This window comes from Nocardia araoensis NBRC 100135 (genome assembly GCF_000308435.1).
Classification (GTDB): domain Bacteria; phylum Actinomycetota; class Actinomycetes; order Mycobacteriales; family Mycobacteriaceae; genus Nocardia; species Nocardia araoensis.
Window position 1 is genome coordinate 1 of the sequence record NZ_BAFR01000103.1, and the last position, 41,660, is coordinate 41,660.

33 protein-coding genes and 2 pseudogenes are annotated in these 41,660 nt (G+C 68.4%); 17 read left to right on the forward strand and 18 right to left on the reverse strand.

Annotated features, from left to right (window positions below; all coding sequences use genetic code 11):
• From ON21_RS12845 to ON21_RS12860, 4 genes are all read left to right on the forward strand, one after another.
• Positions 1-1,236 (forward strand): SCO2524 family protein (locus ON21_RS12845; protein ID WP_051020740.1); only part of this gene is annotated, 1,236 nt, incomplete at its 5' end.
• 10 nt (positions 1,237-1,246) lie between these two features.
• Positions 1,247-2,161 carry an SCO2523 family variant P-loop protein gene (locus tag ON21_RS12850; RefSeq protein ID WP_039798077.1) on the forward strand — a complete coding sequence of 305 codons (915 nt, stop codon included), beginning with the start codon at positions 1,247-1,249 and terminating at the stop codon, positions 2,159-2,161.
• The gene (locus ON21_RS12855) at positions 2,162-3,172 is read left to right on the forward strand and encodes an SCO2522 family protein (protein WP_039798078.1); all 1,011 of its coding nucleotides are present in this window, start codon (positions 2,162-2,164) and stop codon (positions 3,170-3,172) included. It abuts the gene before it with no gap.
• A 1-nt stretch (position 3,173) separates the two neighbouring features.
• Entirely contained in the window at positions 3,174-4,145 is a 972-nt protein-coding gene (locus ON21_RS12860) for an SCO2521 family protein (RefSeq protein ID WP_039798079.1), read from the forward strand.
• Between the two features lie 3 nt (positions 4,146-4,148).
• Here the strand turns inward: ON21_RS12860 and ON21_RS12865 are convergent, their stop codons facing one another.
• From ON21_RS12865 to ON21_RS12880, 4 genes and pseudogenes are all read right to left on the reverse strand, one after another.
• Entirely contained in the window at positions 4,149-4,970 is an 822-nt protein-coding gene (locus ON21_RS12865) for a hypothetical protein (RefSeq protein WP_039798080.1), read from the reverse strand.
• Position 4,971: 1 nt separating this feature from the next.
• Entirely contained in the window at positions 4,972-5,448 is a 477-nt protein-coding gene (locus ON21_RS12870) for a GNAT family N-acetyltransferase (RefSeq protein WP_039798081.1), read from the reverse strand.
• A 195-nt stretch (positions 5,449-5,643) separates the two neighbouring features.
• A pseudogene (locus tag ON21_RS12875) lies at positions 5,644-5,855 on the reverse strand (3-hydroxyacyl-CoA dehydrogenase); the annotation flags it as partial.
• 33 nt (positions 5,856-5,888) lie between these two features.
• Positions 5,889-6,542 (reverse strand): TetR/AcrR family transcriptional regulator, encoded by a 654-nt coding sequence (locus ON21_RS12880; protein ID WP_039798083.1) that lies wholly within the window; start codon positions 6,540-6,542, stop codon positions 5,889-5,891.
• Positions 6,543-6,734: 192 nt separating this feature from the next.
• Between ON21_RS12880 and ON21_RS36970 the strand changes: the two are divergent.
• Positions 6,735-6,929, forward strand: a pseudogene (locus ON21_RS36970) (enoyl-CoA hydratase-related protein); the annotation flags it as partial.
• 102 nt (positions 6,930-7,031) lie between these two features.
• Here the strand turns inward: ON21_RS36970 and ON21_RS40980 are convergent.
• Positions 7,032-7,520: a WXG100 family type VII secretion target gene (locus tag ON21_RS40980; protein ID WP_083880579.1), complete on the reverse strand. Its 489-nt coding sequence runs from the start codon at positions 7,518-7,520 to the stop codon at positions 7,032-7,034.
• Entirely contained in the window at positions 7,517-7,852 is a 336-nt protein-coding gene (locus ON21_RS36980) for a WXG100 family type VII secretion target (protein ID WP_245562575.1), read from the reverse strand. The genes ON21_RS40980 and ON21_RS36980 overlap by 4 nt, the downstream gene beginning before the upstream one ends.
• 302 nt (positions 7,853-8,154) lie before the next feature.
• Between ON21_RS36980 and ON21_RS12890 the strand changes: the two genes are divergently transcribed.
• The 4 genes from ON21_RS12890 (at position 8,155) to ON21_RS12905 (ending at position 11,199) form a co-directional block, all read left to right on the forward strand.
• Positions 8,155-8,631, forward strand: a complete 477-nt coding sequence (locus ON21_RS12890) for a hypothetical protein (protein ID WP_039798085.1) — start codon at positions 8,155-8,157, stop codon at positions 8,629-8,631.
• 126 nt (positions 8,632-8,757) lie between these two features.
• Positions 8,758-9,180, forward strand: coding sequence for a hypothetical protein (locus ON21_RS12895; RefSeq protein WP_157170822.1), 423 nt, complete (start codon positions 8,758-8,760; stop codon positions 9,178-9,180).
• Positions 9,181-9,515: 335 nt separating this feature from the next.
• Positions 9,516-10,361: an LLM class F420-dependent oxidoreductase gene (locus ON21_RS12900; RefSeq protein ID WP_039798087.1), complete on the forward strand. Its 846-nt coding sequence runs from the start codon at positions 9,516-9,518 to the stop codon at positions 10,359-10,361.
• Between the two features lie 91 nt (positions 10,362-10,452).
• Positions 10,453-11,199 (forward strand): DUF6882 domain-containing protein, encoded by a 747-nt coding sequence (locus tag ON21_RS12905; RefSeq protein WP_063821060.1) that lies wholly within the window; start codon positions 10,453-10,455, stop codon positions 11,197-11,199.
• A gap of 30 nt (positions 11,200-11,229) precedes the next feature.
• Here ON21_RS12905 and ON21_RS12910 read toward each other — a convergent pair whose 3' ends face one another.
• Positions 11,230-12,426 (reverse strand): lipase family protein, encoded by a 1,197-nt coding sequence (locus ON21_RS12910; protein WP_051020742.1) that lies wholly within the window; start codon positions 12,424-12,426, stop codon positions 11,230-11,232.
• A gap of 403 nt (positions 12,427-12,829) precedes the next feature.
• Between ON21_RS12910 and ON21_RS12915 the strand changes: the two genes are divergently transcribed.
• Both ON21_RS12915 and ON21_RS12920 read left to right on the forward strand, forming a co-directional pair.
• Positions 12,830-13,414 (forward strand): hypothetical protein, encoded by a 585-nt coding sequence (locus ON21_RS12915; RefSeq protein WP_039798088.1) that lies wholly within the window; start codon positions 12,830-12,832, stop codon positions 13,412-13,414.
• Positions 13,415-13,551: 137 nt separating this feature from the next.
• The gene (locus tag ON21_RS12920) at positions 13,552-15,507 is read left to right on the forward strand and encodes a GMC family oxidoreductase N-terminal domain-containing protein (RefSeq protein WP_039798089.1); all 1,956 of its coding nucleotides are present in this window, start codon (positions 13,552-13,554) and stop codon (positions 15,505-15,507) included.
• Between the two features lie 17 nt (positions 15,508-15,524).
• Here the strand turns inward: ON21_RS12920 and ON21_RS12925 are convergent, their stop codons facing one another.
• From ON21_RS12925 to ON21_RS12950, 6 genes are all read right to left on the reverse strand, one after another.
• A complete protein-coding gene (locus ON21_RS12925; protein WP_039798090.1) occupies positions 15,525-15,899 on the reverse strand; it encodes a DUF742 domain-containing protein in 375 nt (124 codons plus the stop codon).
• The gene (locus ON21_RS12930) at positions 15,896-16,312 is read right to left on the reverse strand and encodes a roadblock/LC7 domain-containing protein (RefSeq protein WP_039798091.1); all 417 of its coding nucleotides are present in this window, start codon (positions 16,310-16,312) and stop codon (positions 15,896-15,898) included. The genes ON21_RS12925 and ON21_RS12930 overlap by 4 nt, the downstream gene beginning before the upstream one ends.
• A 30-nt stretch (positions 16,313-16,342) precedes the next feature.
• On the reverse strand, positions 16,343-18,757 hold the full coding sequence (locus tag ON21_RS12935) for a sensor histidine kinase (protein WP_245562576.1): 2,415 nt from the start codon (positions 18,755-18,757) through the stop codon (positions 16,343-16,345).
• Between the two features lie 608 nt (positions 18,758-19,365).
• Positions 19,366-21,138: a 3-deoxy-7-phosphoheptulonate synthase gene (locus tag ON21_RS35810; RefSeq protein ID WP_157170823.1), complete on the reverse strand. Its 1,773-nt coding sequence runs from the start codon at positions 21,136-21,138 to the stop codon at positions 19,366-19,368.
• Positions 21,139-21,188: 50 nt separating this feature from the next.
• Positions 21,189-22,658, reverse strand: a complete 1,470-nt coding sequence (locus ON21_RS12945; protein ID WP_039798093.1) for an NAD(P)/FAD-dependent oxidoreductase — start codon at positions 22,656-22,658, stop codon at positions 21,189-21,191.
• A 772-nt stretch (positions 22,659-23,430) separates the two neighbouring features.
• Positions 23,431-24,087, reverse strand: a complete 657-nt coding sequence (locus tag ON21_RS12950) for a TetR/AcrR family transcriptional regulator (protein WP_039798106.1) — start codon at positions 24,085-24,087, stop codon at positions 23,431-23,433.
• Positions 24,088-24,293: 206 nt separating this feature from the next.
• Here ON21_RS12950 and ON21_RS12955 point away from each other — a divergent pair, with 206 nt between their 5' ends.
• On the forward strand, positions 24,294-24,785 hold the full coding sequence (locus ON21_RS12955; protein WP_039798094.1) for a GyrI-like domain-containing protein: 492 nt from the start codon (positions 24,294-24,296) through the stop codon (positions 24,783-24,785).
• A 309-nt stretch (positions 24,786-25,094) separates the two neighbouring features.
• Here ON21_RS12955 and ON21_RS12960 read toward each other — a convergent pair whose 3' ends face one another.
• Positions 25,095-25,733, reverse strand: a complete 639-nt coding sequence (locus tag ON21_RS12960) for a TetR/AcrR family transcriptional regulator (RefSeq protein ID WP_039798095.1) — start codon at positions 25,731-25,733, stop codon at positions 25,095-25,097.
• An 80-nt stretch (positions 25,734-25,813) separates the two neighbouring features.
• On the opposite strand from ON21_RS12960, the gene ON21_RS12965 reads away from it, so the two are divergent.
• Positions 25,814-26,464, forward strand: coding sequence for a CatB-related O-acetyltransferase (locus ON21_RS12965; protein WP_039798096.1), 651 nt, complete (start codon positions 25,814-25,816; stop codon positions 26,462-26,464).
• Positions 26,465-26,611: 147 nt separating this feature from the next.
• Here the strand turns inward: ON21_RS12965 and ON21_RS12970 are convergent, their stop codons facing one another.
• Positions 26,612-27,220, reverse strand: coding sequence for a TetR/AcrR family transcriptional regulator (locus tag ON21_RS12970; RefSeq protein ID WP_039798107.1), 609 nt, complete (start codon positions 27,218-27,220; stop codon positions 26,612-26,614).
• A 55-nt stretch (positions 27,221-27,275) separates the two neighbouring features.
• On the opposite strand from ON21_RS12970, the gene ON21_RS12975 reads away from it, so the two are divergent.
• Positions 27,276-30,461, forward strand: coding sequence for an acetyl-CoA carboxylase family protein (locus ON21_RS12975; protein ID WP_039798097.1), 3,186 nt, complete (start codon positions 27,276-27,278; stop codon positions 30,459-30,461).
• A 15-nt stretch (positions 30,462-30,476) separates the two neighbouring features.
• Here ON21_RS12975 and ON21_RS12980 read toward each other — a convergent pair whose 3' ends face one another.
• Positions 30,477-31,640 carry a serine hydrolase domain-containing protein gene (locus ON21_RS12980; RefSeq protein WP_083880580.1) on the reverse strand — a complete coding sequence of 388 codons (1,164 nt, stop codon included), beginning with the start codon at positions 31,638-31,640 and terminating at the stop codon, positions 30,477-30,479.
• A 178-nt stretch (positions 31,641-31,818) separates the two neighbouring features.
• On the opposite strand from ON21_RS12980, the gene ON21_RS12985 reads away from it, so the two are divergent.
• Entirely contained in the window at positions 31,819-32,787 is a 969-nt protein-coding gene (locus ON21_RS12985) for an anti-sigma factor RsbA family regulatory protein (RefSeq protein WP_051020745.1), read from the forward strand.
• Between the two features lie 97 nt (positions 32,788-32,884).
• Here the strand turns inward: ON21_RS12985 and ON21_RS12990 are convergent, their stop codons facing one another.
• Together ON21_RS12990 and ON21_RS12995 are read right to left on the reverse strand one after the other, a co-directional pair.
• Positions 32,885-35,266 carry a SpoIIE family protein phosphatase gene (locus ON21_RS12990; protein ID WP_083880578.1) on the reverse strand — a complete coding sequence of 794 codons (2,382 nt, stop codon included), beginning with the start codon at positions 35,264-35,266 and terminating at the stop codon, positions 32,885-32,887.
• Positions 35,266-39,798, reverse strand: coding sequence for a HAMP domain-containing hybrid sensor histidine kinase/response regulator (locus ON21_RS12995; RefSeq protein ID WP_039798100.1), 4,533 nt, complete (start codon positions 39,796-39,798; stop codon positions 35,266-35,268). The genes ON21_RS12990 and ON21_RS12995 overlap by 1 nt, the downstream gene beginning before the upstream one ends.
• On the opposite strand from ON21_RS12995, the gene ON21_RS40025 reads away from it, so the two are divergent.
• Together ON21_RS40025 and ON21_RS13005 are read left to right on the forward strand one after the other, a co-directional pair.
• Complete coding sequence (locus tag ON21_RS40025; RefSeq protein WP_245562577.1) at positions 39,797-40,834, forward strand: pentapeptide repeat-containing protein; 1,038 nt, start codon at positions 39,797-39,799, stop codon at positions 40,832-40,834. The genes ON21_RS12995 and ON21_RS40025 overlap by 2 nt on opposite strands.
• Before the next feature lie 158 nt (positions 40,835-40,992).
• On the forward strand, positions 40,993-41,660 hold a 668-nt coding region (locus ON21_RS13005), incomplete at its 3' end, for an AraC family transcriptional regulator ligand-binding domain-containing protein (protein ID WP_039798101.1).

Here is a 41,660-nt window from a genome sequence, read left to right on the forward strand (position 1 = left end):
GTCTACATGCTCAACCAGTCCCGCACGCCGTCCGAGGAGATCATCGAACGGCTGTCGACCCAGCTGGAACGCCTGCGGGTGCAGGCGGCCAACGAGGTGAGGCTCAGCCAGACCACCGAGATCGACATCGCCGACGACGGGCGGCTGTTCGAATGCGGTTGGAGCTGGGGCATCGTGCGCAGCGCCGAACCCATCGACCTCGTGCCGGGCCGGGTCAGCACTACGCCAGGGCACGCGGAATCCCGTCCCTACCTGTACTTCACGGCCGTCGCCCTGGACGGCATCAGCGATCTGTCGTCGCAGCGCATCCGAGAACTCGATCTGCTGACCGACGAGCAGCGCACCCTCGCCGACGCGCTGCAGTTGCGCTTCGAGCTGACCCGCAACTATTGGTCGAGGGTCGCCCGTTTCGACAGTGGCCGCTGGCCACTGGAGGACATCCCGTGGCGCACCTCCGACGGCGAGGAATCGGAGTACTTCAGTCTCGTGGTCGCCGCCGTGCTCATCCAGGACCTGGTGTATCGGGAGAGCACCGAGGATCTGGCGCGCACGGTGTCGGTGCTCGACCAGCTGGCCCGCCGCGGGCGCATCACCAGCCGTTTCACCGTCGATGATCCGGCCGCGCCGCTGCACTATCCGGGTGTGCGCCTGAACCTCGCGGGCAGTGAGGATATCGCCGACGGATCCCAATTGATCTGGTATGTCCCGGATTTCGCGACCCTGCTGCTCAAACGCTGCCTGGACGCCGCGCGCCTGCGCACCGACGTGGACACCCGCGACCGCTTGATGGCGCTGGCCGAGGCGGCGATGGATCACCTCGACCAGCGGGTGCTGCGGGACGGCTCGGTGGTCGGCCTGTGGGACGACATCGGCAGGCTGGTCGGCGCGGGCGACGCACGGGCGGAAGGGCCGTCCTGGTTCCTCACGGAGCGGATGATGGAGTGCCTGGTCATCGCGTACAGCACTTTCGAGCAACCGCCGCTGGCTCCGCAGGCGATGGTCGCCCGCGCGGTGGACCTGCTCAGCGAGGCCGAGCACCTGCTCAATCAAGAGGAGTTGGAGGTCGAAGGCCAGGATCTCTCGCCGAAACAGGCGGCGATCAACCGGATCCGGCAGTCGCTCGACCGGGCCCGCCGCGTGCTGCGCGAACGTCCCGGCACCGCCTACAGCCTGGCCACCCAGGCCTTGGTCCAGCTCGACGAACTGGCGTACGCGCGCCGGGACGCGACGCGGTAGGGGCGGCATCGTGCTGGTGTTCTCCACCTCCGACAAAGGCGGCACCGGACGGTCGGTGACCAGCTGCAACATCGCCTACCGGCTGTGCCGTTCCGGCCTCAACGTGGTCTACGCCGACTTCGACCTCGGCTCGCCGACGGCCGGCGCGCTGTTCGAGATCAGCGCGGCCGAACGCGGTGTGCCCAGCGGCGGCGTGCATTCCTACCTGCTCGGCGAGAGCGGAACCGTCGCCCGCGTCGACGTGGGCGCGGCGACCGATCGGCCGGAGCTGCGCCGGATCGGTCCCAACGCGGGCCGGCTGGTGTTGCTGCCCGGAGATGAGGGCGGCGCGGAATTCCTCACCGACGACGACGCGGTGGTGGAGCGGTGCGCGGAACTGCTGGTTGCGCTGGATCACGAGTTCCGCGTCGTCGTGGTCGATCTGAGCGCCGGCCGTTCCGCGGCGCTGCAGATCGTGTTGCAGGCCACCGCCCTGCCGCAACTGCGCGGGCTCACCACCCGATGGCTGATCTTCCACCGCTGGACCCGCCAGCACATCCTGGCCGCCGCCGGTCTGGTGTACGGCTCGCACGGACTGCTGAAGACCGGAGCCGAGTGCGGCCACGACCCGGAAGAGTTGCTCGGGTCGGTGCGTTACGTGCGCACCGCGGTGCCCGACGCCAACTGGGACGGTGTCGCCCAGCGCCCGGCGCAGGCGGCGTGGCTGCAAGAGCAGGACACCGCGCTGCGGCGGCTGGCCACCGCCAAGCGGCTCGGCACGACGGCGGTGCTCGGCTCCACCCCGATCGAGCCGGTGCTGCAACGGCGCGAACAGCTCATTCTCGACGCCGATGTCAACGCCCAGATCGCCAACGAGCAGACCGCGCAGGCTTATGCCGAACTCGCTCGACGACTGGTCGACAACGCGACCTGGGAGAGGCTGTAGATGCGGGATACCCAGGGCTACAGCGAGGCCACCGAACAGCCGCGAATCGCTCCGGTCCCGTTGTCGCACTTGTCGATCGAGGTCGGGCATTTCTACCTCAACGACATCACCTCCGACATCGAACGGGTCGGCGCGGAGTTCCGCCGCATCGTTCCGCTGGTGTCGGCCTTCACCGAGTCGGCCAAGGTGCAGTTCGGCCCGAACGCTCGGGTCAGCACCTGCTACCTGATCGACGACTACTTCCAGCCCGACACCGACCCCTCCGCGATCCTCCCCAAGCTGCTCGGCGCCGCGGCCGACGCCGGATTGGTCATCGACTATCTGGCCAGGGAGTCCGCCTGCTGGCGGGCCGCGAGGTTCGTCGACGGTGTGGCGTTCGGTGAGCCGATCCCCGTGGCGGAGATGGTGGCCGCCCGCATCGTCGCCGAGCCCGCGCCGCCGAGCACCGGCCGCAGGCCGCCGACGGCGGAGTCGGGCTGGCTGTGCAACGGGCGCCGGTCCTCCGAGGACGAACGCGGCCAGGCCATGCGGCAACGGGTCTATCAGCCGCCGGAGGAGTTCGGCCGCCGGGAGCATTCGATCTTCCTCGACGTGGAACTGTGGAGCAAGCACGTCGTCGACGGGGTGGCGGTGACGCGCTGGTCCTGCCCGTTCCTGGCCGCGGTCTGGCATCTGCTGCGGCTGGGCATGCTGCGCTATCACGGTGCCGCCGTGGTGGATCCGCAACCATGGCGCCAAGAGGATCTCACGCCGCGCCGCTGGCACGACATCCCGCCGGTGGTGCAGCTGAATCCGTCCGCCGCGCCGTTCGCCGCCTACAAGACGCTGTCGATGCTGCCCAAGCGATACATCGCGATCGAGCACGCCGTGCGACTGGTCCTCGACCATCTCGATCTCGACGACGACGTGGTCGAGCAGATCATCGCCCGCGGCGGCGACGAGCTGCCGCCGGTGGCGGTGCCGCGTGCGGTCAGCGAACGGCTCTCGCACCTGCTGCTCGACGGGGCCTGACATGGCCTCGTCCAAGCCGCTGGCCGTGCTCGGGGAAGTGCGCACCTGCCTGCTGCCGTCGGCGACGGCGCTAACTGGTCCGGAGGCCTGCGATTTGCTGGCGCTCATGCCCGGCTGCACGGTGCGCTGGCGGGAGCGGCCGGGCACGCTGGCGGTGTCGCCGACCACCGCGGTCGGCGTCGATTGCGATCTGGCCGTGGGCGAGCACAACGCCCACATCGTCGGAACCGTGGCGACCAGCGCGGTCCTGTCCGGGGGCCGTGTGCTGCAGTCCAGCGCGCGCACTCAGGTGGTGCGCGCCGCCAACCGGCGCAGACAGACCTGGTCGCACTATTTGAGCCGCAAGGGCGTGACCGAGGTGATCAGTCGCCTGCCCGAAAGGACCGGCAACGCGGAGGCTTTGGCCGAGGGCTATCTCACCGGCCCGGTCGGCGCCGAGACACTGGATCTGGCCTCGATCAGCGAACGGCTGCTGGCCCGCCTGCGCGCCGACACCAGGCTGGACCAGAAGCCGCCGGTGCGGGCGGGCGCCACCCGGCTGCGCTGGGTCGCCTGGATCGGGGGCGGCGCGGGTCCCACGGCCAAGCTGCACCTGGACGACGCCAGCCTCCGCACGGTCCGGATGATCGTCCGCGACGAGGCCGATCTGCTTGCGGCGCAGCGGTTCTGCGAAGATCTGGCCGCGCACGACTGGTTGCTGACCGTCGTCACCGACGCGCTGGCGGAGGCCGACCGCTTCCCCTCGCACAGTCGCGAACGCACCGACATCCTCGCCCCGGTGCTGGAGGATCTCACGGGACTGTGGATGCCGGGAGCGCACACACCGCCATCGATGCGGACGCTGTGGCAGAAACTGCAGACCGATCCCGGGTTGTCCCGCCAGTGGAACGCCCTCGTCGCGCGGCTGCAGAACCGCATCGCGGTCGCGACCTTGGAGGCGCTGCGGCACAAGGCTTTCGACGCTGAATGGTAGCCGCTACATCCGGAACCACTTGCGCACCAGCAGCGCGAAGAACACCGACATCGAAACCGTGCCCATCCACGCTTCCGCGGCGAACAACGGACGGGCGATCGGGCGCAGATCCTCGGTGTCGCCCGGGCCCAACGGGTTGATGAAGCCGGTCACGCAGGCATAGACCGTAGCGGCGGGCGAGGGATTGCCGTTCAGGGCCAAAGCGGCGACGGTGAACAGCACCAGCTGCACGGCCACCCAGCCGAGCAGCCAGAACGGCCGGTACCCGTAGCCGCACAGCACATACGACAGTTGCCCGGTCCACCGCCGCCAGCCCGGCGGCAGTGCGAGAGTGCGCGCCCGCGCCAAGCGCAGACCGCAGCGGTCCTGCGCTTCGTCGTCCTCGTTCATCCGGTACAGCGCGGCGCCTCTGCGGTAGGCGAGGGCCGCGTGACCGGGCAGTCGCGCCGCCGAGAGTTGGGCGCCCAACTGCTCGTATTCCTCGGCCAGCATGATGTTCTGCCGACTGCTCAGCCGCAGCGGACCGCGGAACTCGATCTCCGCGGCCAGCAGCGCCGCCGGGATCGCGCTCGGCACCCGCCAGCCGGCCTCGTCGGGCGCCGGTTGCCGTGCGGCGGCGTAGAGGTGCCGGAACACCAGGGAATCGGAGTGCCGCCGGGCGCTCGGCGGGTCGTAGTCGGCCAGGATCGCCTCGGCGTGCGCGGCGAACCGCTCCAGCTCGGCCGGCTCGGGACGGTCACCCCGATCGAGTTCGGCGGTGTATTCGTCCGCGCGCCTTGTGATCCGGGTCGAGACGGATGCGACGAAGGGCGAAATCTCCCCCATGTCACGAGTCTAGCGGTAGGCCTCTCAACCGGTATTCGAAAACGTCGCGGGGCTCGCCGGGGCCGAAATACCGCTCGTCGTGCTCGACGAACTCGAACCCCGCCCGCTTGAACAGGTTGCTCGCGTGCTGATTGTCCGGCCGCACGGTCAGATACACCACTTCGGCTCCCACATTCCGGCACGTCTGCAGGGTGCGGCGCAGCAGGCCGCGCCCGTACCCTCCGCCCTGGTGTCTCTTGGCCACCGCGAAGGTGAACAGCAGCGCCCGTCCCTTCTTCTCCAGAGTCAGCGCGTAACCGATCAGCGTCCCGTCCAACTCCACGACCAGCCATTCGGATCCGTGCAGGTCGAACAGCTGGCGCAGCATCAGATACAGGTACGGTTCGGCGAACACCTCGGCCTCGATGGCCGCGATGTCTTCGAGATCGGCGAAGCGGGCCTGCCGGTATTCCGGCTGAGGCGCTTTGGCGATGTTCATCCGCTCCCTACTGCCAGGGCATAGGCCGTCCGATTCCAGCTTAAACGTCTCTCACCGAGCGGGGTCAGTGTAGAACCAGCGGAATCGTCCCCGGCGCGGCGCGCGGACGGTGTCGCGTCCGCGCCGGGGCGACCCGGGGATGATGCGGCAGTGTGGGCAGCGAAGGGCGGTCGGACTCGCTCGTCGCGCAGCGGGCTACTTCGGGGGGAAGCGCAGCGCGCCGTCGGGGCGGATGACTTCGCCGTTGAGGTAGTCGTTCTCGATGATGGCGGCGGCCAGCTCGGCGTACTCCTCGGAACGACCCATGCGCTTGGGGAACGGCACCTGCGGGCCCCAGTAGGCCTCCAGCTGGTCGGCGGCCTTGCCGTAGGCGGGGGCGTCACCACGCGGATGCCCACCGGCGACAGGTGGTTGAATTATCCAGAAGGAGAATGACGTTCTCAACCGCGGGCGAAACCGTGCGCGCAGAAGTTCCATACTTCGGACGCGGTGATCGGATTCTGTGTTTCGTCGTCGGACGCTTCCGCAGACTGCGCGGTGAACATGACGGTTTGCATGACCATGGCCGCCGTGCGGCGCGAGTCGACCTCCGGACGCAGTTGCCCGGCGTCCTTGGCCAGGTCCATCAGTTCGGTGAACAGCGCCAGCAGCGGCGCGTGCGCGAGCTTCACGTGATCGGGATGCGAGATCAGCAGCCGCGGTGCGAAATCGGTGAACAGGGGGCGTTGTGCCGACGGATCCGGCCGGCACAGCTCGAACAGCAGCTCGACGGCGACCTGGAGCTTGTCCAGCGGGTCGGTCCGGCCGTCGGCGGCGGCGCGCAGCTGATCGGACGTGCGGCTCAGGGCGTCCTCGAAGAGGGCGAGCAGCAGCTCGTGTTTGCCGTCGAACTGCAGGTAGAAGCTGCGCAGCGACTGCCGCGAGCGGTCGACGACCTCCTGCACGGTGAAGTCCGTGCTGCCCTTCTCGGTGATGATCGCCTGGGCCGCGTCCAGGAACCGCTGCACACGCTCCTCGGCCCGCAACTTCGCGGTGCGCAGAGAGCGCTCGACGGCGCGCTGCTTCCAGGCCGGGTTCTCGCTCGGGCTGGTCACGAGCGCCTCGGTCCTCGGTCATATGAGGAGAACATGCATGCACTGTACCGGAGAATGGGTGTGTCATCGGGTTCTCGGGTCGCCGTGTCCGCCCAGTTCCGAGACTTCTCTTTACGTTTGTGAGAATATTATTCTCGCAACAGTCGAGCATGCCCGCACGTGCTCGGCCTTCCCGGACTCGAGGAGCTCGATTTGCACATTCGCTATGAGGTCGCCGACCGGATCGCCACCATCACCCTCGACCGGCCGGAGGCGGCCAACGCGCAGAACGGCGAACTACTCGACCAGCTCGACGCCGCGTGGGTGCGCGCCGCCGAGGACGACGAGGTGGCGGTCATCGTGCTACGCGGGGAGGGCAAGCACTTCTCCGCGGGCCACGATCTGAAGCGGCTGCCGAGGTTCCACGGTCTTGGATATGTCGCCCCGCTGCTGGCACGCCGCGATCCGTCGTCCACGCTTGCATCCCAGATATCCGAGCGGTCCTGCTCGTCAGTCGCCGACGAACAGGAGATATCCGTTGGCGCGGAGGGCGATGGACGATGCTCGCCTCAGCAGGTCGACAGCCTGCCGCTCGGCATCGGTCCGTACGTCGATCTCCTCGATCTGATCCAGGATCAAGGCGAGCTGGTACCGGTTGAACATGGTATCGCCGTAACGGTAGATGCCCCGCACCAAGCTGGTGTCGGGCTGCGCAGCGCACAGCCTGAACAGCGTTTCGTCCGCATCGTCACCGAAGCGGTGTATCTCGGCATGGTTGATGTCCTGTACAACGATGTCTAAAGCCACCCGATCCCTACTCATCTCCAAATGCGCATCGCCGAACGCCTCCGCGGCGGCGCCGCTCCAGCTTCCGGAAAGGATCGCGGCGACTCTGCTGTCGAGTCCATCGAGTTGATCCTCGATGAACCCGGCCAGCCCGGTCAACTGGGTTGCGACTTGCTCGAGCTGATCAATATCGACGGTGAACCGGCTGCTCATAGATTCAGACTCGTCGAGCCTAGATCGGCAGCGGATGCACCATCCTGCTGCTGGTAACCAACTGCCACCACGCCGAGCGAACTGGCCAGAGCGGCAAGGGAGTTCAACAATTGAGTCCCATCTTCACGGACGGCGAGCCACCCGCCGCCGAACGTGTCCGCCGCTGTTCCGGTCCAGCTGTCGGCCAGGCCATCCACCTGCCGCGCAGCGACATCGAGAGCCGATCGCAGCGCTTGAACCAGGTTCACCATGTGCTGGCCGAGTTCAACGACTTCGTCAGGTACGACGGAGAGCTCGTGACTTGGATTCGGCATCCCCCCAGAAGTATCCACGACGCAATGTTACGCGCACCGTACCGTAGCCACCTGATGGCCGGATCATCCCGGCCTCGAGTCGATCCGCTTCCAGAGTTCTGCTTGCGCAACCGTTCGGGGTGGCTCGGCGGCGAGTTCGTGCCAGGCCACGCAACGTTCACGAAGACTGTTCAAAGCGGTGAGAGGGTGCACCAGCACTTCTCATCGCATCGGGGGCGCCGCAACTGCGCCGCGACCCGTGATCGGCCGCCCGGCGGTATCGTGGTGGTGTGTCGGATCGGGGGATCGAATTCAAGCCGGATGCTGACGATCCTAAGCGGGTGAAGCTGAATACAGGCCTACCGCAAGGTGTTTCGCGAGCCGAGATCACCTACCGCGCCGAGGGCGGCTTCCGCGGTACCCGGTTGGTGCGCTGTTCCGAGGCGGAGTTCGCGCATCTTCGCACCGCCGTCGACGGGGTGTACGAAGGGCCGTGGAGCGAAGCCCGGCAGCTGTCGGTGTCGGAGGCCCGGCACTACGTCGATCAGGCGAAACGGCGGATTCAGCAGCAAGAAGACGAGATACGCCGTAGGCAGGAGTCTGTGGATCTGACGTGCCCATGGTGCGAGCGGCAACGCAGTTACCTAGGCGTTCTCGGGTTCATCACCGGTCATACCGGCTTCATGACCGATCACCCCAGCGAGCTGGGCCAGCAGGTCGTCCAGCAGCACGCCTACCGGTGCGATCGGTGCGGGTCCATGCAACTGTTCGCCGATGGTTTCCTTCCCCACCCGCTGCCGGGCAGGCAGCCGTCGTAGACGTGGCCTCGGCGTAACGCCCCTGGGGTGATAACGGATAAGACGTGCAGCCGGGCCGGTGTTCTCGAACTTCGGTCGCGAGGGCCGGGCATGTCGATCACTGTGCAGACTCAGAGGGGAAAGTTCATGCGCTCAGTCACCAAATTGGCCACGACCGCCGCTGCCGCCGTGGTGGCCTGTGCTCCGGCATTCGTCTTCGCCGGTACCGCCTCGGCCGAGGCGGTGAACCTGCCGGTCCTCTACACCACGGCGACGGAAGCGGGCCTGTGCTACGGCACGATTCGCGGGAACGTGGATCAGGACTCCTCGCAGGGACTTCACCTCACCAGCGCCTTCGAGGGCATCGGCACCTGCGCGACCACCGCCTACGTCTCCTGGCACAACATCGACACCGGCGCGCGGGGAAACACCACGATCAAACTGGTCGGCTCGTGGTACAACTCCGCCACCATCCCGTCCGGTCCCGGTCACGTCGAATTGTCCGTCACCACAAAGGAAATCTTCCACTCGCCCGATTCGGTCCAGGTGCAGTACGTCATCCCCGGCTGAGCGGCAGCTACCGCGCCGCAGCCGCGGCGGAACTTCGCATGCCCACCGTTGGCGACGCGGCACCGAACCCGCGGTTCGTCTGCTGCGCCGGAAGCCGCCGATAGCGAGGCGGGCGTTCGGACCGGTGCGTCGACCACGCCTTTCCATAAGGTCGGCGCTTCGGCGGGACGCCACGTCATCACCGGCTTCGCTTGCGTGAACGGCCGGACCCTCGGTGTGGTCGCGAATCCTGGTGGCACGCCGCTCGGCGGCGCCGGGATCGCGCTGTGCCCGACTCCGGTCCGTCACGGGGCGGCGCGTTGTCGACCTCGGGTTCGCCAGGTAACTTCGAGCAAATGGATGCTGGCGTAGCCTACTTCCCGACCCATGACGGGCTCGGGCCCGCGGAGCTCGCTCGAACCGTCGAGGAGCGCGGCCATCGATGGCTGATGTGGGCCGAGCACACGCACATCCCGGCGGCGCGGGAGACGCCCTGGCGCGGCGAGGAGGGCGCGCCGCCGCTGCCGCGAAAATACGCGCACATCTACGACCCTTTCGTGGCGAGCGCCTATGCATTGGGCGCCACGAAAGCGCTGCGGGTCGGGACCGGTATCGCGCTCGTGGCCCAGCGCGACCCGATCATCACCGCCAAGGAGGTCGCGTCGCTCGATCATCTGTCCGGCGGGCGATTCGACTTCGGCATCGGCGCAGGCTGGAATCGGGAAGAGATGGCGAATCACGGCACCGATCCACGGACCCGGATGAAGCGCATGGGCGAGTACGTCCGTGCTATGAAGGCGATCTGGACGCAGCACGAGGCCTCGTTCGAGGGCGAATTCGTCTCCTTCGACCGGATCTGGAGCGACCCCAAGCCGATCCAGCGGCCGCACCCGCCGATCCTCGTCGGCGGTGGCGGACCGACGGTGCTGGATCGCGTGCTCGAGTACGGCGACGCGTGGATGCCCAATCACGGCCCCGGGATCATCGAGCGGATCACGGAGTTGCGCGAGCGGGCCGACCGCCCGATCGACGTCGTCGTGATGGGCGCACCCGTCGACGATCTCGGGGCTCTGGAAGCCTATGCCGAAGCGGGAGTCGACCGCGTGCTCTTCTGGTTGCCGTCGGCACGCAGGAGCGTCGTCGAGCGCGAACTCGATCAGGTCGAGGCGGCGATGGCCGAGTTGCACGACCGCCCGGTGTGAACTCGGAGGTCCGCAGCCGCTCGGGGCTGAGCACGGCACGACAGCCGGTCCGGAAGCGGAGCGGTGGCCGCGCGTTGACTACGCTGACGCGGTGTCCCAATCCGTGCCACTGACGAGACTTCTCGATGACGCGGGCTTGCTGTCGCTCGAACACCGACTGCACCTCGAGGAGGTGCTCGGCGCACACGTGTTGGAGGCCGACCTGGACGGACGTCGGCTCGAATTCCTCGGCGAGGAACGCTCCTTCGTGTGCACGGACGTCCACCTGCTCGGAACGGCGGATGCCGACACGTGGCTGTGGGGATGGGTCAATCCCTGGGGCTACCCGTCGGCGCTGCTGCGCGCTGCGGAGACGGTGCGCGAGTTCGGATCCCGCTACCGTGTCGCCGAATTGTGTTCGGCCGAGCTACCCGTGGTCATCGGGGGTGCGGCGCCGGAGCCCTATCAGGTCGCCGCGTTGATGGCGGACGCCGCGAAGATCGTCTGTGGACGCTGGAACTCCTACTGCGGCGTCATCGATGGCGCCTGCGTCGCGTTCCTCATCGACCATCCCGCCTTCGAGTTGCCCGCGCCCACCCCCTCCGGCCTCGCTCGCGTGCTTGCCCACGGATTCGGTGGGCTGCCACTGACGGATCACCGGCGTGCCGTGTACAGCTACCTGACCCGGCGTGGGCTGACCACGGAATTCCTCGACGACTATCGGCTACTGGAATTCGGCGGCCACGGTCTCGCGGGTGAAGTCGAATTCGACGCTGCGGGCCGGATCGCGCATCTGGATATCGGGATCGTCATGGACGAGGTCGACGCGCCCTTCGAATCGGAGACCCAGTCCGCCTGACCGCCGTGCCGAGGCTGACGCGACGGCCGGTCAGCTCGGCGGGAACTGCTGCTCGAACCAGCCGATGATCTCCGGGATGGCCACCCGGGCGGTTCCGGCGTGGTCCAGGCCGGCCAAATCGCGCAGCGTGGCGTTGCCGCTGCCGAGGGCTTGCAGGCAGTGCTCGGCATTCGGATATGGGACGGCGCGGTCGCTCTGGGAAGCGTAGAGCCGGACGGGCACTCGCGGCGTCCAGTGGCACGTGCCGTCGCTCTCGGCGATCGCCGCCGCGGTGGCGCCGGTCGGCTCGGCGGCCGACTGGAGGAACCGCGGGTTCAGTAGTTGCCCAGGGGTCGGCGCCAGCGAGGTGACGATGGTGATCTCGCTGTGGAAGCCGTCGAAGAGTTCTTCGACTTTGTCGGCGTAGGGCTGCTGGAAGGCCTCGGTCGGGTCGTCGTACAGATGGTGGATCCGGTTCATGGAAGTGATCCAGTAGGAGAAGAAGAGCACCGCCGCGCCCGGTAGCACCTGTCCGTCCAGTGCGGCGGGCGCCTGGACGTGCTGTAGGTCGTAGGGGCCGCTGATCGGGGCCAAGGCGGCGGCTCCGAAGCCCGGGATCGCTCCGGCGGCCAGCGCCTTGCCCAGCGCCATCGCGGCGTGACCGCCCTGGGAGAAGCCGGTCACCAGCACGTCCGGGTCGAGCTCCCGGCGCTGCTGGGCGGCGAGGGAATCGGCCGCGCGCAACAGATCGGCCGAAGCGCTTACCTCCGAGGGCGCATGGGTGTAGGGATGCGTTCCCGGACCGTTCCCGAGGCCCAGGTAGTCCGGCGCGGTCGCCGCGTAGCCCGCCGCGGCGAAGGCCACCGTACGTAGCCGATCGGGGAGGTTGCGGGTGTCGACCGAAGGCGCATCGCTTTTCAGCGTCATCGTCCCGTGCTCGTAGCTGACCACCCGCAGTCGCCGGGAATCCGTGCGCGGCAGCGCCACCAGCCCGCTGGCGGTGGTCGGCTCGCCGTGCGGGGTGATCGTCCGGTACTCGAGGCGGAAGGCGTCGACGCCGTTGCGGACCGGAGTGGAGACTCCGCCGTTCGTCAGCAGCGCCGCGGTCTGCTCGGGCGGCAGACTCAGCAGGGGCGTGGTGGAGACGATCGCACCGCGGGCCGGTGGCGGTTCGTGCTCGGTGCCCCCGCACCCGGCGGCTCCCAACAGCACGACCACCGCGATCAGGCAGCGCCACAGGCGGTACATCCGTCGATCCTTTCGATGATCATCGGCTCCGCTCCATCATCGCGCGTGCGCGGACGGATCATCGGAGATGCGGGAGGTCCACCGGGTTGCGGGGATTCGGAAGGCCACCCTCCCGAAAGGATCGGAGCCGCTTCTGCCCGCATCCCGGCGTCGCTGCCTGGCTGTAACCGATCCGTCCATGAGCAGTTCGCCTGGTCGATAAGTAAATGACTATTTCAGTACTTCAGAGCTATCTGCCAGTTAGGAGGGGCGATATGTTATGAATGATTATCGTCATCCGTGGTAGTCGGGTGTGATTGCTACCCCGGAGCGACGCAGGCTGTCGACGCTATCCGGCCGACGCCGTCCGGGCGGCGTCGACACCCCAAGGGCGGCTGATCGAGGCACTACCCGAGGAGTGGGCATGAGCACGCCGATGGCGAGCGCGACTACCGAGATCTACTTCCGCGCGGCGGCCGCGACGCTGGTCGAGGCCGCGACGGTCCTGGCGGACTTCGGATGCTCGCCGGTGGACGCTTCCGGGATCCTCGAGCGCTTGCGCCGAGTCGAGCACGCGCTCGGTGTGGTCATCGGGAACTTGACCACTGCCATGGAATCCGGTCCGGTGGCCGCCGACCACGCGCAATTGTCCGAACTGGGGCGCGCGCTCGGCCGGGTCGTCGAGCGGACGCGGGCGGCGGCCGCGCTCGCGGACGCCTATCTCATCACGGCAGTGCCGGACGAAGTGCTCGAAGTCGTGGTGACGATAGGTCGCTGCGCGCATCTCACCGCAGCGGCGCTGGGCGCCTGCGAGCAACCGCTGCTCGGGTCGTATCGCGCCGAGTTGCTGCGCCTCGCGGTGCACGCCGAGCGGACGTTCACGCGGTGGTCGCTGGCGCGGCCGAGGGCCGGTGCGAACCCGACGGCCGAACTCGGCAAGGCGCTGGTCTCGGTCGTGCACGCGTTCTTGGCGGTCGGCTACGCCGCCGCGATCGTCATCCGGGCGTGAGCCTAGGGAAGTTATCCGCTATGTGGCCGAGCATTCTTCGGAACGATCCGTGATCACCAGGGCAAATGTGTCTTTAGTTAGTGGTTGTTCATGTCGTGTGATAGAACTCACTGGCGAAACGAAGGGGACTGTTCGACATGGAACCAACAGCCAAGCAACGCGCGGCCATGAACGTCATCTGCGACACGTTCAACCCCGGCGACGGGTTGACGCTCCCATCGGCGAGCGCGCTCGGAGCCGTTCACACCGTTTTCCAGCTGCTGGGCCGCAATCCGCGCGAGGCGGAGAAGAAGCAGCTGGCCACGCTGCTGAACCTGTGGGATTCCCGGCTGGCCGGCCTGCTCACCGGCAGCGGTCTCCGGCGCTTCTCCCGGTTGTCGCAGCAGGAGCGCGAACGGGCGTTGCTGCGGCTCGCCGATTCCCGCATCGAGTCCGTGCGGGTGATCTTCCAGGCGCTCAAACAGGCGTCGATGCTGTCCTACAACATCACTCCCGGCCCGACGGGCGTCAATCCGCTGTGGAAGGAGATCGGTTATCCGGCCCCGGCCGGTCCGCTGGCCACCGCGCCCGCGCCCGCGTTGACACCGCTGCGCTGCACCGAGACTTCCGAATTCGACTGTGACGTCGTGATCGTCGGCTCCGGCGCCGGAGGCGGCGTGGCAGCCGCCGTGTTGGCCGAAGCGGGCCTCGACGTCGTGGTGCTGGAACGCGGAAACTACTACGACGACCGCGATTTCGGCACCGGCGAGCTCGGCGGTCTGCAGCACCTGTACGCGCCGGGACCGCCTGGCTCCGCCGAAGGCCAGATCACCCTCGTCGCGGGCACGTGCCTGGGCGGCGGGACGGTCGTCAACTGGAGCACGTCCTTGCCGACGCCGGAGGATGTCCGGGCGGAGTGGGCCGCGCTGGGCGCCGTGCAGTTCGCCGAGGCCGAATTCGGCGACGCGCTGGACGTGGTGCGGCGGCGGCTCGGCGTCACCGATCAGCGGTCGGTGCTGTCGGCCCGCGACGGCGTGCTCGAGCGCGGCGCCCGCGCGCTCGGCTGGGAGGTGGACACGTTGCCGCGCAACGTGACCGACGCCTGCGACGCCGGTGTGGAGTGCGGCCGGTGCGGATACGGCTGCCGCCTGGGCGCCAAGCAGTCGGTGACCAAGACCTGGCTGGCCGATGCGGCCGATCGGGGCGCACGGCTGGTCGTGGACGCCGACGCGCGGCGGATCACCGTGCGCAACGGTCGGGCGCAAGGGGTATCGGCGGTCACCTCCGACGGCGTGGCGATCGAAGTACGCGCCCGTGCGGTGGTGGTGGCGGCCGGAGCGATCCAGACTCCGGCGCTGCTGCGGCGCTCCGGGTTGCGCAACCAGAACATCGGCCGCCATCTGCGCCTGCACCCGGCGGCCGCGGTGTTCGGGGTGTTCGAGGAAGAGATCCGCCCGTGGGAAGGCGGCTTGCAGACCCGGATCTGCCGCGAGCACAGCAACTTGGACGGCAACGGCTACGGCGTGATCTACGAAACCGGCCCGATCCATCCCGGTCTCGCCACCGGGTTCATGAGCTGGCGCGGCGCCGAGAACCATCGGGCCACCATGCTCGATTTCGCGCATTCCAACGCGATCGGCATCATCACGCGCGACCGCGATTCGGGCACGGTGTCGGTCGACCGCGCCGGTGAGCCGATCGTGCACTACCGGTTGTCGGACTACGATGCCGCACACTTGCACACCGGGTTCGAGGGGGCGGCGAGCATCCTGGAAGCAGCCGGTGCGCGGCGCATCTTCTCCGGGCACCAAGCGGGCGCCTCCTATGAGCCGGGCCGCCGCGGCTCACACGCCGATTTCGCCGCCGCATGCCGGTCGGCCGGGTACGGTCCGGGGCGATGCTCCCTGGGCGCACTGCACATCATGGGCTCGGCGCGGATGGGCGGCTCACCGGAGACCTCGGCCACCAACCCGGACGGCGCCACCTGGGAGGTGGCGAACATCGTCGTCGCCGACGCCTCCGGCTTCCCCACGGCCTCAGGTGTCAACCCGATGGTCTCGATCGAGGCGATCGCCTACATGAACGCGAGACGGCTTGCGGCGCAGTTGAGCTGAACACCGATCGGCGCGAGTCAGAGCGCGCGGATGCCGTCGAGCACCGCGCGCAGGAGGCCGAGGTCGGACTCCGACCCGGCGGTGGGCTCCGCCGACCGGTAGATCAGCCTGCCGTCGTCGAGCAGGTCGCCGATGAGGACCTTCGTCATCGTCAGCGGCAGGTTCAGTCGCGCGGAGACCTCCGCCACCGACTGCGGGGTGCGGCACAGCTGCACGATCGCGGCGTATTCCGGTTCGGTGCGCCGCAGCGCGGTGCCGGGCGCGCCGTCGACCACCAGGGTGACCAAGTTCAGTTCCCGGCGCACGGCACGACCCCGGCCGCGGGTGATGGCGAAGAGCCGGACCATCGGTCCGGCGTCTTCCTCGTACCAGGGATCGTGCTGATAACTCATGGCCGTGTCGAAGCGGGTGGATGTGGGCGCGTATCGACCGACAGGTGTGTCCCGACTCGCTGCACCGTCTGATTCATTTCGTAGGCCACCATACCCATATCGGCGGTCTCGGATGCCAGCAGTGCCAGGCAGGCGTTGGTTCCTGCCGTGGTGACGAACAGCACCGCGCGGTCGAGTTCCACCACGGTCTGGCAGACGCCGCCGGCGTCGAAATGGTGGCCCACGCTGCGGGACAGGCTGTGCAGTGCCGATGCCATCGCGGAGAATCGCTCGGCGTCGGCCTTGTCCAGCTGGGCCGAATGGCCGATCAGCAGCCCGTCCGAGGACAGCAGTACCGCGGACTGCGCTCCGGCCAGCCCGGTGACCAGCTCGTCGAGCAGCCAACCGATGCCGGTTCCCTGGGAAGTAGTCATGGTCGCCTTCTGAAGATGGGGATGTGCGGACTAGTCGAAATCGGGACGCTTCCGGCGTCCCTGGCGGGTGCCGTTCTCGATGGCACTCATCAGATTGCGTGCTTCATCGGCGGTCCGCTGTCTTACGGGGGCGGGCGTCGCCGTCTGCTCCTGCTCCCGATCCTGGGGAGATTGGCGGCGGCGGCGTGGCAGCGGCGGCCGAGTGTCCCCGGCCGGATCGGGTTGCGCTGCGGCGCCGGTGTCGAATCGCCCGCTGCCGCTGTCGAAGCGTCCGCCGTCGGTGTCGAAGCTGCCGTCGTCGCTGTGCGGGGCCGGTGCCGGGACCGGGGCCTGCTGATCGGAGACCGAGGTGAACCATGCCGATCGGCCTGGCACCGCCGCCGGTCGAGGCGCGACGTTGCCCGGCGCCGGTGCTCGCACGGGCTCGACGGGCTCGGCGTCATTCTGCTCGCGCGGTGACGTATCCGATTGCAGCAGTGCGCTCGGAACGAGCACCACCGCACGGACGCCGCCGTAGACCGACTCGCCCAGGCGCACCGAAACGCCGTGCCGGTGAGCCAGTTTCGCGACGACGAACAGCCCGAGCCTGGTGTCGCTGGACAAGGTCACCACACTGAAATCCGGTGGGTTGGACAGCAGTTCGTTACGCGCGGCGAAGTCGGCCTCCGACATGCCCAGACCCTGGTCGGTGATCTCGATCGCCACACCGCGCCCGACCACGACGCCGGAGACCTCGACCCGCGCCTGCGGGGGAGAGAAGGAGGTCGCGTTGTCCATCAGCTCGGCCATCAGATGGATCAAGTCGGCGACGGCGTTGCTCGACACCTGGAGTTCCGGTAGCCGACCGGTCTGAATTCTGGCGTAGTCGAGACTTTCGGCGACGGCGGCGCGGACCAGATCGACCAGCGGAACCGGCTTGCGCCAGCGTCTACCCGGTTTCTCGCCGCCGAGAATGATGAGGTTCTCGGCGTTGCGCCTTGCCCGCGTCGCCAGATGGTCGAGCTGGAACAACAGCTCGAGCTGGTCGGCGTTCTCCTCTTTGCGTTCGGCTTGGTCGAGCAGCCCCAGCTGGCGGTGCACCACGACCTGACTGCGATGGGCGATGTTGAGGAACACCGCGTTGACGCCCGCCCGGGTCTTCGCCTCCGCGACCGCGGCGGACACGGCCGCGACATGGGCACGGTTGAAGGCGTCGGCCACCTGGCCCAATTCGTCGGTACCGTAATCGAGTCGCTCCAACGCGGTCTCGGAGTCGACACTCTCGCCCCGGCCGAGCTTGCTCATGAGATCGGGCAGCTGCTTGTCCGCCAGTTCCAGTGTGTCGCGCCGCAACCGCCGCATTCGTCCGATGAAGCGATTGGCCATGATCAATGCCGCGAGGAAGGCGATGGTCGCGACCAGCAGCACCCCGGCGCCACCGAGCATGGACTGCCGCGCGGTCCGGTCGCCGCGCTCGCGGGCGATCTGGTGCGCGTCGCGGCTCTGGTCGTCCCAGAGCTTCAACAGAGCCGACGAGACCTGACCCGAGGCCTCCTGCCAAGCCGCTACGTCCATGGGCAACGGCGCGGTCCGGGAATTCGAGCGGCTGCTCTGGGTTCTACCGCTGCCGGTGGACTCGTCGGAGTCGGAGCCCGCCTCCACCGGCCCCCGCACCAGCACCGCGTCTTGCATCGCGATCAGTTTCTGGTATGCCGGTCCGGCGGTGATCTGCTGGAGCTGGGCGAGTCGCTTGTTCTCGAGCACGTGGCCGGAGTAGGCGACCTCACTGCGGAATTCCCCCACCAACCGGCTGAATTCGGTCAGTTGCGCGGGAGTGTTATCGCCGAGGGTCAGCGCCACCGTGCCGATGGTGTCCGCCATCGACAAGGCTTCGGCGGCGCGCAGAGCCTCGACGCCGTAGTTCAGCTCCATGGCGATGTCGGCTTCCGGCGCCACCCGGGCGGCGAGCGTCGATGCGGCGATGATCGTGCCGATGACCCCGCTGAAGGTTGCGAACACCTCGTTCGGCGCGGCCTGCCGGGTGTCGACCCCGCCGCGCACCGTCGGGACCATCGCGAACAGCTTGTTGTAGCCCTCGATATCGGAGGCGGAGCCGTCGGGATTCAGTTTGCGGGCGGCATCGCCTTTCGCCATCACCGCCGCCAGCCCCGCGTCCGAATGCTGGCGTGCGGTGACGAGTCCCCGGGTGGCCTCGGCGTCACCGGCCAGGGACAACAGCGACAAGCGGCGCTCTTCCTGGAATGCCTGGACCATTTGGATGGCAGGCGCCGTCGTGCTGCTGGCCAACTCCGCCCATTCCTTGGCCGCTCGGGCGGATCGCACCAGATACCCCGCGGCGCCGACGCCGATAACCAGTAGCGTGACGCTCGATATGAGCACGATCGCCAGCAGTCGTACCCGGACACCGACTCGACCACGGACATCGCGCCGGCTCGACCGAACCACTCCCATAGCGGATTCGCGAAGCTGAGACCACTTGCTCACGGCTGAAAAATGCCTACCTCTGACACGGCCCGCCCGAACCCAGGCGGCACCTCACCTGTACCCGTTCCGAAGAATAACGAAAGTGTAGCGGTTCGATCGCGAATCACACGGATTCGCGACTTCTACTAAGTGAACCGGAATTATTACGAGATAGCGCCGCGGGGGCAGAGCGCAACTGTAACCGCGCAAGGTCGACAACCGTCAACTCACCCCGGATGTAATGCTACTGGGCGGTACGACTGCACGATCAGCTGCTGCAGGCATCAGAGCGAACCTCTATCGCTAACTTAGCGGTGGTTCTGGTCATTTAGAAACAGCGCCCAGATACTGCGACTGCCGCCTATGCGCCCGGCTCCTGTTGTTCGAACCCGACACCGAGAAGCCCTGCAAACGCCGCTCGGATCCGGGCGATGATATCGGGCGCATTCCGATTTCCGAGTTCCCGCTGCTGGCAATGATGGGCCGATCGTCTCGGAGCGCGGCCAGGCACGGGCGAACGGCTGATGCGCGATTCCAGCGGTGACCGGGCTCTTCTTGCCGGGTCGTCGGCCGCACGGGGCCTGCGTTCGTCACCGCGGCGCCCAGTTGGCCCGCAGTTCGAGCGCGGCGACGACGCAGTGGAGTGTCTCCACGGGATCGAGGCCCGGATCACGTCGCCTTCGGTGTTCCGCGGGAAGCACGTCCGCCCCGCCTGCGCCTCGTGAGCCGAAGATGGCATCGGGACTGAATTCGAGATGTAGTCCGCCCGGAACCGTGCCGGTCGCCCGGCACGTGCGGAAGAACGCGCGAATCACGTCGACGACATCGTCGACCCGAAGGTCGCTGCGGCCGTGTGGCATTCGCGTGGGCGGCATCGGATCGCACACCCAGCAGATCGGTGTCGCGCACGCGGCGGCCGCGGCGAACAAGGCCGGAAGCGTATCGGAGGTGGCGGCGACGCCGAGTTGGGGGATGAGTGTGAGCCGGCCCGGTTGTTTTCGCGGATTCAATGTCCGACAGAGGAACTCGATATCGTCCGGGGTGGTCGCGGGGCCGAGTGTTACCGCGACCGGGTTACCGACGTGGGCGGCGACTTGTGTCAGGCGGCGCGCGTGGGTTCGATCGCCGAGCCACAGCAGGTGGGCCGAACGATCCCACCGTCGTCCGTCGGGTGTCCGGCCGGTCGGTGCCGCGGCGCGCGACGCGGTCGGCTCGCGTGAGATGCGCAGCAGCGGGAGCCAATTGTGCAGTTCGCTGGCGCCCGGCGGTGCGGTCGCGGTGACAGGTAGCAGCCCGCTCACCGCGCGGAGCAGGTCACGCTGCGCCGGGTCGCGCGACCGGTCCGCGGCGCGGCGCAGGATGTTCACGCACAGGGTGATCGGCAGGCGATCGGCGGGCCATTCGTCGCGCGACGCGGCGGCGCGGAGGCCGTCGTAGTATCGCCGGGGCGCTCGTTCGATGGTGACGGTACCGGCTCCCAGCCCATGCGTCATGACCGCGGCTGCGGCATACACCAGCGCCCGGCGCGCGGCGACAGTCTTGGTTCCGCCGCCATCGGAGGTGTTGTGGTGGCCACCGAGGTGCAGCACGAAACCTTCTCCGCGTGCTGCCTTCGCCAAATCTGCCGTCAGCCGGTCGCATTCGCCGACTCCGACGAGCTCGGGCAGTGTTTCGGCTGCTGCGCGCCGGTACTCGCTGTCGAGGAATTCGTGCGCCGCGAACAGGTGGCTCGTCACCGCGAACGATCCCGGGAGCGCGGGTTGGGGTTCATCGGCCCAGGACGGATCGTCACCGGCCGTGGGGGCGTATTCGGGCGGGATGACGTCGGGATTGAACGCTTCGCGGATATAGCAGAGGGGCCGGTCTCCGAGCGTCATGACGTATGCCCGTGCGGCGCAGAGGCGACCGTCCGGCCATCGCACCACGCCGGTCCGCAGGAGATGGCGTCGCTGGGATACGCCACGGGAGATGAGGCCGGTCCCGATCGGCACCTGCACATCGTCCATGCCGGAAGCGGCCGCGCCCGCGCGCACCGCGACGACATAGTTGACGGATGCGGTGACCAAGTCGGCGTTGACCAGACAGGAGCGGCGGACGATCACCCGATCGGAATCGGAAACCCCCAAAGCGTCGGTGACCGTGTTCGGCAGCCCGCCGGCCGCTATGTCGTCCTGGCGCAGGACCCGCACGTGCAGGTCGGTGCGCAGTATCGCCGCCAGAGCCGGCGTGGTGAATCCGTCACTCGCCAGCAGCATCCTGGTCAGTGGGTGGGCGAATCGCCCGATTTCTTCGTGGTTTCGGAAACCCGAACCACCGGGCGGGCAATCACCCGGTGGTTCGGGGCCGGTGTGCGTGATCGTCACGACCGGCTCCGTGCAGTGCCTGTCACGAGGAATCCGTGCCGAGACCGGAACTACAGCGTGGTGGCAGCCGTCGGCGGGAGTACGGGACGGGCCACGGCGGCGATCTCCGCTTCGGTGCGCGGCCGATCGGTCAGGCCGAGCACGGGGTCGGTCGTGATGCGCAGCCGGCCGGTGGTCGTGTCCGCCAGCGGATCACGCCAGTGGTCCCATACGACGGACATGTCGAGGTGGCCCATGTATTCGAGATTCGCCGAGTCCGCGTGCAGACCTTCGGCCGCGGACAGGATGGTCTCTGTCGCGGCGCGCTGCTGTGCGCCCGAGGACTCGTCCATGTCGGTCAGGCCCGCCATGATCTCGGTGAACTGAGCCTGCTTCGTGTCGCCGCTGTGCCCGGTGGTCAGGGTGCCCGCGTGCGCGAAGTATTCCTCCGAACCCACGTACTGCTCGTACATCCGCGACACCAGGACCAGGAATCGCGTGTAGGCCCGGCGATAGGCGTGCTCGTAGAAGCCCAGCGCGTCGGATTCGCTCAGCTCGCCGCGCAGGATCGTCGCGATCGCCGCCGCGGCGACCAGGCCGGAGTACGTCGCCAGATGCACGCCGCTGGACAGCAGCGGATCGAGGAAGCAGGCCGCGTCGCCGACGACGACCCAGCCCGGACCGCTGAACCGATCCGAGGTGTAGGAGTAGTCCTGCTCCGCCTTGACCTCCGCGACCTGCCGTGCGCCGACGAGCAGCTTGCTCATCGCCGCGCTGTCGGCGATGGTCTGCGAGTAGTACGCCTCTCGGCCGAGTTCGCGGAGCTTCGGAGCGGCTTTGCGCGCCGAGACGACATAGCCCACGCTGTGGCGGCCGTCCGAGAGCGGGATGTTCCAGAACCAGCCGCCTTCGGGTGTGGAGACTACGTTGATCGCGCCCTCCGGACTGTCCGGATGTAGGTGAGCGCCTTCCCAATACGACCAGACGGCCACGTTGCGGAAGGCGGGGTGCTGCTGGCGATCGATGACCTGGTGCTTGGCCAGCACGCCCGCGCGACCGGAGGCGTCGACGAGAAAGTCGACCTCGGTGGTGTGGACTCGGTCGTCACCCTCGACGGTCCATTCCACGGCCGTCGGCCGGTCGCCCTCGAACAGGACGTTGGTGACCGTGGCCTGCTCGATCACGTGCGCACCCTGCTGTGCGGCATTGCGCAGCAGCAGTTCGTCGAAGACGTCGCGCTGAACCTGCCAGGACCAGGCTTCGGCGTCCACGAGCTTGGACCAGTCCAGCAACCAGTTGTCGTCCTGCCACTGGAAGTGGCCGCCTCGTTTGATCTGGAAGCCGTGCGCGGCCACCGCGTCGTAGGCGCCGGAGACCCGCAGGGTCGACAGGACCGATGCGAGCAGGCTCTCGCCGATGTGGTAGCGCGGGAACTTATCTCGTTCCAGGAGGGTCACCCGAACCCCCGATTTCGCGAGCAGGGCTGCGGTGGTCGACCCGGCTGGGCCGCCACCGATGACCAGAACATGCGGATTGTCCATAGCGAAACTCCCTGGAACTGCCGACAACGGATCGCGTGCCCGTTTCAGTGGCGGAAGGACTCCGGACCGGCCGCGGTCTTCGGCGCATCCGAACCTGGGTTGCCACTGATTAGCCATGCTAACGGTGCACGATCCGATTGTAGCAATTGATAGCCAAACCTCAATAGTGATCAGCTATTTGGCAACTATCGGACTATCGACCGGCGGCTTGCTGAAGGGTTGCCAAATGCCCGCAAGGGATGTTTCCGCCTGACCGCCTTCACTCGGCGGGAACCGCACCCCGAAGGTGACGGACGTCACGGTGTTGTGTGGAAACCATTGCGGGAGAGACTGTTTCGCCAGCGCTTCACGGTCGTGGCGAGGCGGATAGGGTGTTCGGGGTAGGCGACGATGACAGATGTCGTACGGTCATCACCCCTCTTTCCCAACGGATTCAGGATACGGCGGACGGTCGCGTCGTACGAGCCGTTCACCCAGAGTTACCCTGCCGGTGGCCGGGTCTGGGCTCCGGACAACTCCGGGCGACGGTCCGCGGCGACGTAAGAGGTTGTGGCGCGGTCGATTTGCCGACGCTCCGACCTGTCCCGGCAATGGGATTTCGCGGTGTCGGTGGATGTGACACTGCGCCAAGCGATCTCGCGTGCACGTGGTGAGCCGTGGAATCGACGCGTCACGCCACGAGCCGATTTCCTGCGGATCGCGGCGAACTCATGTGCGTGCCGATCCGTAGACGGGAGGGTCGCGAACGGCGACAGCTAGCGAAATCTCGGGCTCAGCGGTTTTCCGGCGCTTCGTAGGCGCGTAGGAAGGTGTCGACCGCGGCCGTGGCGACCGCGTGCATCTCACCGGTGGTGACCTTGCGGGTACCCAGCCGTGAGCGACTTTCCAGCGGGCCGGTGATCAGCACGAGGAACTGTTCCGCGGCGGTGGCCGGGTCGCCCGCGCGCAAGCGGCCGGACAGCGACAGGCGCGCGAGCCGATCGGCCAGCGCCTCGGCCAGTTGGTCGGAGGTGCGGCTCACGACGATGTCGATCAGGTCGGGGAACTGGGCGACCTGGCCGTAGGTCAGCCACCGCAGCGAGCGGGATCGCTCGGCGCAGCAGATCCGGATCAGCCTGTACGCCACATCTTCCAGCGCGGCACGCAAGTCGGGGCCGGGGTTGCGCAATCGCTCCACCACGGACAGGTTCTCCGCCAGCACCGCGTCGCTCGCGGCCGTCAGCGCGTGGCGGAACAGGGTTTCCTTGTCGTTGAGGTGGTTGTAGATGGTCGGCTTGGCGACGCCTGCTTCCTCGGCGATCTCCTGCACGCACGCCTGCGCGTAGCCCCGGCGCGCGAATACGACGAACGCCGCGTCGAGGATCGCCTGCCGCTTGTCGATTCGCCCGCGCGAAGTCGGCCGGCCGGCCTGCGATGTCACTGCTGCCACTCCCGCAGTGTAGCGCGCCGATGGCACCATCTTTCCCTGCTGGTTCAGTTGTATGAACTCATGGACACTCCGACCCCCGAACCGGAACCGCATCGGCCGGGCGAATGTCGGCAAGCGGTCGACCGGACGTTGTGGCGGAACCGATGACTTTCCCGCGGCGAGGGCGTCGTTGGTGATGGAGTATTCCGAGATTCCGAAGGAGAGTCATGACCGACGACGTGGCTGCCGCCTCGACGGCCGATCCCGAATTGCTCGATGTCCCGGAGGTGACCACGGCGGTTGTCCGCGACCGTGTCGCGGCCGCGGGATTGCGCGACTTCTTCGACCGGTCGTTCCGGATCCTGCCGGAGGTCATCGCCGGTCAAGGCGCGGCGATCGAGGGGCCGGCATTCTGCGTGTATCGGAAGGACTCCGATGCCGCGCTGGATCTGGAGGTGGGCTTCGCGGTCGATCGGTGTCTGCGCCCGGAGCGCGATGTCGAAGCCGGTTGCCTGCCCGCGGGCCGCGTGGCCAGGATCGTGCACGCCGGTGGGTTCGACGGATTGGCTGCCGCGTGGGAGCGGCTCGAGTCCTGGATCGTTGGGCAGGGACTCACCGCGGGGCCGTTGCGCTGGGAGGTCTACCTGACCCGGCCTGCTCCGGACATGGACCCGGCGGAATTGCGCACCGAGCTGAACTGGCCGGTGGCGGCGCGATGATCCCGCACGCCGACCGGCTTCCCGGTCGCGGGCTTCACGTATCGGGGTCTTCGTCTCGGCCGGTTCGTGGCCCTGGACCCGCCAGATTGCCCGCGTTCGCGGATCGGCCGTCGCGTGTGCTGTTTTCTGGCGCATCCGAGGTTTCGGGCGAGTCGTCCTTGTCGGCGGTGTCGTGGGGCTGATTCATGACCGCTTCTCCTCAGGGCGTGTCGACGCCGATGTCTCGTTCGGGGGTAGCTATCGCGGATCGGCCTACCCGCGGGCGCGCAGGACAAACCGAGGCGAGGCAATCCCGCGGGTGCGGCCCCACTACGTGGCGTCCGTCGAACGCGGGCCGATGAACGCGCCTGCGTGGGCCGCGAGCGCGGCGCAGGCGGCCGCTTGCTCAGGGAGGCTCGGGTCGGGCGGGGTGCGCAGCAGCACCAACTCGTGGTAGAGCGGCGCGGTGGCGGCTATCAGCAGGGCGCGTGCGTCGACTCGCGGCGGCAGTTCCCCGCGCCGGATCGCTCGCTGGACGATGACCTCGCACTGGCGGTACCGCTGCTCCCATAAACGCCGCAGGGCTCGGGCGGCCTCTTCGGAGCGGAACGAGACCGCGATCAGCGCCGCCGCGATCGAGGGCTGCTCGCTCAGGGAATCCTGAATCTCCTGGTTGAGCGCCGCGAGGTCGCCGCGAAGGGAACCGGTGTCGCGGGGGCGCCAGTCCTGGTCGCTCGCCGCGTCGAAGACGTCGGAGAGCAGCCCGCCGACATCGTGCCAGCGGCGATACACCGTGGTGCGGTGCACCCCCGCGCGAGCGGCGACCGTGTCCACGGTGAGCGCGTCGTAACCGTGCTCGGTCAGCTCCGCGCGGACCGCTTCGAGAACCTGGTCGCGGATGCGGGCGGTCCGGCCACCCGGTCGCGGCACGGGTCGCCCGGAAGCGTCCGGTGCGGATGGGGAGTTCATCGTCGGTAATCCGGTTGCTCGAGGGAACAGGCTGTGCCAGCATCCTAATGCAACAGTCGTCGCACTAGTGAGGTTTGCCGATGCCCGCGCCCCTTCCCGCGGACCCGACCGTGCTCCATCCCATGCCGGGACAGCCGCGTGTGGTGCTGCTGAAACCGCTCGTCACCTCGCCGCTGATCGAGGTCGGTGAGTTCTCCTACTACGACGACCCGGACGATGCGACCGCGTTCGAGACCCGCAACGTGCTGTATCACTACGGACCGGAGAAGCTGATCATCGGGAAGTTCTGCGCGATCGGCACGGGAGTGCGGTTCATCATGAACGGCGCGAACCACCGGATGGACGGCCCGTCGACCTTTCCGTTCCCCACCATGGGCGGCTCGTGGTCGGACCACTTCGATCTGCTCACCGGTTTGCCGAACCGGGGTGACACCGTTGTCGGCAACGACGTGTGGTTCGGCTACGGCGTAACGGTGCTGCCCAGCGTGCGGATCGGCCACGGCGCGATCATCGGCGCGGGCGCCGTGGTCACCGGCGATGTGCCCGACTACGGCGTCGTGGGCGGCAATCCGGCGCGCCTCATCCGCACCCGCTACGACGATCGGGACATCGCCCGGCTGCTGACGGTGGCCTGGTGGCACTGGCCGCTGGAGCACATCACCGAACACGTGCGGACGATCATGTCGGGCAGCATCGCCGAGTTGGAAGCCGTCGCGCCGCACACCGCGTGAGGCCGAAGTCGCCCGCCGCTCGGCGCGACTGCGTGCCGACGCGCGAACCGAGGGCGGCGCCATGCGAGCCGCCGACCTCATAGAGGACCTGCTGGACCGAGATCTACCCGCTACGGAAAAGGTGTCGCTCCCGCACGGAGTAACGAGCTACAGGCCCAGCAGCGTTTCCGCGACCTTTTCCATGGCGTCGCGATACTCCGCACGGCTGGATTCGTCGGCGGTCCGCCGCGCGAGGACGCCCGCGGTGAGGGTGTAGCCGATGGTTTCCGCGATCACCCGCGGCGTCGTCACCGGGGTGATGCGGCCCGCGTCGAGTTGGCGCTGGAGATATCGGGTGAAGCGGCGGATCGGCCGTTCGGTGATCTCCTCGGCCAGCGCCGCCACCTTGGGGTCCACCGCCCCGCGCTCGTCGATCAGGCGTAGCAGAGGTCCCGCCGTGGCGACGGCGGTGGCGAAGGATTCGATGGTGGCGCGCAACATCGTTCGCGGATCGTCGTCCTCGATGCCCGGCTCCTGCGCGGCGAGGAAGTCGTCGCGGACCCGCTCGGCCAGCGCGAGGAAGATCTCCTCCTTGGAGGCGAAGTAGACGTACATCGTCGCGCGGGAGACACCCGCCTCCGCGGTGATGGCGGCGACGGTGGTGTTGTCATAGCCGCGCTCGGCGAACACGCGGGCCGCGGCGTCGAGCAGATCACGGTGCCGGGAGGTGTGCGAGCGCTCCCGCGCCGCGCGTACCGACCAGGTGGACTGGGTCACGCCGATATGCTCACCCATATTGACGTTGATGTCAATGTCAACGAGACTGGGCGGCATGCAGGTCGTCGTGGCGAACAGGGGAGAAGTAGCGGTTCGCGTGTTGCGCACCGCCCGGGAACAGGGTTGGCGCACCCTCGCGCTGCACACCGCCGAGGAGCGAGACGCGTTGCACGTGCGCTTGGCCGACGATGCGGTGTCGTTGCCCGGCGTCGGAGCCGCCGCCTACCTCGACGTCGCGGCCGTCGTCGCGGCGGCGAGGAAGGCGGGCCCCGGCGCGCTGGTGCACCCCGGCTACGGATTCCTCAGCGAGAGTGCGGAATTCGCGAAGGCGTGTGCGGCGGCCGAACTCGTGTTCGTCGGTCCGTCGCCCGAAGCGCTCGAGATCTTCGGCGACAAGACCGCGGCCCGCGCGGCGGCCGAGCGCGCGGAGTTCCCGGTGATCCCGGCGACCCGCCGGGACGCGGACCTCGCCGAGGTGCGGGCCCTGCTCACCGCGCATCCCGCCGGGGTGATGGTGAAGGCCGCCGCGGGCGGTGGCGGACGCGGTATGCGGGCGGTCCGCGACGCGGCGCATCTTGCGGAGGTGTTCGAGCGCTGCCGCGCGGAGGCGCTGGCCGGGTTCGGTGACGACGCGGTCTACGCGGAGGTGCTGGTCACCGGTGCGCGCCACATCGAGGTCCAGATCGTCGCCGACGGCGCGTCGGCGGCGGCCGTCGGCGATCGCGATTGCAGTGTGCAGCGCAGGCAGCAGAAACTGCTCGAGATCGCGCCTGCCCCGGAGTTGTCCGCGCGATTGCGGGAGCGGTTGCATCAGTGGGCGGTCCGGCTCGCCGAATCCGTCGGCTGCCGCGGTGTCCTCACCGTCGAATTCCTGGCCCGCGGCGACGAGGCATGGTTTCTCGAGGTCAACCCGCGGCTGCAGGTCGAGCACACCGTCACCGAAGCCGTCCTGGGCATCGATCTGGTGGCGATGCAATGCGATCTCGCTCGCGGCGCCACGCTGGCCGATCTGGCGCTGCCCGACCCCGGTTCGGCGCGCGGTTACGCCGTGCAGGCGCGCCTGAACGCCGAAACGGTCACCGCGGGCGGCGAGGTGCTGCCCGGCACCGGCACGCTGACCCGCTTCGCGCCACCGACCGGTGTCGGCGTGCGGGTCGACACCGCCGCGTTCGCCGGGATGCGGCAGGACGCGCGCTTCGACTCGCTGCTGGCCAAGATCATCGCCTGCGGCCCGTCCCATCCGGCCGCGCTGCGCCGGTGCGCGGACGCCCTGGCCGAGACCGTCGTGACCGGGGTGGACACCAATGTCGCCGTGCTGCGCGCGGTTCTGGCGGACCTGTCGGGCGGCCGTGTCGTCCCGACCACGTGGTTCGAGCAGCATGTCGACGAGTTGGTCCGCCGCGCGGGGGATTTCGCCGTCGCCCTGCCCGCCGCCTCCGATCGGGCCGAGAACACGGCGGCCGCGGTGACGCTGGCAGGCGACGAGGAAGCGGTGCGGTCGCCCATGGGCGGCACGGTGGTCGCGCTCGCCGAGCCCGGCGCGGTCGTAGCGGCGGGCGGCGAGGTCGCGGTGCTCGAAGCGATGAAGATGCAGCACGTGGTACGCGCCGAACAGGACATGCGCGTGTGCCGCCACGTCGCGGAGGTCGGCGCGGTCGTCGATCCGCACGCGCCGCTGCTGATCTTCGTTCCCGCCGAGCACAATGGCGCGGTCGCGGAGCACACCGCGGTCGACCTGGACTCGGTGCGCGCCGATCTCGCCGAAGTCCACGCTCGGCAGCGCGCGGTGCTGGACGAAGCGCGGCCGGAGGCGGTCGCCAAACGCCATCGGCTCGGGCGGCGCACGGCCAGGGAGAACATCGACGACCTGGTCGACGCGGACAGCTTCGTCGAGTACGGCGCTCTCGCGATCGCCGCCCAGCGCCTGCGCCGCAGTCCGGAGGATCTGATCGCGAACACGCCCGCGGACGGGCTGATCGCGGGCGTGGCCACCATCGACGCCGAGCGATTCGGTCCAGACCGCTCGCGCGCGGTGGTGCTGTCCTACGACTACACGGTGCTGGCGGGCACCCAAGGGATGCGCAACCACGTCAAGACCGACCGCATGCTGGAACTCGCTCGCGAACAACGGCTCCCGGTGATCTTCTTCACCGAGGGCGGCGGCGGCAGGCCGGGCGACACCGACTATCCCGGCATCTCCGGCTTGGACGTCACCACCTTCCGTGCCATGGGCGCGCTGTCGGGCCGGGTTCCGCTGATCGGGATCGTGTCCGGACGCTGCTTCGCGGGTAACGCGGCGCTGCTGGGCATGTGCGATGTGGTGATCGCCACTCCCGACGCGAATATCGGCATGGGCGGGCCGGCCATGATCGAGGGCGGCGGCTTGGGCGTGTACGCCCCGGAGGACATCGGCCCCATCGAGGTGCAGCGCCGCAACGGCGTCGTGCACATCGTCGCCGCGGACGAGGCGGAGGCGGTCGCCACCGCGCGGCGCTATCTCGCGTACTTCCGAGGCGACATCGACGAGTGGGCCGCGCCGGACCCGCGCCTGGCGCGGCACGTGGTTCCCGAGAATCGCTTGCGCGCGTTCGATATCCGCGCCGCCATCGAAGCCGTCGCGGATGTCGGGTCGGTGCTGGAGCTGCGGCGGGACTGGGCCGCCGGTATCGTCACGGCGCTGATCCGGGTCGAGGGACGGCCGTTCGGCTTGATCGCCAACGACTGTCACCATCACGGCGGGGCGATCGACGCTCCGGCCGCCGACAAGCTCAGCATGTTCCTGCGCCTGTGCGACGCGCACGGCCTGCCGATCGTCTCCCTCTGCGACACACCGGGTTTCATGGTGGGCCCCGACGCGGAGCAGGACGCCACGGTGACGAAGTTCAGCCGCCTGTTCATCGACTCCGCCGCGCTGTCGGTGCCGCTGGGCACCGTCATCGTGCGCAAGGGTTACGGTCTGGGCGCACAGGCCATGGCGGCGGGCTCGTTCCGCGCGCCCCGGTTCGTCATCGCCTGGCCGACCGGAGAGATCGGCGGCATGGGCCTGGAGGGCGCGGTCCGCCTCGGGTTCGCCAAAGAACTGGCCGCCATCGAGGATCCGGGGGAGCGGCAGCAAGCGTTCGACAACCTGGTCCAGCTCGCCTACGCCAACGGCAAGGCCCTCACCGCCGCCACCGTCCTGGAAGTCGACGACGTCATCGATCCGGCCGACACCCGCCGCTGGATCCGCACGTTGCGCTGACCGGTGCCCGGAACGTCAGTGCACGCCGCTGAGCGCGTCGACGAGGTTGCGGGCGCGCAGGTCGAGCGCGCCCTCGACGATGTGATTGGTGACGTAGGCGAAGGCGAGACGGCGTTCGGGATCGGCGAACGCGAGACTGCCACCGCGGCCCGGATGGCCGAACGACGCGTTGCCGCCGAGTGGCAGCTCCGCGGTGGGCAGCATGTACCCCGAGGCATACCGGCCGGGCAGCATCAGCACATGATCGGTGCCCGCTGCCTGTTCCCGGGTGGCCGCCGCGAGCGTCTCGGTGGTGAGCAGGCGCGTGCCGTCGACCTCGCCGACGAGCGCCGCGTACAGACGGGCCAGGCCGTGGGCGGTGCCGATGCCGTTGCTCGCGGGCAGCTCCGCGGCTTGCACTGCCGGGGAGTTGAAGTCGATGTCCGCCGGGTCGGTGATCTGGAAGGCCCGATTGACCAGGGCCTGCGGATCACGCATCGCCGCGAGCAGCGGACGCAGCGACTCGGGAACGGCGTCCTCGGGCACCGCGGCCAGGTCGGGGACGGGTGCGAACACCAAGCGGCTGACGCGGGTCCGCTCGGCGGGCGGCAGGCCGATGAAGAAATCGATATCGAGTGGGCCCGCGATCTCCTCGGCGAAAAACCGGCCGGGCGTGCGACCGGACACGCGGCGGATCACTTCGCCGACCAGCCAGCCGTAGGTTCGCCCGTGGTACCCGAACGCGGTGCCGGGCGGCCAATTCGGCGCCTGCGCGGCGAGCGCGTCCACCATCGGCGTCCAAGCCAGTGCGTCGTCCAGTGCGACGGGTTTGTCCAGCGCCGCCACGCCCGCCTGGTGCGTCAGCAGCCAGCGCACCGGGATGTCGGCCTTGCCGGCCGCCGCGAACTCCGGCCAGTAGTGGGCCACCGGCGCGTCGAGATCGAGTTCGCCCCGCTGCGCCAGCAGGTGCGCGATGGTGGCGACGACGCCTTTCGTCGCCGAATAGACCAGCTGCAGCGTGTCGCGCTGCCACGGTCGCCCGGTGTCGGGATCGGCCGTTCCGCCCCACAGATCGACCACCGGCCGCCCGTCGCGATACACGCAGACCGCCGCGCCGATATCGCCCTGCTCGGTGAAATTCTCCGCGAACGCCTCCCGTACGGCCTCGTAACCGCCGGCGACCGTTCCCTCGATGATCATGCGCGACAGCATGGCACGATGCCGCCGAGCCGGCATCCGGCCTGGTGACCACCATCGAGAAGTTCTTCCACCGCGATGTCCGAAAATGGTCAGTGGATTCGACGTTCCGGACGAAGCGTAATATCCTGCGCGTCCTGTTCGTGATGGTTCGTGATGGCCGATGCGAGGTAGTGCACACATGAGCTTGCCTGGCCTTGCGTCGGCTGCTTCCGACTCGAGCGACCCATTCGTGCACCCCGCGCTGTTCTACCGCGACACGGAGGAATACCTCGCGGGCACCATCGGCTTCATTCGCCGAGGACTCGAGAACGACGAACCGGTCGCGGTAGCGGTCCCCGGTCCCAACCTGTCGCTGCTGCGCGCCGAACTGGGCTCCGACGCCGCATCGGTCAAGCTGATGGATATGACTGTCGAAGGCCGCAACCCGGGCCGCATCATTCCCGGCGTGCTTCGTGCCTTCGCCGACGAACACCCCACCGGGCGCGTGCGAATCATCGGAGAACCGATCTGGGCCGGCCGCTCGGAGCTGGAATATCCCGCGTGCGTTCAGCACGAGGCTCTGATCAACGCGGCATTCACCGGGCGGGCGGTGAGCATCCTGTGTCCCTATGACACCGAGCGTCTGTCGGCCCGAGTCTTGAACGACGCGCACGCCACCCACCCTGTCCTCATCGACGACACCGGTCAACGAGCGAGCAGCGCCTACAATCCCGACGGCATCGTCGACTTCTACAACAGAGAACTTCCCGCACCACCCGTAACCGCCGCCACCGTAGCCTTCGATGCGACGTCCTTCCCCCGTATCCGGCACCTGGCCATCGACTACGCCCGCGACGCAGGCATGCCCGAGCATCGCATGATCGATCTCGAACTGGTGATCGGGGAGACCATCACCAACTCGATCGTCCACGGCGGTGGGCACGGCAGGCTGACGATGTGGACCGAGGACAACGAGCTCCGCTACCAGATCAGCGATCGAGGACACATCACCGATCCGCTCGCAGGGCGCCTGCCCGCGCAGTCCTATCGCCCAGGCGGCCGCGGACTACTACTGGTCAACCATCTCACCGACCTCGTTCGAATCCACACCACCCCGCACGGCACCACCATCCAGCTCCACTTCGGCTTCGATCGCGATTCGCCTTGACACTCGGCCTCGAAAAGCTATGGGGTACCGAGCTTTCGGCGTCGCCGGGCGCTGACTTCGAACCGGAGGTGCGTCGGCGTCGTCGGTCGGCGCGGTATCAGCTGCCCGGGGAGTCCTGACCCGGCCCCACTTGGATACCCACCACGCAGGTGTCGTCGTCGGTGTCGGCATCGCTGCCGTCGAGCAATTCGTCCAGACGGTCGTCCAGGGTTCCGGTGAGCTGTGCCGACGTCGCGAGCAACCGCTCGATGCAGTCGTCCAGCAGCCGATCTCGTCGCTCGATCAGCCCATCGGTGTAGAGCAGGAGAGTGTCGTCCGGTTCCAGTTGCAGTTCGGCCTCCTCGAATGTCGTCTCCGCCACAGCACCGAGGAGTAACCCGTCGAGCAGGGGCAAGCTGGACGCCTGGCCTGCGCGCACCAGTACCGGCGGCAGGTGGCCCGCGCGGGCCCAGCGCAGTACCCGGGTGTGCGGGTCGTAGAGCCCGCAGATGGCGGTGGCGAAGATGTTGTCGGTCAGGTCATGGGCCACCAGGTTCAGCCACGTCAGCATTTGCCCTGGTCCTGCGCCGGTGGCGGCGAGGCCACGCAGGGCGTTGCGTAGCACCACCATGCCTGTGGCTGCCTTGACACCGTGGCCGGTGATATCGCCGACGGACACCAGGATCTGCTTGGAAGGCAGCACAACCGCGTCGTACCAGTCTCCGCCGACTGTGTGCTCCTGCTCGGCGGGCCGGTATCGCACCGCGATGCGCAGCCCGAACGCCTCGATGGACGGCTGCGCGTCCGGCATGATCGCCTGCTGGAGCTGACGTGCCAGCTGGCTCTGTTCGGCGGCGTGCTGTTCGGTGTGCGCGAGCCGGTCGCGTGTCGCGGACAGCGCGACCTCGGTCCAGTGCTGTGCGGAGATGTCTTGGTAGGCGCCGCGGATCGCGGCCAGGCGGTCCCCTTCCAGGACCGGTTCGGCGACGATCCGGATGTGCCGGGTCACGCCGTCCGGACGGATCAAGCGGAAGGCCGCGGAGGCCGCGCGGCGGTAGCGCAGCAGGGTCCGCAGAAAGCCCTCCACCGCATTCGCGTCGTCGTTGTGGACGTGCCCCGGCAGTTGCGCGAGCGGAATGGGGTCCGCGGTCGGCGCGAGCCCGTAGAGGGCGAACAGTTGGCTGCTCCAAGTGATCTCGCCGCTTGCCGCATTTTCCTCGAACCCGCCGACGCGGCCGAGGCGCTGTGCGTGTTGCAGCAGCGCCGCCAGCCGCGCGGTCTCGTCCTCCACCCGCCATACCATGAGCACGGTGTCGCCGTGGCGGCCGATGCTGAGCGCGGTCGAGACGGTCAGCGGCACTTGGCCGACCAGTTCGGTCAGCATCATCCGGTCGGCACGGTAGGTCTCGCCGGTGGCGAAGACGTGCTCGATTCGCTCGAACAGCTGCCCGTCACTCGCCGCCATCGGGTACGCCTCGAGCAGTAGCGCGCCGTTGACCAGGCCGCCGGGACGGCCGGCCGGGTCGACGAAGCAACTGTTGACGTGATGGATGCGGAAGTCGACGAGCGTGCCGTCGTCGGCGAGGTGGGGCAGCAGCACGAGCGCTGGATCGAAGAGGCCGTCCGCGAGTCGCACGAGATCCGCGACGCCGGGGCGGTCCGGTGCCTGCGCAGCGGCGAGGTCCGATTCCAGGGTGTGTGCGCACAGCTCGGCCAGTGCCTCCAACTGCCGATGCACCTGCGGCGGCTGTGGTTCGAGCGGTTGCGGCCAGCACACCTCGAGTACGCCGAGCAGCTTGCCCCCCGCGCCCGCCGGAACCGCCGCGCGGCCGCCCTCGCGGTCACCGATCGACGGCAGTCCGGCCCGGCCCAGGTCGTCGATCCACACCGCGCCGCGCTCCGTCAGCGCCCGGCGGGCCGGGGTCGCCACGCCGGGCGGCACGTATCGCCAGCGCTCGGCCTCGTGCGGACCGATGCCGGCGAAACCTGCCAGCGTCAGCGACGCGTCGGCGCCCGCGGACCAGATCGCGACGGCTGTGGCGCCCAGCGGCGTCAGGGCGTGCTCCAGCACCGACTCCGCCACACGTTGCGTGTCACCGGCGGCGAGCAGTCCGCTTTCGGCCGTGCGCAATCGCACAGCAGCGGATGGCTCCCCCGGTGCGGCGGCGCGCAGCAGGAACTGGCCCACCACCGCGCTGACCTTGTCCTGAGCCGATTCGTCGACCAGTTCGGCGGCCAACTCGAGCGGCGTGATGCCCGCTCGCTCGGCGAGGGCATCGAGTTGCCGTGCCGCCTGCGCGGGCCCGCAGTGCAGCCGTTCGACCAGTACGCCCTTGGCCATCTCGATCAGCGCGCGTCCGTCGGCGGTGGCCTGGGCCTGTTGAATCTGCGCGCGCAGCCGCTCCACGGTGGCCGCGAGGCGGTGGACCGCGGGGCCGACGGGCGAGTGAGCGTCAGTTGTCGCGCCGGCCTCGGTGTAGGGGTTGTCCAGATCGGTCATCAGGCATCCAGCCAGTGCTGGATGCACGCGATCAAGGCGTCCGCGTCGACCGGTTTGGTGACGTAGTCGTTGGCACCGGAGGCGAGGCTCTTCTCCCGGTCGCCCAGCATCGCCTTGGCTGTCACGGCGATGATCGGCAGGCTCTCGTACCGCGGCATCTCGCGGATCGCCGCCGTCGCGGTATAGCCGTCCATCTCGGGCATCATCACGTCCATCAGGACCAGGTCCGTCTCCGGGTGGGCGATGAGCTTGTCGATGCCCTCGCGCCCGTCCTCCGCGTGCAGAACGCTCATGCCGTGCAGTTCGAGGATGCTGCTGAGCGCGAAGAGGTTGCGGGCGTCGTCGTCGATGATGAGCACCGTGCGGCCGGCGAGCTTGCCATCCGGCCGCTGTGGCGCCGCGGCGGATGCGTCCTCGCGACGGACCAGGGGCAACATGTCGCCGGGCGCCTCGGCGGTGACGTGCAGCGCGATCCGTTCCCGCAGATCGTCCAGGCTGGACAGCAGCTCGAGGGGCTGGCTCGTGGTGCGATGGTGCAACAGGCGTTCCTGCTCGGCGTCGAGCCGGCGGTTGTGGACGAGTACCGGGACGCTTCTCAATGCGACATCCCCGTCCATCGTCTCCAGGAACCGCAGCGCGGCGCCGTCGGGCATGTCCAGCTCGAGCACTACGCAGTGGAACGCTTCGGCGGCCATCGCCGCCACCGCCTCTTCCACCCCGACCGTGGTGACGACCTGAACCGGACCGCGCGGATCGTTGCTGTCCGCGAGTTCGGCCACCGCGCTTTGCGCGACCAGGGACAACAGGCCTTGCGGTCGCTCCTCGACGACGAGCAGCCTGCGCTGCTGTTGAGGTGTGGCGGGGGCGGGAGTCCGCTCGGGGCGGCTGTCGGCCTGCTGTGCGTCCTCCCGCTCGCGAGGCGGCGCGTCCTGGAAGTCCGGCCGCGCGACAGGCAGGTAGAGGGTGAACGTGCTGCCCTGGCCCAGCGCGCTTTCGGCGCCGATGGCGCCGCCGAGCAGGTAGGCGATCTCCCGGCTGATCGACAGACCGAGGCCGGTGCCGCCGTACTTGCGGCTGGTCGTGCCATCGGCCTGCTGGAAGGCGCCGAAGATCGACTCCAGCTGATGTTCGGCGATGCCGATCCCGGTGTCGATCACCCGGAACGCGACGGCCGGGCCGTGCTGGCGCACGGCGGCGGGCAACTCGCTCGCCTCCGCCGGTTCGATCCGCAGCTGCACCGAACCGGTCTCGGTGAACTTGACCGCGTTGGACAGCAGGTTACGCAGCACCTGCCGCAGCCGCGAGTCGTCGGTGAGCAGGTCCGACGGCAGGCCTGGCGCGGTCGTGACGCGGAAGCGCAGACTCTTCTGAGTGGTCATCGGCCGGAAGGTGGCCTCGACGTAGTCCAGCAGCTGACGCAACGACACGCGCTCGGGCGTGAGGTCCATCTTGCCCGCCTCGACCTTGGACAGGTCGAGGATGTCGTTGATCAGCTGAAGCAGATCCGAGCCCGCCGAGTGGATGATGCCCGCGTACTCCACCTGCTTGGGCGTGAGATTGCGGCTCGGGTTCTGGGCCAGCAGTTGCGCGAGGATGAGCAGACTGTTCAGCGGGGTGCGCAACTCGTGGCTCATGTTGGCCAAGAATTCCGACTTGTACTTCGACGCGAGCGCGAGTTCTTGGGCGCGGGTCTCGAGCTCCTGCCGAGCCTGCTCGATCTGCAGGTTCTTGGCTTCGATGTCGCGGTTCTGCGTGGCCAGCAGTGCCGCTTTGTCCTCCAGCTCGGCGTTGGATCGTTGCAGTTCCTCCTGCTGCACCTGCAATTCCTCGGAACGGGCTTGCAGTTCGGTGGTCAGGCGCTGAGATTCGACCAGTAGCTCGTCGGTACGGGCGTTGGCGATGATGGTGTTGACGTTGACGCCGACCGTCTCCATCAGCTGGTCGAGGAAATCCCGATGGATGCGGGTGAAGTGGTGCACGGAAGCCAGCTCGATCACACCGAGGACCTGTTCCTCCACCACGATCGGCAACATGAGCAGGTCGACCGGCGCCGTCTGCCCGAGCCCGGAGGAGATGGTGACGTAGTCGCCGGGCACATTCTCCACCGCGATCGTGCGGCGACTGCGTGCGGCCTGGCCCACCAGAGACTGGCCGAAGGCGAACCGCGACGGGCTGCCCGGTTCCTCCTGGCTGCCGTAGGAGCTGATCAGCCGCAGCTCCGGCCGCTCGTCGCTGTCGTCGGCGAGGTAGAACGCGCCGAACTGCGCGGAAACCAACGGCGCCAGCTCGTCCATGATCAGGCCGGCCACCACATGAAGGTCACGTTGCCCCTGCATGAGACCGGAGATGCGGGCGAGATTGGTCTTCAGCCAGTCCTGATCCTGGTTGGCCGCGGTGGTCTCGCGCAGCGATTCCACCATCGCGTTGATGTTGTCCTTCAACTCCGCGACCTCGCCGGAGGCCTCCACGGTGATGGAGCGGGTCAGGTCGCCCTCGGCCACGGCGCTGGTGACCGCGGCGATCGCGCGGACCTGGCGGGTCAGGTTGCCCGCCAGCTCGTTGACGTTCTCGGTGAGCCGTTTCCATGTGCCCGAGACGCCCTCGACCTCGGCTTGGCCGCCCAGCCGCCCCTCCGATCCCACCTCGCGGGCAACGCGGGTGACCTCGGCCGCGAACGCGGAAAGCTGGTCGACCATCGTGTTGATCGTGGTCTTCAACTCGAGGATCTCGCCGCGGGCGTCGACGTCGATCTTGCGGGTCAGATCGCCTTGCGCGACCGCGGTGGTGACCTGGGCGATGTTGCGGACCTGATTCGTCAGGTTGTTCGCCATGGAGTTGACGTTGTCGGTCAGGTCCTTCCATGTGCCCGCCACGTTCGGCACGCGTGCCTGCCCGCCGAGCATGCCCTCGGTGCCGACCTCGCGCGCGACGCGGGTGACCTCGTCGGCGAACGCGGACAGCGTGTCGACCATCGTGTTGATCACCCCGGCGAGCGCCGCGACCTCGCCCTTCGCCTCCACAGTGATCTTCTGGCTCAGATCACCGCGCGCCACCGCCGTGGCGACCTGAGCGATCGAACGCACCTGGCCGGTCAGGTTCGACGCCATGACATTGACGTTGTCGGTCAGGTCCTTCCACGTGCCCGACACGCCCCGCACGGTCGCCTGGCCACCGAGATTGCCCTCGGTGCCGACCTCGCGGGCGACGCGGGTGACCTCGTCGGCGAACGCCGAGAGCTGATCGACCATCGTGTTGATGGTCTCTTTGAGCTCCAGAATCTCACCGCGGGCATCCACCCTGATCTTCTGACTCAGATCACCACGGGCCACGGCGGTGGTGACCTGGGCGATCGAACGCACCTGCGCGGTGAGGTTGTCGGCCATGACGTTGACCGACTCGGTGAGGTCCTTCCAGGTCCCGGAGACGCCCTTCACGTCCGCCTGGCCGCCCAGCCTGCCCTCGGTGCCGACCTCGCGGGCGACGCGGGTGACTTCGTCGGCGAACGCCGAGAGCTGATCGACCATCGTGTTGATGGTGTTCTTCAGTTCCAGAATCTCGCCACGAGCGTCCACTCTGATCTTCTGGGACAGATCACCCTGCGCCACCGCGGTGGCCACCTGGGCGATCGAACGCACCTGCGCGGTCAGATTGCCCGCCATGAAATTCACCGAGTCGGTGAGGTCGCGCCACGTACCGGAGACGCCCTTGACATCCGCCTGGCCACCGAGGATGCCCTCGGTGCCCACCTCGCGCGAGACCCGGGTGACCTCGTCGGCGAAGGACGAGAGCTGATCGACCATCGTGTTGATGGTGTTCTTCAGTTCCAGGATCTCGCCGCGGGCGCTGACCGTGATCTTCTGGCTCAAGTCGCCCCGCGCCACCGCGGTCGTCACCTGCGCGATATTGCGGACCTGGTCGGTCAGGTTGCCCGCCATGAAGTTCACCGAAGCGGTGAGATCGCGCCACACGCCGCCGACGCCGGGCACCTCCGCCTGACCGCCCAGCCGGCCCTCCGAGCCGACTTCGCGCGCCACGCGGGTGACCTCGTCGGCGAACGCGGACAATTGGTCCACCATCGTGTTGACCGTGTCCTTCAGCTCAAGGATCTCACCACGAGCGTCCACGTCGATCTTCTGGGACAGGTCGCCCCGCGCCACGGCCGTGGCGACCTGGGCGATGTCGCGCACCTGGCTGGTCAGGTTGCCCGCCATCGCATTCACCGAGTCGGTGAGGTCCTTCCAGGTACCGGACACGCCGGGCACCTCGGCCTGACCACCCAGCCGCCCATCCGTACCGACTTCGCGCGCGACACGGGTGACCTCCGAGGTGAACAGCGACAGCTGGTCCACCATGCCGTTGAACACCGTCGCGATCTCGCCGAGTAATCCGTCGGCGTCCGTCGGCAAACGGGTGCCGAAATCGCCGTCGCGCACGGCCGTCAACCCGGCCAGCAGCTGGCGCAGCTCGATCTGATCCGTGGCCGTAGCAGCCTGCTTGGAAGCGGTGCGGGCGGGTGCCGCCGTGTCCGTCATGCTCATCCTCGTTCTGCCCCACCCCATTCGGACGCGATGCCGCGCACGACGGGTTCGCCGACCAGCGGTGCTGTGCTGGCTGCTGAACACAGATACACCCGCGCATATCGCCTTGAAACTATCATTCAACAGACGCGGTGCCCGGCCGTCCGGTGTTTCGCGGAACCGGTCCGGGGCCCCGCAGCAGAGCCCGGCGGGCATCGCCGACGCCCGCGTGGCGTATCCGACCGCCGCGCGGCGGACGACGAGTATCCCGCAGCAGCGCTACCTGCTGTCTCGTGCCGCCCGGTCGGCGCCGAGCGCGGAACGACCGCGATCAGGCGGCGGAAACTGTCGTGGCACACCGGAATACTCGGCGCCGACCGATCTTCGTGACGAACTGGAGGAGCGCATGGCGCGCGAACTCGACGACCTGCCTTACGCGCGATACCTCACCGCCTTGGACGGTGACCTCGAAGCGGAGCGCGACTACGACTGCGTCCGGGTGGACGGCGGTGCGCTGGACGACATCGATGTACCGCACGCGCGCTTCAACGAGTCGGCGTTCACCTCGAACACCTTCACCCGGGGGACGCTGCGCTACAGCCGGTTCACCGATGTGTGGCTGCGCCACGTCCGCTGGGTCGGTACCGAATTGGCCGACACGGCATGGCTCGACAGCGAGGTGGTTGCGGGCGCGATGTCCGGCGTCGACTTCGCGGGGGCGAACCTGCGGCGGGTGCGGTTCGAAGGCTGCAAGTTCGATGCGGTCAACTTTCGCCGCGCCCAGTTGCGCGAGGTGTCCTTCGCCGACTGTGTGCTGCGGGATTGCGACTTCGCCGAGGCCGACCTGACCGAGATCACGGTGCCCGGCTCGGCACTCGTCCGGGTCTCGTTGCGCAACGCGCGCACGGCGAAGGTGGACCTGCGCGGCGCGACGGCGCTCGATATCACCGACGGGCTCGACAGTCTGCGCGGCGCGACGATCACCAGTCCGCAACTCATGGATCTCGCGCCCGCCTTCGCGCACTCCATCGGTATCACGGTGCGGGATTGATCGCGGAGGAGTTCGCGCGGTAGCGGACACCGCTACCGGCCCGACGGAAAGCGGCCCGGTTGCCGGAACGCCATTTCGGCGAACCGCCGATGCGCGCGACACCCGATTGATACATTGCGCCGATACCGCGCAGTACCGCTTCATCGAGGACGCGAGTCATGATCGATCCGGATCCCCTCCGCAGTACCGCGGGCGTGCGCGCCCTCGTACGCATCGCCGGAGAGCGGGGCATGCCGCCCGCCGAGTGCCTGGCCGGTACGGCGCTGGCGCCCTCCGAACTGGGCGACCCGGCCGCCGGTATCACCGTGCAGGACGAACTGCGGGTGGTGCACACGGTGCTCGGCCGGTTCGGCGACGAGCCCGGACTCGGTCTCGCGGCGGCGATCCCGCACGATCTGCGGTCGCGCGGGCCGTGGGGGCTCGCGCTGCTGGGTAGCCGGACGCTGCGTGAGTTGATCGAGGTGGGGTCGCGCTACGTCGGTCGCACGATGCCGTTCGGGCGACTGTCCGTCGAGGAAGCCGACGACGAAGCTCGGCTGGTGTTCGAGGACACCGGCATTCCGCCCGGCATGCGGGCGTTCTTCGCCGAGGCGGCCCTGGCCGGGGTGCCCGCCTTCGATCGGGAATTGTTCGCCTGCGGCTTCCCGGTGCGGCGGGTCGGCTTCCGGCACGCCGGTCCGCGAAACGTCGAGCGATACCGCGACGTTTTCGGCGTGGTGCCGATTTTTCGGTGCGGCCGCGAGCGCGGTGTCCTTCGACCGCGGTGTGCTGGACCGGCCGTTGCCACCGGCGAACGCCGCCGCGCGGGACGAACTGTGGGCGAACT

Excerpts from the sequence above, each read along its gene's own strand:
- ON21_RS40025 (WP_245562577.1), top strand. The coding sequence starts at position 39,797 with ATGCTCATCCTCGTTCTGCCCCACCCCATTCGGACGCGATGCCGCGCA.
- ON21_RS12985 (WP_051020745.1), top strand. The coding sequence starts at position 31,819 with ATGAGCTTGCCTGGCCTTGCGTCGGCTGCTTCCGACTCGAGCGACCCA.
- ON21_RS12895 (WP_157170822.1), top strand. The coding sequence starts at position 8,758 with ATGCGCTCAGTCACCAAATTGGCCACGACCGCCGCTGCCGCCGTGGTG.
- ON21_RS12965 (WP_039798096.1), top strand. The coding sequence starts at position 25,814 with ATGCCCGCGCCCCTTCCCGCGGACCCGACCGTGCTCCATCCCATGCCG.
- ON21_RS12920 (WP_039798089.1), top strand. The coding sequence starts at position 13,552 with ATGGAACCAACAGCCAAGCAACGCGCGGCCATGAACGTCATCTGCGAC.
- ON21_RS12955 (WP_039798094.1), top strand. The coding sequence starts at position 24,294 with ATGACCGACGACGTGGCTGCCGCCTCGACGGCCGATCCCGAATTGCTC.
- ON21_RS12975 (WP_039798097.1), top strand. The coding sequence starts at position 27,276 with ATGCAGGTCGTCGTGGCGAACAGGGGAGAAGTAGCGGTTCGCGTGTTG.
- ON21_RS12980 (WP_083880580.1), bottom strand. The coding sequence starts at position 31,640 with ATGATCATCGAGGGAACGGTCGCCGGCGGTTACGAGGCCGTACGGGAG.
- ON21_RS12865 (WP_039798080.1), bottom strand. The coding sequence starts at position 4,970 with ATGGGGGAGATTTCGCCCTTCGTCGCATCCGTCTCGACCCGGATCACA.
- ON21_RS40980 (WP_083880579.1), bottom strand. The coding sequence starts at position 7,520 with ATGAGCAGCCGGTTCACCGTCGATATTGATCAGCTCGAGCAAGTCGCA.
- ON21_RS12855 (WP_039798078.1), top strand. The coding sequence starts at position 2,162 with ATGCGGGATACCCAGGGCTACAGCGAGGCCACCGAACAGCCGCGAATC.
- ON21_RS12860 (WP_039798079.1), top strand. The coding sequence starts at position 3,174 with ATGGCCTCGTCCAAGCCGCTGGCCGTGCTCGGGGAAGTGCGCACCTGC.
- ON21_RS12995 (WP_039798100.1), bottom strand. The coding sequence starts at position 39,798 with ATGACGGACACGGCGGCACCCGCCCGCACCGCTTCCAAGCAGGCTGCT.
- ON21_RS12930 (WP_039798091.1), bottom strand. The coding sequence starts at position 16,312 with ATGACTACTTCCCAGGGAACCGGCATCGGTTGGCTGCTCGACGAGCTG.
- ON21_RS12900 (WP_039798087.1), top strand. The coding sequence starts at position 9,516 with ATGGATGCTGGCGTAGCCTACTTCCCGACCCATGACGGGCTCGGGCCC.
- ON21_RS12925 (WP_039798090.1), bottom strand. The coding sequence starts at position 15,899 with ATGAGTTATCAGCACGATCCCTGGTACGAGGAAGACGCCGGACCGATG.
- ON21_RS12960 (WP_039798095.1), bottom strand. The coding sequence starts at position 25,733 with ATGAACTCCCCATCCGCACCGGACGCTTCCGGGCGACCCGTGCCGCGA.
- ON21_RS12945 (WP_039798093.1), bottom strand. The coding sequence starts at position 22,658 with ATGGACAATCCGCATGTTCTGGTCATCGGTGGCGGCCCAGCCGGGTCG.
- ON21_RS12910 (WP_051020742.1), bottom strand. The coding sequence starts at position 12,426 with ATGTACCGCCTGTGGCGCTGCCTGATCGCGGTGGTCGTGCTGTTGGGA.
- ON21_RS12990 (WP_083880578.1), bottom strand. The coding sequence starts at position 35,266 with ATGACCGATCTGGACAACCCCTACACCGAGGCCGGCGCGACAACTGAC.
- ON21_RS12915 (WP_039798088.1), top strand. The coding sequence starts at position 12,830 with ATGAGCACGCCGATGGCGAGCGCGACTACCGAGATCTACTTCCGCGCG.
- ON21_RS12870 (WP_039798081.1), bottom strand. The coding sequence starts at position 5,448 with ATGAACATCGCCAAAGCGCCTCAGCCGGAATACCGGCAGGCCCGCTTC.